The following is a 56321-nucleotide window of genomic DNA, read 5'->3' on the forward strand; positions in this document are numbered from 1 at the left end:
TTTGCACACGAGACAGATGGGGGCGGCCAGCGGAGGACCTCAAACAGGCTCTGAGGCCTCGGAGGGACCGGATGAACATTCATGAGAATGCGCGTTTGACGCCGTCGGGTCGAGAGCGCCTTGCGCGGTTGGTGATGAGCGGGCTGACACCGCAGGTCGTCGCCGAGACAATGGGCGTGTGCGTGAAGACGGTGCGCAAGTGGGCGGCTCGCTTCCAGGCCGAGGGCGTGGCGGGCTTGCGGGATCGCTCGTCCCGGCCCCACACCCTGCACCGTCCCACTCCGTCCGCCACGCTGGAAGTGACCGAGATCCTGCGTCGGCAGCGCTTCACCGGCTAGCAGATCGCTCGGGACGTAGGCGTCTCGCCCGCCACGGTGAGCCACATGCTCAGCCGCCTCGGTCTCAACCGCATCGCCGCCCTGGAGCCCTCTGAACCCATGCGCCGCTACGAACGTGAGCGGCCGGGCGAGTTGATCCACATCGATATCAAGAAGCTCGGACGCTTTGAACGGACGGGCCATCGCATCACTGGCGACCGCGCCGGCCAGAGCAACGGTCGCGGGATCGGATGGGAATACCTCCACCTCGCCGTCGACGACCATTCCCGGCTGGCCTACTCCGAGATCCTGGCGGACGAGAAACGCGGCTCCTGCCTGACGTTCCTGTTCAACGCCCTGCGCTTCTTCCGCCGCCACGGCGCCACGGTCGAGCGGGTGATGACCGACAACGGGCCCGCCTTCAAGTCCCGGCGCTACGCCAAGGCCTTGCGTCTCTTGCGCATCCGCCACAAGCGAACCCAACCCTACACGCCCAAGACCAACGGCAAGGTCGAACGCTTCGTCCAGACCTCGCTGAGGGAATGCGCCTATGCCAGGGCCTACGGCACCTCCGACCAACGCCGAAGCGAACTGCCTGCCTTCCTCTTCCGTTACAACTGGCAGCGGCTCCACATATGCATCAACACCAAGGCGCCCATCAGCCGACTCAGTCTCTACGAGGACAACCTGTTGATGCTCCACAGCTAGCGGATCTCACCGAAGCCGAGCGCCGGACGATGTGGCGGGACCGGCTCATCTCGCGGGGCTACGTGCGGGCGCGGCCCTGATGGAGCGCCTGTGCGACCTGCGCGGCCGTGTGAGCCCGACGCTCGGCCGTGGCGGTTCAGCAAGGGGGATGCGGCGATCGTTTGCCATTATATTGAATGCAAATTTCATTATCTTCTATATCCGGCCATATTTTCAATCATGTAAAATTAGCTTGTCGGTTTAATCTGACATATATAACTTATGCTCGCGCCGGTCTGGCGGCAATGCAGTATGCAGCGGTTTTTCCGCCATATCTATTGCGGGGAGAGTCATGGCTATCACACTACAAGTCGTTGGTTTGTATTACAAATATTCGCTTGACATACCTTTCAACCAAGGGCCGATAATTACAGTCAAAGAGGTCTTGGATTTTGCTCAAGAAAATCCACAAGGTCAATACTCACTCAGCTATAGCGTCGGACAAGGGGCAGGCGCCAGCTACATTGACTTCATCATGACGGATATCCAAGGGGAATTTGCCTCTCCCGTGAGCGGCACAAAGTATATAGGTGGACAATTCAGTCTGAAGCAGTCGTTCGCCGGCATAGGCCGGGGTGATTATACAGTCTGTCAGTACTACATACGCGACCAGAAACATCTTCCTATTTCCCTGCCGACCGGGCCTGAGACGTCATTTGAACAGGCGAACGTCGTCCAGGATGGCTACACCGTCATCTGGCGCCTCGTTACGATCTGTAACGCGATCCCCGTCCTGCAAACCGGACCGGCTGCAAGCGCGGCGCCGACCGTGCAAGGCGCTCCCCGCATGAACGCGAGGCTGGCGAAGGTCGTCGGCAAGCCAGCGAAGAAAGCGTGAGAGTAGGGTCGGCCGTTCTGATGATAGCATGAGTGTCAGAGCGCGGCCCGAGCTTCGTGCCGGCCGGCCGCGGCCGTTCGATTATCCTTGCATCAACGCTCTTGAGTTAGGTTGCTGCATAATAGCGAGGTCGTCCGTAGGGCCACCATAGCCGCGTCGTCGATGTCTACGCCTGCCTAGATCCGTAAACGGCCGGTGGTTGCAAGATCAGTCAGGGCAGCTGTGTCCGAAGGCGATGCCGGTGCTGCTCACAACGCCGGAGGAGTGGGCGGCATGGCTGGAGGCGCCGATCGGTGAGGCTCTGGAGCTGCAACGCTCTCTGCCGGACGGCGAAATGCGGGAGGTCAGCGGAAAGACGAGAACTAAGCTGGGGTGCAAGACATAGCGTTGCACCCCCATTGCACCCCAAACCGATGCGTTGGGGTGCAGAGCATCAGGTTTTCTGAGCTAAATGCTTGACAAGGTTGGTGCTGCGAGGGGGGATCGAACCCACGACCTCCTCATTACCAATGAGGTGCTCTACCACTGAGCTACCGCAGCAGGGGGTCGGGTGCCCGAGGGGCGTCTTGATCCGGCCGAGTGGGGCCTTAAAGGATTGGCCGTGGCTTGGCAATCGGAGGCCCGGCAACCACGACCTGAGACCCGGACGGTCAGCCATCGCACTGACGACAAGGCCGCGGGCTTCACCCCTTCTTGTCGTCGCGCCTCAGCGCGGCGCGGATGATGGCAGCGAGCCCGGGCTCGGTCACCGCTTCGGCCGCTTCGGAGGGTGTAAACCAGCGCTGCTCGCGCTCGTGCTGCTCGGGCCAGCGCTTGCGCTGCCTGCGCACCTCGAAGGGAAACACCTTCACTTGGCACAGCACCGAATCGCGGTTCTTCAAGCGCTTCTCGTAGAGGTAGAACCCGAGCGGGCGCTTGCCGATATGGCCCAGCAGACCCGCCTCCTCGTAGGCTTCCCGGGCTGCGGCCTCGAAGGGCTTGCGGCCCTTCATCGGCCACCCCTTCGGGATGACCCAGCGCCTGCTCTCGCGCGACGTCACCAGCAGCACCGCGTAGCGCCCGTCCGACTCGCGCCGATAGGGCAGCGCGCCGACCTGACGCCGCGGCTCGCGCTCACTGTCGACGGGCACCGTGGTCATGCCGAAGCCGACGACGCGATCGCCCGGCGCGGCGGAGGATCAGCCAGATGTTTCGAGGCAGGTGCCAACACGACGGACCACCTCCTGCGCGTCGATGCGGCGGCGCTTCTGCCGGGGGGATGAGGCGTTCAGTGGATCAGGGCGTCGATCTCTTCAACCAAAAACTTACCCGGCAAATGAAAGCTTGAGGACGCTGCGTCACGGGCATGGCCCGAGGAAGCTCGCGCGCCTTCGTGAACCGCGGCCTTGTCGCGCGCGGGGAGCGTTCGTGCCGCGAGGCCGGCGAGGGATCACTGCCAGAGCATCGGTGCCGCAGCACCGAACCAGGGCCGGTTTAATGCTGCGACGCCGACGGTTCGTGCGAAACTTGACCCTTCGTAATCGGCGCGCTCAGCCGAAGCGGCGGGCCTTGGCCTCGGCATCCTCGGGGCCGGCGGCGTCCGGTGCGCGCGGCAACGGCAGGACCACCGGGATCGCCGTGCCCTGGGCCATGGGGCCGGTGGCGGGCGGCGGATCGACCCTCGGTGGCTCGGACGCGACCGGAGCCTCCATGGCCGCAACGGACATGTCCGTCGGCTCCGGCGTGAGCGCCGGAGCGGCGATGGCCGCGCTCCCGAGCGGCACTGACGAGGGGGCAGCGTCCGGCTCGTCCATCGGCGACGGTCCGGACAGAAGATTCGGCGGTTCCTGCCACACGAAGGCATCGATGCGGCCCGAGACCGGCGAGACCGGCTCCCAGGTCTGCGAGACGATGCCGTCGGCGATCCAGATGGGATCGCGCGGGGCGTGCGCGGCGCGGGCGAGCCATTCGCGGGCCCGGCCGGAACCGGCGCCGTGCTCGGCGTCCTCGATCCGCGCCATCATCAGGCAGGTGCGCACCGTCGGCCTGTCGGCGAGCAGAGGCTGGAGGGCATCGCGGGCTTGCGGGAGGGCGCGGGCGTCGTAGGCGGCCTGCGCGATCGCCAAGCGCGCCTCCGGCGCCCAGGAGGACAGCTTGGCCAGCGTCTCCGCCCGCGCCAGCCGATCTCGCACCGAGTCGCCGGTGCGCAGGGTCAGGTAGATCTTGGCGAGATCCGGGTGCGGGTTGGCCCTCCAGGCCGCCTCGACGATCTTGGCCGCCTTCTTCAGCTCCCCGCGCCGGGCCAGCAGACGGCCGGCGATGCAGGCGGCGGGCACAAGGTCGGGGGCGAGCTTGACCGCCTGAAGCGCCCGCTCGGTCGCGGCTTCCGGCTCGCCGGCCTCGCGCACCCGGGCCGCCGCAGTGAGCAGGACCGCGCGCTGGCGCCGGGCATCGGCCTTGTCGATGAGGCCCAGCGCGCCGCGCCGCTCCACCGTCTCCAGGGCGCCCCCCCAGTCGCCGTCGGCGCACTGGGCCTCCAGCACCGCGTCGTTGGCCCAGGTGACGCTCGGCGCCAGCCGCGCGGCCTCCATCGCGTATGCGCGGGCCAGGACGGCGTCCTCGCGGCGGCGCGCCTCGACGAACAGGCCGCGCAGGCCGAGCACCCGCGTCTCGGGATCGTCGACCATGCGCTGGAACGCGTTCTCGGCCGCCTGCCGATCGCCGGAGATCTGAGCGGCCTGCGCCTTGAGAAGGAGCGTGAGCGGCTCGGCGCCGAGCAGGCGCTCGGCATCCCCCGCGTGCCGCCGGGCCGCCAGCGGATCGCCGGAGCCGACCGCGACCATCCCCCGCGACAGGGCGGTGAAGCCCTTGGCCCGGCGGCGCTCGCGCGAGCCGTTCACCAGGGTGTCGGGCAGGGTGATGATGCCGCGCACCACGGCCCAGATCAGGCCGAGCACGACCGCCGCGACGAGCACGCCGACGAGGGCGATGGCGAGGCTGGTGGCCACCTCGTAGCCGTTCCAGACGATGGTGACCGAGCCGGGCCTGTCGGCGATCCAGACCGCCCCAAAGGCGGCGATGGCCAGCAGGGCCAGGAAGGCGAGAGCGCGCCACATGGATTCAGAGTCTCCTGTCAGCCGCCGGCCGGGTCACGTCGCGACGATAGGGATCGGGCGAGGGCGCGCACGGCCCACGCGTGTCGGCATCTCGGGCGCGGTCGCTCAACGGCCGGGGGCCGGAGCGGGCGTCGGCAGCCCTTTGAACGCATCCGACAGGAGGGCCTCGGCCGCCTGCGCCGCCTTGGCTCGGCTCCTCAGCGTCGCGCCGAAGCCGCCGCCCAGCGCCTGTGCCTCCTGCGGCATCTCTGCGTAGGCTTGCGCCGCCTCGCGGATTGCGCCCCGGTCGAGGGCCCCTCGCACCTTCGCGACCGGATCGGCCTCGGACGCTTCGGGCGCCGCCGGGGCGTCGACCTTGCGGACCTGGACGATGGACTCCGTCATGCTGAGGAAGCGGCGCTTCAGGTCGCCGCTCGCGGCGACCTCGCGCGCGTCCGCGGCCCTGCGTACCGCCGCAATCTTCTCCGCGATCAGCTGGAAGTCCGCGGCGAGTTGCGCCGCAGTCGGCGCGCCCGCCTCGGCGAAGGGCGCGAGTGCGTCGACGCGGCTCGCATCGCCCGTCTCCAGCCTGCGCAGGCTCGCCAGCGGCTCGGCATAGGCGCGGCCGGCATCGAGCGCGCCGACGACGCGGTCGACAGTCACGACCTTGAGGGCGGCCTGAACCGCGCTCGCCTCGGCGCGCAGCGCCACCGCCTTGTCCAGCGCCGCGATCCTGCCGGACTGGTCCTGCAGGCGGCGGTCGAGGGCGCTGGTCGCCTCCTGCGCCTGGGTCTTGCCGGCCTCGGCCGCGTCCCGGGCCGCCTGTGTCGCGGTCTGGACGGACTCGGTCGCGGCCTTGACGCGCTCGTCGAGCGCCTTCTGCAGGGCGTCAAGGCGCTGGCCCAGCGCCTGATCGGCCTCGCCATTCGCCTTGGTCCGCGCCTCGACCTCGCCCTGGAGCGCGGCGAGCTTCGGCGCGAGATCGGCGGGCGCGGCGGTGCCCTCCGCGTTCATTTTGCCCTCCAGGGCCTTCACGCGCTCGTCGAGGGCGGAAGCCTGCCTAACCGCCTCCTTGGCCGCCTCCTTGGCCCCGTCCCCGGCCTGGACCACGCCGAGCCGGGACTCCGCCGGCTGCTCGCGGCCGGGCTCCTCCTGGAGGGCGGAGACGCGCTGGTCGAGGCCGTCGAGCCGGGCGGCGAGATCGGCCGGGAGGGCCGAAGGGGAACTCGCGGCCTGGCCCTCGGCGGGTGCCGCTATGGTTGGGGCGGGTGCCGCGTTCGCCCGGTCGAGGGCCTGCTTGGCCGCGGCTTCCGCAGCCTTGACCGCGTCGGGCAGGGGCTTGAGCGCCGCCTCGCTCGCGGCGACCCGCCTGTCAAGGGCGGCGACCGCGTCGCGGGGGCTCAGCGTCGCCAAGCGCTGGTCGAGGCCCGAGACCTGTCCGGACACCCGCTGGTCGAGGGCGTTGATCCGGGCCTCGTCGCCGGTATTGCCGAGAACTCCGGCCCGCTCGATCGCGAACAGCAGCCCGGCGCCGATCACGCCGCCGAGGAGCCCGGCGGCCGCGACCGAGCCGAAGCCCGGTCCGCGCGCCGGTGCCGCGGCAGGGGTAACGCGGGGCGGCGTGCCGGCCCCGGTCGATCCGGCGCCTGGTCCGGCCGGCCTCGCGCCGGCCTCCGCCCCGTCGGTGGCCGGCCGTCCCGCCGCAGCGCTGCCCGTGGCCTTGCCCGCCGCGGCGCTGCCCGTGGTCTTGGCCTCGCCGCCGGCACCCTTCGCGTCGTCCGCGACGCGCTTGGCCCTCATGTCGATGATCGGTCCGTCGGTGAGGCTGCCGCTGCTGCGCGGGCCGGTGGGCGACGCACTGCCCGGACCGGACTTCGGCGGCTGCGATGACGACCCCGCCCCAGGCCTTCCGGACTCCGGCCTGGACGGCCCGGGCTGCACCATCTCGGGCTTGGGCGCAGGGGTGGCGCTCCCCGGCTTTCCCGCATCGGGCTTTCCCGCGACGGGCGCGGAGCCGGGCTTGGCCGTCTCGACGGGGGCGGTCGCGGGCTTCGGCGGCTCGGCCGCGGGCCCACCCGCCCGGCCCGGTGCGGCTGCCGGCGCTGCCGGACTGGACGAAGCCGGTTCGCTGCCGCGCTTGGGATCGATGACGCCGGCCCGCAGCGCGCTCGACCCCGTGGTCGCCGGCTGAGCGGGCTCGACCCGCGGTCCGGCGGAGATCGGCGGATCGATGGGGGCCGCATCGGGCTTGCCCGGCAGCGTTCCGCTGGTATTCGGTCCAGGGTCCGGCTTCGCATCGAGGCCGGACGCAGGCGTCTGAGGAGCCTGGGCGGGCTTGCCCGGCTCGGCCGCGGGGGCGGCCTCCGGCTTCGGGGCACCGGGGTTCGGGCGGTTGGCGTCGTTCGGTGGCTTCACGTCCCGCTCTCTCCAATCTCGACATCCGGAACGACGCCGCCCGCGCATGCGTCCCGCGATGCCCCGTCCCGCCGCCCGGAACGACGGCCTCCGCGGTGAGGTGGCCCGTCGGCCGAGATCACCGCCCCTCCTATCACCCCCGTCTCGGCCGAGGCGAGGCCCGATGCGACGGCGCGGGACCGATGTTAGCTCAGACCCGCCAGGAGGTCGTCCTCGCGCGGCCGTGCCGCGACGAAGCGCGCCGTGATCCCGGATGTCTCCAGCGCCGCGGCCACGTCGTCCGACAGGCAGTAATGCCTCAACGCGCGGAAAGCTCCGCCTTGACCGGCACCTTGCGCGAGTTCGAGGGCGACGGTCGCGCTCCGGCGGGAATAATGCAGCGCCGCATCGAGGCCCGGCGGCTTGGCCCCGAGCGCCGCGGCCGCGGCCTCCGGCAGGTGGGCGAGCGGCTCGGCCGCGTAGGCGACCAGGGTCTCGAACGCGTAGCCCGCAGCCGACAGCGTGGCGGCCGGCTCCGCCTTGCGCTCGGCGCCCGCGACGTGGAGCAGGCGCGCGCCGGGCCGCAGGCGCGCCGCGATCAGCACCGCGAGCGCGGCGGCGTCGCCCGCGCCCGCCTCGACGGGACCGAGGCGAGCCCGCAGCGCGAGCGCCGCCGTGCGGGCGCCGACCGCGAAGACCGGGATGCCCTGAAGCGACGACACCTCGGTCGTCGCGAGCAGGGCCGCGAGCGCGTTGGCGCTGGTCAGCAGGATCGCGTCGACGGCCCCCTGCGGCAGGCTCGCTCCGGTCGGCCGCACCGTCAGCACCGGCGCGACCAGCGGCCGGTGGCCCAGCGCCGCGAGGCGCTCGGCCGTGCGCGAGGCGCCGGGCTCGGGCCGCGCCACCCAGATCCGCACTCAGCCCTCCAGGCTCAGCCGGATGCCGTGGTGGGCGGTGGCACCCGGTGCGAGGCTCCGCTGCGCGTCCCGCTCCGACAGGTCACCGGCGAACCCGGCCCAGTCGGCGTGGCCGGTCCAGGCTTCGAGGGACAGGAACGGGGCGGCCGGCTTCGTCCAGACGGCGAGGTGAGGGAAATCCTCCACGCTCATGCGGATCGCCCGGCCGCCGGGGCCGGTGAACCGCATCGTGCGGCTCCGCGCCTCGCGGAACACCAGCGCCTCGGTGAAGAGCGCCGGGTCGAGGGGCAGGGTGTCGCCGTCGAGCGGAATCGGGCGCTCGTCCCGCAGCAGCAGGCCGCCCGGCCCGACCTCGGGTGCGAAGGCGCGCTCAGGCTGCTCGAATACGACGGCGTAGCCGCCGCCGGCCGCCCGCGTCCCGCCGGCAAACGGCCACGGAAAGGCCGGGTGGAAGCCGAGCGCGTAGGGAAGTGGGCTCTCGCCCGGATTCGAAACCGCGACCGTGAGGTCGAGCCCCGCGGGGCGCACGCGCGCGGTGATGTCGAGGCGGAACGGGAAGGGATAGTGCGCCAGCGTCTCCGGCGACGCTTCGAGCCCCAGCGTCACCGTGTCAGTAGATTGCGCCGTCACGGCGAAGGACAGGTCGCGGGCGAAGCCGTGCTGGGCCATCGGGTAGGTCTCGCCCGCGACCCGCACCACGCCGCCGCTCGACGCGCCAACCACCGGGAAGAGCCAGGGCGCGTGCCGGTTCCAGTGCTCAGGGTCGCCGCTCCAGAGGTATTCCCGCCCGCCCACCCGCCAGGAGACCGGCTCGGCGCCGCGCAGCGCGACCGTCGCGGTCGTGCCGTCCAGGGCCGTCAGGGCAATCGAATCTGCCATCGTGCCTACCCTCCGTCAGGTCGCTTGGGCGAGGCGCCACGCCTCGAAGGTGAGGAGCGGCCACAGTCCGACCGCGTGGTTGTGCGTGCCGGCTAGGTGCTCCCCGAGCATGATGCGGACCCGTTCCCGGTCGAGAAAGCCGCCACCCGCGCCGGGTCCCATCAGAAGCGCGCGGGCGTAGGCGCGCAAGGGGCCGCGCAGCCAAGCGGCCAACGGCGGGGCGAAGCCCTGCTTGCGCCGCGCGAACAGCGCCGGCGGCACGTGCCGGGCGAGCACCGCGCGCAGCGGCCACTTCCCCCGGCCGTCGCGCGTCAGGACGGCATCGGGCAGCGTCCAGGCGAATTCCACGACCGCGCGGTCGAGAAGCGGCACCCGCGCCTCCAGGCCAACGGCCATGCTCGCCCGGTCGACCTTGGCCAGCACGTCGTCCGGCAGGTAGGCCAGCGCGTCGAGCCGCCGCATCCTGTGCGGGAGCGGCAGGTCGGAGGGCTCGTCCATGGGGCTCGGCAGGCCGGGTACGCCGCGGGCGAGCGCCCGCGCGTCCGGGTTGAGGGTGAGGAGCCGCCGGTAGAGGTCGAAGCCGGTGCCCGGCAGTTGCGCCCCGGCCTTGCGCAGGCGGTCGGCCGCCTCCGGCCCACCCCAGGGCTCGGGCAGCGCGCGGGCGAGCACCGCCGTGGCCCCGCGCGGCGCGCACCGGATCGCGCCCGCGGCGAGCGCCCGCAGCGGACGCGGCACCGGCTCGATGCGCTGCGCGAACCGGCGGGCCAGGGCGTAGCGGTCGTAGCCGGAGAACAGCTCGTCGCCGCCGTCCCCCGACAGCGCGACGGTGAGGCCGGCACCGCGCACCGCCGCGCAGAGCAGGTGCGTCGGCAGGCCGGAGGGGTCGGCCAGCGGCTCGTCGAAGATCGCAGGCAGCCGCTCCACCAGCGCCAGCGCCTCGGCCTCGCCGATCGGGATCGTGGTGTGGTCCGTGCCCAGATGGCGCGCCACGGCTGCCGCGTGCGGGCTCTCGTCGAGGCTCGGGTCCTCGTGGAACCCGGCGGCAAAGGTCCGCGGCCGGCCGCCGCCCGCCGCCATCAGCGCGGCAATGGTGGAGGAATCGACGCCTCCCGACAGGAAGGCGCCCAGCGGCACGTCGCTCATCAACTGCCGCCGCACCGCCGCCGCCAGGATCGTCTCCAGCGCGTCCGCGGCGTCCTCCGCCGATCCGCGGAACGGCTCGGCCCGGCCCCGGGCGATCGCGGCGTCGAGGCTCCAGTAGGCCTCGATCCGCGGCGCCTCCCCGGGGCGCCAGGACAGGATGTGGCCGGCTGCGAGCTTCTCCACGCCGCGGAGGATCGAGCCCGGCGCCGGCACGTAGCCGTGGCGCAGCAGGCTCGACACCGCCGCCGGGTCGATCTCCGGACCGAAGCCCGGGCAGGCGGTGAGCGCCGCGAGCTGCGAGCCGAACAGCAGGCGCCGCGCCTCGCAGGCGAAGAACAGCGGCTTCACGCCCATCCGGTCGCGGGCGAGCCAGAGGCGCCGTTCCCGCCGGTCCCAGGCGGCAAAGGCGAAGATGCCCTCGACCTGGGCCAACGCCCCCGCGACGCCGTCGCGGGCGATCAGGGCGACCAGCACCTCCGTGTCGGAGGCGCCGCGGAAGGGATAGCCCGCGGCCTCCAGCCCAGGGCGATGCGCGAGGGCGTCGTAGAGCTCGCCGTTGTAGCTCACCACCCAGCGCCCGTCGGCCGACGCCATCGGCTGGGCGCCGGCCTCACTCAGCTCGACGATGGCGAGCCGCCGATGGCCGAGCGCGACGCCGCGCTCCGGATCGCTCCAGATCCCGCGCCCGTCCGGGCCGCGCCGGGACAGCGCGTCGGTCATCGCGTCCGCCGTCCCGCCGAGGGCGTCGGCGGAGAGCCGAGGGTCGATCAGGCCGGCGATGCCGCACATGGGGTTTATGGATCGCTCAGGCCGCGGCGCCGAGGTGCGGCGTCACCGCGTGCAGCGGGCCGGAGGCGACGAGGCGTCCGGCCTCCAGCACGTGCACCACGTCGGCCGCTTCCAGGCTGCTGAGCCGGTGCGCGATCATGATCAGCGTGCGCTGGCCGGCGAGCGCGCCCAGGGCTGTCATCACCGCGCCCTCGGTCTCGCCGTCGAGCGCCGAGGTCGCCTCGTCGAAGACGATCACGTCGGGGTCGTGGTAAAGCGCGCGCGCGATGCCGATCCGCTGGCGCTGGCCGCCGCTGAGCCGCGCGCCGCGCTCGCCGACGCCGGATGCGTAGCCTCCGGACAGGGCGCGGACGAAGTCGTGGGCGCCGGCGAGCCGCGCTGCCCGCTCGACCGCCGCCATGTCGACGGGCCACACGCCGAGCGCGATGTTCTCGGCCACGCTTCCGTCCACCAGGAACACGTCCTGCGGCACGTAGCCGATGCGGTTCTGCCACGCCGGCAGGCTGGCCACGTCGAGGACCGCGCCGTCCACGGTGATGCGGCCGGCACTCGGGCTCAGGACGCCGAGCACGAGGCCGGCCAGCGTCGACTTGCCCGAGCCCGTGCGCCCGACGAGGCCCACCGTGGCGTTGACCGGAATCGTCAGCGTCACGTCCGCCAGCGCCGCACGGCCGGGCTCGTAGTCGAAGCCGACGCCCTCCAGGCGGATCGCGTCGCGGAACGGCAGGCGCGCGTCGCTCCGCGGCCGGGGCAGCGCCTCGCCGGCGAGCGCGTCCACGATCACCCGCACCGCCGGCAGGTAGAAGCGCAGCAGCGCGAGCGAGGTGAAGATGTTCTGGAAGGCCGGCAGCATCCGGTATCCAGCGAACGCGAACAGGCCGAGCAGCGGCAGGATGCCCGCCGTGTCGAGGCCCTGGGCGAGCGCGAACAGCACCACCACGATGACGCCGCCGAAGGCCAGCGCCTCGATGACGAAGCGCGGCATCTGCCCGGTGAGCAGGCTCGCGGCGGTGGCCCGGGCGTAGGCGCGCGCCGGCGCGTCGAACCGCCCGGCGAAGGCCTCCGCCCGGCCGTAGAGCTTGAGTTCGGTCAGCGCGCCGAGCGTCTCCTGCACCACTCGGTAGCGGCTCTCGTTGTCGGCCACCGCCCGCGCGCCCAGGGCGGCGAGGCGGGCGCGCATCACGAGGTAGATCGCGACGTAGAGCCCGCCGAAGCCGCCGCCGAGGATCAGCGCGAGGCGGGGCGCGTAGATCAGCAGGAAGACGACGACGGCGAGCGCCGAGATCGCCCGGGACGCGATCACGGTGGCCGGCGTCAGCACCCCGATGACGAGGCGGTCGGTCTCGGAGAGCACGGTCTTGGCGAGCTCCGCGCTGTTGGCGTACGCGAAGAACAGCGTCTCGCGGGCGAGGTAGCGGAACAGCAGCCGGCGGGCGAAGCCGTAGCCAGTGAGATGCGTGAACAGGAGCTGCGCGTAGGTCAGCCCTGCATTGACCACGGCGGTGACGAGGATCGCCAGCAACGCCCCCACGCCCGTCGCGATCAGGAAGCCGCGGTCGTCGGTGAGACCGAGGGCGTCGCGGGCGTGGGCGAGGTAGGGAACGCGCGCGGCCGCGGACGGGTCGCCCACCAGCGTCAGGAACGGCACCACCGAGGCGACGCCGACCACTTCGAGGAGGCCAGCCCCGGTCAGCCCCAACGCGATCAGCGCGAGCCTGCGCCGGTCCCGCGCCCGCATGGCGCGCACGAGGTCGATCAGCGCGCCCAACGGGCCGACCTTCTCGAAACGTCTCGGATCGCGGCGGGCGGCGGGGGGGTCAAGCGCATTGGGCGTCAAGCGCATAGAGGCCCGGCGCCGGCCTGTCCACGCAGCGGACCGGCTCGAACCCGGAGCGGTCAGTCGATCTTCGTCAGCGAGGCGAGGTCGACGTCGCCGTTCTGACTGCTGAAGGTCAGCGACTTCGTGCCGCCGTCCTGCTGCGAGACGCCGCCGATCCTATGGTCGCCGCTGTCGTAGGTGGTGGTCTTCCCGTCCTGCTCGATCAGCAGCCGGTGCTTCTCGGGGAAGAACGCGTAGCGCATCCCGTTCTGCGAGCCGCTGGTTGCGGGCTTGCCGAGGTCCTCGGGCCACCAAGGCTCGGAGCCCTTCATCGGCTCCATGGGCTTCATGGGCGCCATCGGTTTCATCGGCTTCATGGGTTCCATCGGAACGCGTCCTCCTCGCCGGCTGGTCCTCGCAAGACGCGGCAGCGCGGGATCGGTTGCATCAAGCCCGACGCGAGGCTGCCCGGCAGCGCCGCGCCGTGGCCGCAGCGAGCAACGGAGCCGCCCTCGACGGGCCGAGCGCGGCCGGATAGCGAGGCGACGCTATTGGATGCCGAGGATCAGCGTGCTGGAGGTCCCGCTCGTGCCGGTCAAGGCTGTGGGAACGCGCACGGTCCTACCGGCCGGATCGCGGGAGAGCTGTGCGGTCGGGCCTCCGATGCATCCGCCGAGCGCGACGGCAGCAAGACAGAGCACGAGCGGCAGCATCTTCATGGCGGCGACTCCCCGGACCTGCCACCTGTGTTAAGCTGCCAGGGTTAACCGAGTGTTCGCACGCGCCCGATTGGGGCGGCATCTTCGAAGACGAGCGACCTGGGACGGTGCATATCGGAGGCGGCGTGGCGCGGGCGACGGGACTCGAACCCGCGACCTCCGGCGTGACAGGCCGGCACTCTAACCAACTGAGCTACGCCCGCACGGCGCGGCCGCCGGATGTCCCTGACGAACCCTCGGCGACGGGCGGGGTGTATGTGGGGGCCTGGGGAGTGTCAAGCTCGGCCGCCGCGCGCGCCACGATTCTCGCAAGGGCGAATCGTAGCCGATCGCGGCCTTGCCCGGCCCGCGGCCCCTGCGCCGATCTGCCGTGTTGGCCCGATCCCGGCAGTGCACCACCTCTCGCCCAACCAGCCGATTGTGCGACGCGCAAACGGCTTGTCTCACCGGAACGCCTCGACTAAGCCTCGCGCCACGCGCACTCTGGGATTGGAGCAATTCCAGTCGCCGTCGAGCAGGGGCCGGAGTGCCGCGGTCCAGCACGAGGGGGTGTCGCATGACCGGTCTGTTGGCGGATTACCTGCCGCTCATCGTGTTCCTGGGCGTGTCGCTGTTCATCGCGGCGGCCCTCCTCGTGGCCCCGTTCCTGGTGGCCTACTCGAGCCCGGACCCGGAGAAGCTCTCGGCCTACGAGTGCGGCTTCAACGCCTTCGACGACGCGCGCATGAAGTTCGACGTGCGCTTCTACCTCGTCGCCATCCTGTTCATCATCTTCGACCTCGAGGTCGCCTTCCTGTTCCCCTGGGCCATCACCTTCGGCGAACTCGGCTGGTTCGGGATGTGGTCGATGATGGCCTTCCTCGGGGTTCTCACCGTCGGCTTCGTCTACGAGTGGCGCAAGGGCGCCCTCGAATGGGACTAGAGCCCGCCGCCCCGCCCGTCCGTCACTGAGGCATCCATGGCCTTCACCCCCGAACTCTCCCGCGCCCCGACGCTGTCGCCCCAGCCCAAGGGCCTCGTCGACCCGAACACCGGCCGCCCGATCGGCGCCGACGACCCGACCTTCCTGTCGATCAGCGACGAACTGGCCGATCGCGGCTTCCTGATCACGTCGACCGATGACCTGATCAACTGGGCCCGCACCGGCTCGCTGATGTGGATGACGTTCGGGCTCGCCTGCTGCGCCGTGGAGATGATGCAGATGTCGATGCCGCGCTACGATTGCGAGCGCTTCGGCTTCGCCCCGCGCGGCTCCCCGCGGCAGTCCGACGTGATGATCGTCGCCGGCACGCTCACCAACAAGATGGCCCCGGCGCTGCGCAAGGTCTACGACCAGATGCCGGAGCCGCGCTACGTGATCTCGATGGGGTCGTGCGCCAACGGCGGCGGCTACTATCACTACTCCTACTCGGTGGTGCGCGGCTGCGACCGGGTCGTGCCGGTCGACATCTACGTTCCGGGCTGCCCGCCGACGGCGGAAGCGTTGCTCTACGGCGTGCTGCTGCTTCAGAAGAAGATCCGCCGCACCGGCACGATCGAGCGCTGAGCGGGGCACCCATGACCAACGGCATCGCGATTCTCGCCCACACGCAGCCGGCCTCCGGCCACGCATCGCTGCAAGCGCTCGCCGAGCACATCGCCGGGGCGCTCGGGCCAGCGATTCTCGAGCGGACCATCGTGCTCGACGAGCTGACGCTGGTCGTCCAGGCCTCGGACATCGTCTACGCGACGACGTTCCTGCGCGACGATCCGGCCTGCTCGTTCCGCTGCTTCCTCGACATCTGCGGGGCCGATTATCCGAACCGCGCGCAGCGCTTCGACGTGGTCTACCACCTGCTCTCGATGCGCCACAACGCGCGCATCCGGGTGAAGGTGCGCACCGACGAGACCACGCCCGTCCCCTCCGTGATCGAGGTTTTTCCGGGCGCCAATTGGTACGAGCGCGAAGCCTACGACCTCTATGGCATCCTGTTCTCGGGCCATCCGGATCTCCGCCGGCTGCTGACCGATTACGGCTTCGAGGGGCATCCGCTCCGAAAAGACTTCCCGCTCACCGGCTTCGTCGAGGTTCGCTACGACACGGACGAGGCGCGGGTGGTCTACGAGCCGGTCAAGCTCACGCAGGAATTCCGGAACTTCGACTTCTTGTCGCCGTGGGAGGGCACGGACTACGTGCTGCCGGGCGACGAGAAGACGTCGGCTTAAGGAGCGGAGCCGTCTCATGACCGAGCACAACATCCGCAACTTCGCGATCAACTTCGGGCCGCAGCATCCGGCCGCGCACGGCGTGCTGCGCCTCGTGCTGGAGCTCGACGGCGAGGTGGTCGAGCGCGTCGATCCGCATATCGGCCTGCTGCACCGCGGCACCGAGAAGCTGATCGAGCACAAGACCTACCTCCAGGCGACGCCGTACTTCGACCGGCTCGACTACGTCTCGCCGATGAACCAGGAGCACGCCTTCTGCCTCGCGATCGAGCGGCTCGCCGGCATCACGGTCCCGCGCCGCGCCCAGCTTATCCGCACCCTGTTCTGCGAGATCGGGCGCATCCTCTCGCATCTCCTCAACGTCACGACCCAGGCGATGGATGTCGGTGCGCTGACGCCCCCGCTCTGGGGCTTCGAGGAGCGCGAGAAGCTGATGATCTTCTACGAGCGGGCATCGGGCGCCCGGCTCCACGCGAACTACTTCCGCCCCGGCGGCGTCCACCAGGACCTGCCGCTGGCGCTGATCGACGACATCGAGGCGTTCTGCGACCCGTTCCTTCAGGTCGTGGACGATCTCGACACCCTCGTCATGGGCAGCCGCATCTTCAAGCAGCGCAACGTCGACATCGGCATCGTCTCCGTGGACGAGTGCATGGCCTGGGGTTTTTCGGGCGTGATGGTACGGGGATCGGGCATCCCGTGGGACCTGCGCAAGTCCCAGCCCTACGAGGCTTACGAGGAGATGGCGTTCGACATCCCCGTGGGGAAGAACGGCGACACCTACGACCGGCAGGTGATCCGCATGGAGGAGATGCGCGAGTCGGTCAAGATCATGAAGCAGTGCGTCGCCAAGCTCCGCGAGCCGGCGGGCCAGGGCCCGATCGCGGCGCTGGACGGCAAGTTTGCGCCCCCGCCCCGCCGCGAGATGAAGCGCTCGATGGAAGCGCTCATCCACCACTTCAAGCTCTACACGGAAGGCTTTCACGTGCCCGAGGGGGAGGTCTACGCGGCCGTCGAGGCGCCCAAGGGCGAGTTCGGCGTCTACCTCGTCTCCGACGGCACCAACAAGCCGTACCGCTGCAAGATCCGCGCTCCGGGCTTCGCCCACCTCCAGGCGATGGACTGGATGTGCCGCGGGCACCTGCTCGCCGACGTGTCCTGCGTGCTCGGCACGCTGGACATCGTGTTCGGTGAGGTGGACCGGTGATCCGCGACGCGATCCTTCCCTCCCCCCTCTGCGGGGAAGGATGGCCTGCGAAGCGGGTCGGGAGCGGGCTGCAACGCTTCCGGACAGGGCGCTCCCCTCACCCGACCCTCGCTCACGCGAGGGCCACCCTCCCCCGCAGAGGGGGTATGCGCAGCGATGGATTTGCTACGACCGGCATCGGGAACGCTTGAAGCATGTCGAACCGCAGGCTCGCCCCGACCAACCAGCAGCCCGAGAGCTTCGCGTTCTCCCCCGAAAACGCCAAATGGGCCAAGGGCCAGATCGCAAAATACCCGGAAGGCCGTCAGGCCTCGGCCGTGATCCCGCTGCTGTGGAAGGCGCAGGAGCAGAACGGCGGCTGGCTGCCGCGGCGCGCGATCGAGGCGGTCGCCGACGAACTCGGCATGCCGCACATCCGCGTGCTGGAGGTGGCGACGTTCTACACGATGTTCGCGCTGGAGCCGGTCGGCCGCTACTGGATTCAGCTCTGCGGCACGGTGCCGTGCGATTCCTGCGGCGCGCGCGACTTGAAGGACATGCTGCACGCCCGCCTCGGCGCGCCGGGGCACGTCAGCGCCGACGGTAACTTCTCCTGGCTCGAGGTCGAGTGCCTCGGGGCCTGCTGCAACGCGCCCATGGTGCAGATCAATCAGGACTACTACGAGGACCTGACGCCCGAGAGCCTGGGCAAGCTGATGGACGACCTCGCCGCGGGACGCCCGGTCAAGGTCGGTTCGCAGACCGGACGGGTCTCGTCCGAGCCGCGGGGCGGTGCCGACACCCTGACCGATGCGGCCCTGTTCGACGGCTCACGCGTCGGCGCGTGGCGCAAGCGCTTCGAGGACACCAGGAAGGCCGAGGGCGACCCGGCGCGGGCCAAGGACGAGGCCGCCTCGACCGAGGCGCGCGTCGCGACCGAGCCCAAGATCGCCAAGCCCGATGCCGGCCGGACGGTCGAGCGGAAGGTCGCCGACGCCCCGGCGCAACGGGCCGCCGACGGGCAGGCCCCGGTCAAGCCGGAGGATCGTGCCGATGCCACCGAGCGCGGCGACGGTGCACCCCAAGCCAACCCCGATACGCCGGCCAAGCGCATCGCCGAGGGCGAGGCCGCCGGCGCCGAGGCCGGTGCGCAGTCGGGCCTGACGCGTGACGCGGTTCCGCCGCAGCCGTTGGTCTCGGGAGCGAGCGACGACAAGCCGGCCTCATCTTCGGGCGGTCCCGGACGGAAGAGGTGACCGTCATGGCCGACGTAACGAACGATCTGATCTACGACGTCATGCAGGTGATGCAGTCGCGCCTCGGCACTATCGAGGAGGGCGTCCGAGAGGTCCGCGGCGTGGTGCGGGCCCTGCGCACGACCGTTCACGGCGTGCAGGAAGACCTTCACAATCTCTACGAGGCGTTCAGCGCCCTCGACACACGCGTCTCGCGCATCGAGCGCCGCCTCGACATCATCAACGTCCCGGCCTCCTGAGACACCGGAAACCCGAACACCATGCTCGCCGATCAGGACCGCATCTTCACCAACCTCTACGGGTTGCACTCGCCCGGGCTCGACGCCGCGCGGAAACGCGGCGCGTGGGACGGCACCAAGTTCCTGCTGGAGCAGGGCCGCGACTGGATCATCGACGAGATGAAGGCGTCGGGCCTCCGCGGGCGCGGCGGCGCCGGCTTCCCGACGGGGCTGAAGTGGTCGTTCATGCCCAAGAAGTCGGACGGGCGGCCGCACTACCTCGTGGTCAACGCCGACGAGTCGGAGCCCGGCACCTGCAAGGACCGGGAGATCATGCGGCACGACCCGCACCTGCTGATCGAGGGCTGCCTGCTGGCCTCCTTCGCGATGGCGGCGCATGCCTGCTACATCTACATCCGCGGCGAGTACGTCGCCGAGAAGCACGCGCTCCAGAAGGCGGTCGACGAGGCCTATGCGGCCAACCTCGTCGGTCAGGACAACCTCCACGGCTACCCGTTCGACATCTACGTCCACCATGGCGCCGGTGCCTACATCTGCGGCGAGGAGACGGCGCTGCTGGAAAGCCTCGAGGGCAAGAAGGGGATGCCGCGCCTGAAGCCGCCGTTCCCGGCCAATATGGGCCTGTACGGCTGCCCGACGACGGTCAACAACGTCGAGTCGATCGCGGTGGCCGGCACCATCCTGCGCCGCGGCGGCGCGTGGTTCGCGGGCCTCGGCGGCAAGAACAACACCGGCACCAAGCTGTTCTGCGTCTCGGGCCACGTCAACACGCCGTGCAATGTCGAGGAAGAGCTCGGCATCACCTTCCGCGAGCTGATCGACAAACATTGCGGCGGCATGCGCGGCGGCTGGGACAACCTGCTTTGCTCGATCCCCGGGGGCTCGTCCGTGCCGCTGGTGCCGGCCGAGCAGATCATCGACGCCAAGATGGACTTCGACACGCTGCGCAACCTCGGCTCCGGCCTCGGCACGGCCGCCGTGATCGTGCTCGACCGCTCCACCGACATCGTCCAGGCGATCGCCCGCATCGCCTACTTCTACAAGCACGAGTCCTGCGGCCAGTGCACGCCCTGCCGCGAGGGCACCGGCTGGATGTGGCGGGTGATGCTGCGCATGGCGGAAGGGCGCGCTCAGCGCCGCGAGATCGACATGCTGCTCGACGTGACCAAGCAGATCGAGGGCCACACCATCTGCGCGCTGGGCGACGCCGCGGCGTGGCCGATCCAGGGGCTGATCCGGCACTTCCGCCCCGAGATTGAGCGCCGCATCGACCGCTACAGCGCCAACCCGCATTCCGAGGCTGTGCCGATGGCGGCGGAGTGACGCGATGGCCGATCAGCCCGACAATCTCCTGCTCGTCTACCTGCGTCGCATCGACGAGAAAGTGGATCGCCTCGGTGCCGACATGCACGACGTGAAGGCGCGGCTGTCCGGCATCGAAGAGAATCTGGCTGGTGTCCATCGCCGGATTGACCGTCTTGAACTTCGTGTCGAGCGGATCGAGCGCAGGCTCGATCTCGCCGAAGCGACGCACTGAGAAACACGCATGACCAAGATCCTCGTCGACGGCACGGAAGTCGATGTTCCGGCCGAGTACACCCTGCTCCAGGCCTGCGAGATGGCGGGCGCGGAGATCCCGCGCTTCTGCTTCCACGAACGGCTGTCAATCGCCGGCAACTGCCGCATGTGCCTCGTGGAACTCAAGGGCGCCCCGAAGCCCGTGGCCTCCTGCGCCTACGCGGTGAAGGATTGCCGGCCCGGCCCCAACGGCGAGCCGCCGGAGGTGCTGACGCGCTCTGCCGGCACGAAGAAGGCGCGCGAGGGGGTGATGGAGTTCCTCCTCATCAACCACCCCCTCGACTGCCCGATCTGCGACCAGGGCGGCCATTGCGACCTGCAGGACCAGGCAATGGCCTACGGGGTCGACTCGACCCGCTACGGCGAGAACAAGCGCGCCGTCGAGGAGAAGTACATCGGCCCGCTGGTGCGCACGGCGATGAACCGCTGCATCCACTGCACCCGCTGCGTGCGGTTCCTGGCCGAGGTCGCGGGCGTGCCCGATCTCGGCGCGATCGGGCGCGGCGAGGACATGGAGATCACGAGCTACCTCGAAGAGGCGATGGGCTCGGAGTTGCAGGGCAACGCCGCTGACCTCTGCCCCGTCGGCGCCCTCGTCCACAAGCCGCAGAGCTACAACATCCGCCCCTGGGAGCTGACCAAGACCGAGTCGGTCGACGTGATGGACGCGGTGGGCTCGGCGATCCGCGTCGACACCCGCGGGCGCGAGGTGATGCAGATCGAGCCGCGCATCAACGAGGACATCAACGAGGAGTGGATCACCGACAAGACCCGCCACGCCGTCGACGGCCTGCGGGTGCAGCGTCTCGACCGGCCGTTCCTGCGCGAGAACGGGCGCCTGCGCCCGGCCTCGTGGGCCGAGGCGTTCGCAGCGATCGCCGCGCGGATGAAGGGCATCGATCCGAGACGCGTCGGCGCCCTGGTCGGCGACCTCGCCGGCGTCGAGGAGATTTTTGCCCTCAAGCACCTGATGGCCGCCCTCGGCGTGGCCAACATCGACTGCCGGCAGGGCGGCGAGGCGCTCGATCCGGCCTGGGGCCGTGCGGCCTACACCTTCAACCCGACCATCCCCGGCATCGAGGCGGCGGACGCGATCCTGCTGGTCGGTGCCAACCCGCGGATCGAGGCCTCGCTCCTGAACGTGCGCATCCGCAAGCGCTGGCGGATGGGGCCGCTCGCCGTCGGCCTGATCGGCGAGGCGGCCGACCTCACCTATCCCCACACCTACCTCGGCGCCGGCACCGACACGCTCGCGGGCCTCGCCCGCGGCGAGCACAGCTTCCTCGACATCCTCAAGGGCGCAACGCGCCCTCTGGTGATCGTCGGCCCTGCGGCGCTTGCCGACCCGGCCGTGCTGGCCGCCGCCGCAGCCCTGGCGAAGGATGTCGGCGCCGTCACGGCCGACTGGAACGGCTTCGGCGTGATCCACACCGCCGCCGCCCGCGTCGGGGCGCTCGATCTCGGCTTCGTGCCCGGCGAGGGCGGCCTGGACTTTTCCGGCATGACCGCACCGGGAGCGCTCGACGTGGTGTTCAACCTCGGCGCCGACGAGTGCACGGTGGCTCCCGGCGCCTTCGTGATCTACCAGGGCACGCACGGCGACCGCGGGGCGTCGCGGGCCGACGTGGTGCTGCCGGGCGCGGCCTACACCGAGAAGGGCGCGACCTACGTCAACCTTGAAGGGCGCGTGCAGCAGACCAACCGCGCCGGCTTCCCGCCGGGCGACGCCCGCGAGGACTGGGCGATCCTGCGCGCACTCTCCGACGTGCTGGGCCACCGCCTGCCGTTCGATTCGCTGATCGCCCTGCGCCGTGCGCTCTACGCCGCCCATCCGCACCTGGCCGCGATCGGCAGCGTGGAGCCGGGCGACGTGACGGCCGCAGTCGATGCGCTCGCCGGCCTCGGCGGCGACATGACGAAGGCGTCCTTCGCCTCGCCGGTGCTCGACTTCTACCTCACCAACCCGATCGCGCGCGCCTCGCGGGTGCTCGCCGAATGTTCGAGCCTCGCCCGCGGGCGCGCCCTCGAAGCCGCCGAGTAGGGACCTGCCATGACCGCCTGGGACACCGTCGGCACCGTCCTGCTGCTCGCGCTGAAGAGCTTCGTGCTGCTGGCCTGCCTGCTCGTCTTCATCGCCTACGCGCTGCTCGCCGACCGCAAGATCTGGGCGGCGGTGCAGTTGCGCCGCGGCCCCAACGTCGTCGGGCCGTGGGGCCTGTTCCAGTCGTTTGCCGACCTCCTGAAGTTCGTGCTGAAGGAGCCGGTGATCCCGGCCGGCGCCAACAAGGGCCTGTTCCTGCTGGCCCCGCTGGTCTTCGCCACGCTCGCGCTCGCCGCCTGGGCGGTGATCCCGCTGGCGGAGGGCTGGGCGCTCGCCGACATCAACGTCGGCATGACCTACATTTTCGCGATCTCCAGCCTGGGCGTGTACGGCGTGCTGATGGGCGGCTGGGCCTCGAACTCGAAGTACGCCTTCCTCGGTGCGCTGCGCTCGGCAGCGCAGATGATCTCCTACGAGGTCTCGCTCGGCTTCGTCATCATCTGCGTGCTGCTGTGCGCCGGCTCGCTCAACCTCTCGAAGATCGTCATCGCGCAGGACACGTCGCTCGGCATCCTCGGTTGGTACTGGCTATGGCTGTTCCCGATGTTCGTGGTGTTCTTCATCTCGGCTCTGGCCGAGACCAACCGCCCGCCCTTCGACCTGCCGGAGGCGGAATCGGAGTTGGTCGCCGGCTACATGGTGGAATACTCCTCGACGCCCTACCTGCTGTTCATGCTCGGCGAGTACGTGGCGATCATGACCATGTGCGCGCTCGGCACCGTGCTGTTCCTCGGTGGCTGGCTCTCGCCGATCCCGTTCGCGCCCTTCACCTGGGTGCCGGGCCTGATCTGGTTCGCGCTCAAGGCGAGCTTCCTGTTCTTCATGATCGCCATGGTGAAGGCCATGGTGCCGCGCTACCGCTACGATCAGCTCATGCGGCTCGGCTGGAAGGTGTTCCTGCCGCTGTCGCTCGCCTCGGTCATCGTCGTCGCCTTCGTCCTCAAGCTCACCGGCCTCGCGCCGGGCGCCTGAGACCATTCGGACAATCGGACATCGCAGCATGAAGCTTGATCAGGTCGCTAAGGGCCTTCTCCTGAAGGAATTCGCGTCGGGATTCGTTCTGGCGATGAAGTACTTCTTCAAGCCGAAGGCCACGATCAACTATCCCTTCGAGATGGGGCACCGCGGCCCGCGCTTCCGCGGCGAGCACGTGCTGCGCCGCTATCCCAACGGCGAGGAGCGCTGCATCGCGTGCAAGCTGTGCGAGGCGATCTGCCCGGCCCAGGCCATCACCATCGAGGCGGGCCCGCGCCGCAACGACGGGACGCGGCGCACCACGCGCTACGACATCGACATGGTGAAGTGCATCTACTGCGGCATGTGCCAGGAGGCCTGCCCCGTGGACGCCATCGTCGAGGGGCCGAACTTCGAGTTCTCGGTCGAGACCCGCGAGGAACTGCTCTACGACAAGGAGAAGCTCCTCCTGAACGGCGACCGCTGGGAGCGCGAGATCGCCCGCAACCTCGCGATGGACGCGCCGTACCGCTGACATCCGGCGCCCGCGCAAGGCTCCCGCGGGTTGTGCGGCGCGGGAGCGGGTTCTATAGACGGCCGGCCGCGGGCGGGCCGTTTCCCCAAGAGGCAGAAGGGGCCGCTTGATGCGGTCGATCCCGACAAGCGCATGACCGCAGCCGCCGCCTTCTTCTACCTGTTCGCGGGCCTCACGATCGCCTCGGGGCTGATGGTGATTGCCTCGCGCAACCCCGTCGCCTCGGTACTGTTCCTGATCCTGGCCTTCGTCAACGCGGCCGGCCTCTTCGTGCTGATGGGCGCCGAGTTCCTGGCGATGATCCTCGTCGTGGTCTACGTCGGCGCGGTGGCGGTGCTGTTCCTGTTCGTCGTGATGATGCTCGACGTGGATTTCGCCCAGCTTCGGCAGGGTTTCCAGCAGTATCTGCCGGTCGGCGCGATGATCGGCGCGATCTTCCTGATCGAACTCCTGCTGGTGGTCGGCTCCTGGACCATCGATCCCGGCCTCGTGCAGGCGCCGTTGGGCAACGTCGCTGCAAACGAGTCCCTGTCCAACACGGTCGTGCTGGGACGCGTGCTCTACACGGAATACGTCTACTTCTTCCAGATCGCCGGCCTGATCCTGCTCGTCGCGATGATCGGCGCTATCGTCCTGACGCTCCGCGACCGGCCCGGCGTCAAGCGCCAGAACATCGCGGTCCAGAACGCGCGGACGCAAGGCGCAGCGGTCGAGACCCGCAAGGTGCCCTCGCGCCAGGGCGTCGAGGTCTGATGATCCCGGCCGCGGAGACAGCCCCATGATCGGCCTCAGCCACTACCTCACCGTCGCCGCGATCCTGTTCACGCTGGGCGTGCTCGGCATCTTCATCAACCGCAAGAACGTCATCGTCATCCTGATGTCGGTCGAGCTGATCCTGCTTGCCGTGAACATCAACTTCGTCGCGTTCTCGACGCACCTCAACGACATCACCGGGCAGGTCTTCGCCCTGTTCGTGCTGACGGTCGCCGCCGCCGAGGCCGCGATCGGGCTCGCCATCCTGGTGGTGTTCTTCCGCAACCGCGGCTCGATCGCGGTCGAGGACGTCAGCATGATGAAGGGCTGACCGGCCGGCCGCCGATCACCTCTTCCGCCTCACCCGCCGCCCCGCGAGGCCGGACCGCACGATGTACCACGCGATCGTCTTCTTCCCGCTGATCGGCGCCCTGATCGCTGGCCTGTTCGGCCGCCTGCTCGGGGCGCGGGTCTGCGAGTACGTCACCACCGCCTGCCTCGCCTTCTCGGCGCTGCTGTCCTGGGGCGTGTTCCTGGAGGGCGACCACGCCACGCGGGTGCAGGTGGCCACGTGGTTCTCGGCCGGCGACCTCACCGTGGACTGGGCCTTCCGCATCGACACGCTGACGCGGGTGATGCTGGTGGTCGTCACCACGGTCTCGACGCTCGTGCACCTCTACTCCGTCGGCTACATGGAGGAGGACCCGCACCGGCCGCGCTTCTTCGCCTACCTGTCGCTGTTCACCTTCGCCATGCTGATGCTGGTGACGGCCGACAACCTCGTGCAGATGTTCTTCGGCTGGGAGGGCGTCGGGCTGGCCTCCTACCTGCTGATCGGGTTCTGGTACGAGAAGCCCTCCGCGAACGCCGCCGCGATGAAGGCCTTCATCGTCAACCGCGTCGGCGATTTCGGCTTCTCGCTGGGGATCTTCCTCGTCTTCGTGCTGTTCGGCTCGGTCGCCTTCGACGGGATCTTCCCGCGCGTCGAGGAATTGAAGGACGCGCACTTCCACTTCCTCGGCCAGGATTGGCACGCGCTGACGCTCACCTGCCTGCTGCTGTTCATGGGCGCGATGGGCAAGTCGGCGCAGTTCCTGCTGCACACGTGGCTGCCCGATGCGATGGAGGGCCCGACCCCGGTCTCGGCGCTGATCCACGCCGCGACCATGGTCACGGCCGGCGTGTTCATGGTCGCCCGCCTGTCGCCGCTGTTCGAGCTGGCGCCGGATGCGCTGATCGTCGTCACCGTCATCGGCGGCATCACCGCGTTCTTCGCCGCCACGATCGGGCTGGTGCAGAACGACATCAAGCGGGTGATCGCCTACTCGACCTGCTCGCAGCTCGGCTACATGTTCGTGGCGCTCGGCGTCGGCGCGTACTCCGCCGGCATCTTCCACCTGTTCACCCACGCCTTCTTCAAAGCGCTGCTGTTCCTCGGCGCCGGCTCGGTCATCCACGCGATGCACCACGAGCAGGACATGCGGAACATGGGGGCGTTGCGCCGCCACATCCCCTTCACCACGGCGATGATGGCGATCGGCACGCTCGCGCTCATCGGCTTCCCGTTCACGGCCGGGTACTACTCCAAGGACGCGATCATCGAGGCAGCCTACGCCTCGACGCGGCCGGGGCACACGCTCGCGTTCCTCGCCACGGTGATCGCGGCGTTCTTCACCTCGTTCTACTCCTGGCGCCTGTTCTTCCTGACCTTCGAGGGGCCGGCGCGCTGGGCGGGACACGACGCGCACGATCATGCGGCGCCCGCCGTTGCCCATGCGAGCACCGCGCACGAGGCGGACGGCGCCCCCGGCCACCACGAGGGCGTCGCCCACGACGACAGCGGCAGCGACGTCGAGCCGCCCTCGCACAGCGCCATCGAGCACCACGACGACCATCCGCATAGCCCGCACGAGAGCCCGCTGGTGATGACGATCCCGCTCGGCGTGCTCGCCTTCGGGGCGCTGTTTGCCGGGCTGATCTTCAAGGACCGCTTCATCGGCGAGGGCATGGAGGCGTTCTGGGGCCACGCGCTCGCCCACGGGCCCGACAACCACATCATGCACGCGATCCACGAGGTGCCCGCCCTCGTGTCCGCCTCGCCGTTCATCATGCTGGTGGCGGGCTTCCTCCTCGCCTTCGTCATGTACATCCGCCGGCCGGAGCTGCCGGGTGCGCTCGCCGCGCAGCAGCCCTCGCTGTACCGGTTCCTGCTCAACAAGTGGTACTTCGACGAGATCTACGACCGGATCTTCGTCCGTCCGGCCAAGGATTTCGGTCTGTTCCTGTGGCGTCAGGTCGACGGACGCGCCATCGACGGCGCCGGCCCGGACGGCATCGCCGCCCGCGTCGTCGACGTGACCCGCGGCGTCGTCCGCTTTCAGACCGGCTACGTCTACCACTACGCCTTCGTCATGCTGATCGGTGTGGCCGGAATCCTGAGCTGGTACTTGGTGTCCGGCCTGCCGAAGCCGGTGGGACATTGATGACGCCACTATCTCGACGTCTGCAGATCGAGCGCGGGTTTCCTCTCCCAAAGGGAGAGGGACAGGGTGAGGGGCGTGACCTCTCCGGCCCGGTCTCATCCCTCACCCCAACCCTCTCCCGCACGGGAGAGGGGGCCGCGTCGTGCTGTCCGAGCGCGAACCTCATCGTTGGGAGCCTTCGCTAGATGTTCGGTCTCGGCATCCTCTCCGGCCTGCTGATCGTGCCGCTGTGCGGCGCGGCCTTCATCCTGACGCTGTCGGGCGACGACGCGGCTGTGGCGCGGAACGCCCGTTGGTCGGCGCTCGCGACCACGATCGTCACCTTCCTGCTCTCCCTCGTCGCCTGGAACCGCTACGACGCCACCTCGGCGAGTTTCCAGATGGTTGAGAGCCACGCGTGGCTCACCGACACGATCCGCTTCAAGCTCGGGGTCGACGGCTTCTCGATGCCGCTGATCCTGCTGACCACGTTCCTGATGCCGTTCTGCATCGGCGCCTCGTGGCACGCGATCGACACGCGTGTGAAGGAATACTTCGTCGCCTTCCTCGTGCTGGAGACGACGATGATCGGCGTCTTCCAGGCGCTCGACCTCGTACTGTTCTACCTGTTCTTCGAGGCCGGCCTGATCCCGATGTTCCTCATCATCGGCATCTGGGGCGGCAAGCGGCGCATCTACGCGAGCTTCAAGTTCTTCCTCTACACCCTGCTCGGCTCGGTGCTGATGCTGCTCGCCATCATGGCGATGTACTGGCACGCGGGCACCACCGACATCCCGACGCTGCTCCAGACCCGCTTCCCAGTGGGGATGCAGTGGTGGCTGTGGCTCGCCTTCTTCGCCTCCTTCGCGGTGAAGATGCCGATGTGGCCGGTCCACACCTGGCTCCCCGACGCGCACGTGGAGGCGCCCACCGCCGGCTCGGTGATCCTGGCTGGCATCCTGCTCAAGATGGGCGGCTACGGCTTCATCCGGATCTCGCTGCCGATGCTGCCGGACGCGAGCCACGCGTTCGCGCCGCTGGTCTTCGCCCTGTCCGTGATCGCGATCATCTTCACCTCGCTCACCGCCCTGATGCAGAGCGACATCAAGAAGCTGATCGCCTACTCGTCCGTCGCGCACATGGGCTTCGTGACGCTCGGTCTGTTCACGCTGAACGAGCAGGGCATCCAGGGCGCGCTGTTCCTGATGATCTCGCACGGCATCGTCTCCGGCGCGCTCTTCCTCGGCGTCGGCGTCGTCTACGACCGGATGCACACCCGCGAGATTTCGGCCTACGGCGGCCTCGTCAAGCGGATGCCGCTCTATGCGGTGGCGATGATGGTGTTCACCATGGCCAATGTCGGCTTGCCGGGCACCTCCGGGTTCGTCGGCGAGTTCCTGGCGATGATGGGCGCCTTCAAGGCCAACCCCACGGTGGCGTTCTTCTCGGTCTTCGGCATCATCCTCTCGGCCGGCTACGCCCTGTGGCTCTACGCCCGCGTCATCTACGGCAAGCTCGACAAGCCGAGCCTCCAGGGCATCCTGGATCTCGACAACCGTGAAAAGCTGATCCTGGCGCCGCTCGTCGCGCTGACGATCTACTACGGCGTCCACCCGGCCCCGATCCTCGACGTGTTCGCGCCCTCGACCGAGGCGCTGATGACGAGCATGAAGGCCGCGTTGTCCAACACGCAGACCGCGGCCGCCGCGCTGCCCCTCGCACGCTGAAGGCAGCGCCGGACCGATGCCGACCGTCCAGACCGTCCTCCCCTCGCTGACGCCGCTGCTGCCCGAACTGATCCTCGGCGTCGGCGTGCTGGTGCTGATCCTCTACGGCGCCTTCCGCGGCGACCGCGCGGTGGAGGGCGTCAACGTCGGCGCGCTGCTGCTGCTGCTGCTCGCCCTGTTCGTGGTGATGTCGCAGCCGCCCGGCACCAAGGTAACGACGCTGTCGGGCAGCTTCATCCAGGACGGCTTCTCGAAGGTGATGAAGGCGCTGGTGCTTCTGGGCTCGGCCGCCACGATCCTGCTGTCGCGCGACTACTTCCAGCGCGAGAAGATCGACCGGTTCGAGTTCCCGATCCTGATCGTGCTGTGCACCATCGGCATGCTGGTGATGGTCTCGGCCAACGACCTGATCGCCCTCTACCTCGGGCTGGAGTTGCAGTCGCTCGCGGCCTACGTCATCGCCGCCTTCCACCGCGACGACCTGAAATCGACGGAAGCCGGCCTGAAGTACTTCGTGCTCGGCGCGCTCTCGTCGGGCATGCTGCTCTACGGCGCCTCGCTGGTCTACGGCTTCACCGGCACGGTCTCGTTCCCCGGCATCGTCTCGGCGCTGCACGAGGACGCGGGCTTCGGGATCGTGCTCGGCATCGTGTTCGTCTCGGCCGGCGTCGCCTTCAAGATGTCGGCGGTGCCGTTCCACATGTGGACGCCCGACGTGTACGAGGGCTCGCCGACGCCGGTCACCGCGTTCTTCGCCTCGGCGCCGAAGATGGCGGCGGTGGCCATGACGGTGCGCGTGTTCATCGGCGCGTTCCCCGACGTCACCGCGATCTGGCAGCAGATCTTCATCTTCATCGCCATCGCCTCGATGACGCTCGGATCGTTTGCCGCGATCGGCCAGCGCAGCATCAAGCGCCTGATGGCCTATTCCTCGATCGGCAACATCGGCTACGCGCTGATCGGGCTCGCCGCCGGCTCCGAGGAGGGCATCCGCGGCGTGGTGATCTACATGATCATCTACCTCGCGATGACGCTCGGCGCCTTCGCGATCATCCTCTCCTTGCGGCGCCGCAACGAGATGTTCGAGACGATCGAGGACCTCTCGGGCCTCTCGCGCACCCATCCGTGGCTCGCCTTCTGCCTCGCGATGATGATGTTCTCGCTGGCCGGCATCCCGCCGCTCGCCGGGTTCTTCGCGAAGTTTTACGTGTTCGCGGCGGCGATCAAGGCCGGGCTCGTGGCGCTCGCAATCATCGGCGTGGTCACCAGCGTGGTGGGCGCCTACTACTACCTGCGTGTGGTCAAGATCATGTACTTCGACGAGGCCAAGGCGCCCTACGAGGCCATGGCGCCGGGCCTGCGCATCGTGCTCGCCCTGTCCTCCGTCGTCGTGATCCTGTTCTGGCTGCTGCCGGCGCCGCTGGTCGGGGCCGCGGGCGCGGCGGCCAAGTCGTTGTTCTAGGGCCTTGGATTACCGCCTCGGCGAAGTGGCGCGGGCCGCCGGCCACCGCCTGCACGTCCACGACCGCCTCGGCTCGACCAACACCGAGGCGCTCGCCCGGGCGCGTGCCGGTGAGACCGGGCCGCTCTGGGTCGCGGCGCACGCGCAGGCGGCGGGACGCGGCCGGCGCGGCAACGCCTGGGCCTCGACGCCGGGAAACCTGACGGCGAGCGTGCTGTGGCCGGTGGCCGGCGTCGAGCCGGAGCGCGTCGCGGGGCTCGGTTTCGTCGCGGGCGTCGCGCTCGCCGACGCGCTCGACGAAGCCTGCGGCACCGCAGACGATTGCCCCGGCGGCGATGCGGCGCGACGCTTCCGCCTGAAATGGCCGAACGACGTGCTGGCCGGGGGCCGGAAGCTCGCCGGAATCCTGCTGGAGGCCGAGACGCTGCCCGGCGGCAGGCGGGCGGTGGCGATCGGGTTCGGCGTCAACGTCGCGGCGGTGCCGGAGGGTTTCTCGGACGTGGCGGCGTCGCTGGCGGGGCTCGGACATGCGGCCGATGCCGGCACAGTGCTGGCGACCTTAACGAATAAGCTTGCCGCGGCGGTCCGTATCTGGGATCGCGGACGCGGGTTCCTTGAGATTCGCGAGCGATGGCTCGCACGGGCCTCCGGCCTCGGATCGCGCATCGCGGTCCGCAGCGGCGTCGAGACCCTGCACGGCGTGTTCGAAGAGATCGACGAGGGGGGGCGGCTCGTGATCCTCGCCCCGGATGGAGCGCGGCGGACCGTGACGGCGGGCGAGGTGCATTTCGGGACGGCCGCGACGGCGGCGTGAACGTGGATGTGGATTGTATGGCAACGGGACAGGACGAGCTCGTCTTCCTGCCGCTCGGCGGCGTGGGCGAGATCGGGATGAATGCGGCGCTCTACGGCTTCGGGCCGGAGCGAGCCCGCAAATGGATCATGGTCGATTGCGGGATGGGCTTCGCGAGCGAGGAGGCGATGCCCGGCATCGACCTCATGTTCCCGGATCTCTCCTTCATCGAGGAGCGCAAGAAGGACCTTCTGGCGATCTTCATCACCCACGCGCACGAGGACCACATCGGCGCGATCAGCGAATTGTGGCCGCGCCTCAAGGTGCCGGTCTACGCGACCCGCTTCGCCAAAAGCCTGCTGGAGACCCGGCGCCTGTCGGAGCCCGGTGCGCCGAAGGTGGAGCTGCGCGAGATCAAGGCCGGCCGGCGCGTGACGCTCGGGCCGTTCGAGCTCGAGTACGTGCCGGTCTCGCACTCGATCCCGGAATCGAACGCGGTCGCCATCCGCACGGCGGCCGGCCTCGTGCTCCACACCGGCGACTGGAAGATCGACCCGACGCCGATCCTCGGCGACGTGACCGACGCCGACGCCTTCCGCGCCATGGGCGACGAGGGCATCCTGGCGCTCGTGTGCGACTCGACCAACGTCGTGCGCGAGGGTTTTTCGCCGAGCGAAGCCGAGGTCGCGGCGACGCTGGAGAAACTCATCGCCGCGGCGCCCCATCGCGTGGCGGTGACCACCTTCGCCTCCAACGTCGCCCGCATCCGCGCGGTGGCGGAAGCCGCCAAGGCCTGCGGCCGCGAGGTGATCGCGGTCGGCCGCGCCATGGACCGGGTGATCGACGTCGCCCGCGAATGCGGCTTCCTCGACGGCCTGCCGGACTTCCGCCGGGCCGACGCCTGGAACCACCTGCCGCGCGACAAGGTCGTGGCGCTGCTCACCGGCTCGCAGGGCGAACCCCGCGCCGCGCTGGCGCGGGTCTCGCGAAAAGATCATCCGGACATCTCGCTCGCGTCCGGCGATCAGGTGATCTTCTCCTCGCGGGCCATTCCCGGCAACGAGCGCGAGGTCGGCGCGATCATCAACGACCTGATCGAGCAGGGCGTCGAGGTCATCACCGACCGCACGGCGCTCGTCCACGTCTCCGGCCATCCGCGCCGGGACGAGATGGCGGAGATGTACGCCTGGACCCGGCCGCGGACGGCGATCCCCGTCCACGGCGAGGCGCTGCACCTCGACGAGCACGCGCGCTTTGCCCGGGCGCACGGCGTCGACAACGTCGTCAAGGCGCGCAACGGCACTCTGATCCGCCTCAGTCCCGGCAGGCCGGAGATCATCGACCACATCAAGGCCGGCCGCCTGTTCAAGGACGGCAACGTCCTGATCGATGCGCGGGACCGGGCGATTCCTGAGCGGCGCAAGCTCGCCCAGGCCGGGCTCGTCTCGGTGGCCATCGCCATCGACGAGACCGGCGACGTGCTCGGCGAGCCCGCGGTCGACATCATCGGCCTGCCCAACCGCGGCCGGGGCGGGGCGCCGCTGATCGACACGATCGTCGATGCGGTCTCGCGCACGCTGTCCGGCCTGTCGAAGGGCAAGCGCCGGGACTCGGAGGGCGTCGAGAAGGCGGTTGACCGCGCGGTCCGCTCGGCCGTCAACGAGGTCTGGGGCAAGAAGCCCGCCTGCCACGTGCAGGTGGTGGAGGTCTGACGCTATGAGCCCTCTCCCCTCTGCGGGGGAGGGTGGCCCGCGAGCTAAGTCGGGAGGGGGGAGCGCAGGTGCCGGATACGGCGCTCCCCTCACCCGACCCTCGCTCACGCAAGGGCCACCCTCCCCCGCAGAGGGGGGAGGGAAGCGCGCGTCGTCGATGAGGGAGGACAAGCATGATCGGCCGGCTCAACCACGTGGCCATCGCGGTGCGCGACCTCGACGCCGCCTGCGCGATCTATCGCGATACGCTCGGCGCGACGCTCAGCCCGCCGCTGCCGCAGCCCGAGCACGGTGTCACCGTGGTGTTCGTGGAACTGCCCAACAGCAAGGTCGAGTTGATGGCGCCGCTCGGCGACGACTCGCCGATCGAAGGTTTCGTGGAGCGCAACCCGCAGGGCGGCGTGCACCACGTCTGCTACGAGGTCGACGACATCCTGGCCGCCCGCGACCGCCTCAAGGGACAGGGCGCCCGCGTGCTCGGCACCGGCGAGCCCCGCATCGGCGCCCACGGCAAGCCGGTGCTGTTTCTCCATCCCAAGGACTTCCTGGGCACGCTGGTCGAGCTTGAGCAGGTCTGACGGGGTGGGCAACGTCCTGAAGATCCTGACGCGCTCGACGCCGCGGACGCTCGCCGTCGTCGTCGTCCTCGCCGCCGCCTTCGTCGCGGTGGCGGTCGGCGTGTTCAGGCTGACGATCTTCGGCGCCACGGCCCTCTACTTCGTGGTGTGGTGGACGCTGCTGTTCGCGATCCTGCCGATCCGCAACCAGCCCGAGAGCGATCCCGAACGCGTCGTGCCCGGACAGGACCCGGGCGCGCCGGCTGCGCCGCGGCTGCGCGAGAAGGCGATCTGGACGACGCTGCTGGCAGGGGGCGCCTTCCTGATCGCGCTCGCGGCGTTTCCGCTGACGGGGCTTTGACGTCGACGGCAGGAAACCGCAGGGCATAAAATAAAAAAAGCAAGGCACAAGGCCTTGCTTTTCAAGCAGTGAATCTGGTTCGACCTTCAATTGTCCTACGCATTGCCTGCGTGGCGGTCTGTTTTCCTCCCGAGACTCGGACCGTGCGCTCCCCGTGAAGGGCTGCGCCACCATCGCGGCCCGCTTATAGGAACAACAATTCGTGCTGTCACCCGATCAAGGCGAGAAATCTGCGTTTTTTCGCCGATAACGCGCACGAACGTTCCGTGCCGACGCGGCCGCGCTTCCGCTCGGCATCGTGCGGAGCCCCTCCGGCGCCGGCCGGCAGGCGCCTGCCACGCTTGTGTTTTCCCGGCGCAATGTGTTGTGTGCGCCCGGCGCGCGTCGGCACCTGCGTGTGGCGCCCGAACCCTGCCGACCGCCGAACCCCGCAAAAGAAGCCTCATGCGTCTGTCCCGCTACTTCCTGCCCACCTTACGCGAGACACCCAAGGACGCCGAGATCGTCTCGCATCGCTTGATGCTGCGCGCCGGCCTCGTGCGCCAGGAATCGGCTGGCATCTACGCGTGGCTGCCGCTGGGCTTAAGGGTGCTGAACCGGGTCTGCGACGTGATCCGCGCCGAGCAGGACCGCGCCGGCGCGATCGAATTGCTGCTGCCGACGATCCAGTCGGCCGAACCCTGGCGGGAATCCGGCCGCTACGAGGCTTACGGCCGCGAGATGCTGCGCATCACGGACCGGCACGAGCGCGAGATGCTCTACGGCCCCACCGCCGAGGAGGTGGTGACGGGGATCTTCCGCGCGAGCGTGCGCTCGTACAAGGACCTGCCGAGGAACCTCTACCAGATCTCCTGGAAGTTCCGCGACGAGGTGCGCCCGCGCTTCGGCACCATGCGCTCGCGCGAGTTCCTGATGAAGGACGCCTACTCCTTCGACGTCGACCAAGCCGGCGCGCGCCACGCCTACAACCGGATGTTTGTGGCGTACCTGCGCACCTTCGCCGGCCTCGGCCTCAAGGCGATCCCGATGCGGGCCGACACCGGCCCGATCGGCGGGGACCTCAGCCACGAGTTCATCATCCTGGCGAGCACCGGCGAGAGCGCGGTGTTCTGCGACCGCGCCTACCTCGACTTCGCGATCCCGCCCGCCACCGTCGATTTCGAGGACGTCGCCGGCCTCCAGGGGCTGGTCGACGCGTGGACCTCGCACTACGCCGCCACCGATGAGATGCACGAGGCCGACGCCTTCGCCGAGGTACCGGAGGCCGCCCGCATGGCGGCCCGCGGCATCGAGGTCGGGCACATCTTCTACTTCGGCACGAAGTACTCCGAGCCGATGGGCGCGCGGGTGACCGGCCCCGACGGGATCGAGCGGCCGGTGCACATGGGCTCCTACGGCATCGGCCCGAGCCGGCTGGTCGCCGCGATCATCGAGGCCTCGCACGACGAGGCCGGCATCATCTGGCCGGACGCGGTCGCGCCCTTCGACGTGGCGCTGATCAACCTCAGGACCGGGGATACCGGGACCGACGCCGCCTGCGCCGAAATCCAGGCCCAGCTCGAGGCGGCCGGCCTCTCCGTGCTCTACGACGACCGCGACGAGCGCCCCGGCGCCAAGTTCGCCACCGCCGACCTGATCGGCCTGCCCTGGCAGGTGGTGGTGGGCCCCAAGAGCCTCGCGGAGGGCAAGGTCGAGCTGAAGCGGCGCGCGGGCGGCGCGCGCGAGAGCCTCGCGCCCGTCGACCTGCTGGCACGGATCCGGCGTGCCTGAGGGACCGGCGATGACGGCCAAGGGCGCGATTGCAGGGGCCGGGAGCGGGCCTCGGAGCCCGGCGCCGCGCCGCGCCGCGACCGCGCCGTTCGCAGCCTTCGAGTGGATCATCGCCGGGCGCTACCTGCGGGCGCGCCGCCGCGGCGGCGGCGTCTCGGTGGTGGCGTTCTTCTCGGTGCTCGGCATCGCGCTCGGCGTCGCGACGCTGATCATCGTGCTCTCGGTGATGAACGGCTTCCGCACCGAACTCCTGTCCAAGATCGTCGGCATCAACGGCCACATCTTCGTCACCCCGGTCGACCGGACGTTCACCGACTTCGCCGACCTCTCCGAGCGCCTGTCGAAGGTGGCGGGCGTGCGCGCGGCGATCCCGCTCGTCGAGGGGCAGGCCTTCGCCTCCTCGCCCTACGGCGGCAGCGGCGTGCTGGTGCGCGGCGTGCGCGCCGACGACCTCGCCGCGATCGGCGCGGTCTCCAACAGCCTGCGCGGCGGCACGCTGGAGGGCTTCGACGACGGGTCGGGCGTGCTGATCGGGCGGCGGCTGGCCGACACCCTCGCGCTCCAGGCGGGCGACACCATCACCCTCTCGACGCCCAAGGGCGCGACCACCGCCTTCGGCACCGCGCCGCGGACCAAGAGCTACGCGGTGAAGGCGGTGTTCGAGGTCGGCATGACCGAGTTCGATGCGACCTTCGTGTTCATGCCGCTCACCGAGTCCCAGCCCTTCTTCAACCGCGAGGGCGACGTCAACCTGATCGAGATCTACATCGACCATCCCGACGCGGTCGCCGCCATGCGCGAGCCCCTGGAGATGGCGGCCGAGCGGCCCGTGCTGCTCACCGACTGGCGCCAGCGCAACCGCACCTTCTTCGGCGCGCTGGAGGTCGAGCGCAACGTGATGTTCCTGATCCTCAGCCTGATCGTGGTGGTAGCCACCCTCAACATCGTCTCCGGCCTGATCCTGCTCGTGCGCGACAAGTCGAGCGATATCGCGATCCTGCGCACCATGGGCGCGACCTCCGGCACGGTGATGCGGGTGTTCCTCATCAACGGCGCGCTGATCGGCCTCGTGGGGACGCTGGCCGGCCTCGGGCTCGGCACCCTCATCACGCTGAACATCAAGCCGATCCAGCGGGTGCTGTTTCCCGGCGCGTGGGACCCGACCGTGCGGTTCCTGGCCGAGATCCCCGCCGAGATGAACCCGACCGAGATCGCCGTGGTGGTGCTCACCTCGTTCCTGCTCGCGCTCGCCGCGACCCTCTATCCCTCCTGGCGCGCGGCCCGGCTCGATCCGGTGCAGGCGCTGCGCTACGGCTGAGCGGCAGCCTCATGAGCGGTTCTCCCGAGACCGCCGGCGCTCAGCCGGTGCCGGCCCTGTTCTTCGCCCGCGTCGAGCGGCGCTACCGGCAGGCCGAGGGCGCCCTGGAGATCCTGCGCGGGGCCGACCTCGCGATCTGGCCGGGCGAACTCGTGGCGCTGGTCGCGCCGTCGGGCGCCGGCAAGTCGACCCTCCTGCATCTGGCCGGCCTGCTGGAGCGGCCGGACGGCGGCGAGGTCTACGTCGGCGGCCATCCGACCGCGGCGATGAACGACGCCGAGCGCACGCGCTTCCGCCGCGAGGAGATGGGCTTCGTCTACCAGTTCCACCACCTGCTGCCCGAGTTCTCGGCGCTGGAGAACGTGGTGATGCCCCAGCTCATCCGCGGGCTGGGACGGGCCGAGGCGAGAACCCGCGCCACCGAGCTCCTGAGCTTCCTCGGCTTGGGGCAGCGCCTCGTCCACCGCCCGGCCGAACTTTCGGGCGGCGAGCAACAGCGGGTCGCCATCGCCCGGGCGGTCGCCAACGGCCCGCGGCTGCTGCTCGCCGACGAGCCCACCGGCAACCTCGACCCGTCGACTGCCGGGCACGTGTTCGCGATCCTCCTGTCGCTGGTGCGCGCCTCGGGCCTGGCCGCGCTGATCGCCACCCACAACATGGATCTGGCCGCCCGCATGGACCGCCGCGTCACCATCCGCGACGGGCTGATCGAGCAACTGGATTGATAGAGCGCTCTCCGCCGAAGGGAACGCCGCTTCGGCGGAAGAGAACGCGATAAGGCAAGGACCTAGGGACGTGAGCCGATCCAACGAGATCGGCTCACGTCCCTAGGTCGCCGGTCACGCGCCGTTCGAACGCCGCCCGCTCCCGGGCGCGGGGCGGGTTGCTCGCGTCCGCCGGACCGGCCTATCCTCACCGTCCAGCGCCTGCCGGGAGGGCCGCCGTGAGACCGCGCATCGTGTCCGCCCTGACCCTGACCGGGGTGCTGACCGCGAGCCCCTGCCCGGCGCGTGAGCTGGCCCAGCAGCCGGTCGCGCGGGTCGACCTGCCCTGTCCCGGACATGGCGCCGGCTTCGTCCGCGTGCCGGGAAGCCCGACCTGCATCCGCCTGTCGGGGCGGGTCGCCGCCGGTGCGGACCTGCGCGCCGGTCGCGACGGAACGGTCGCCGTCCCCATGACCGTGGGTCGGTTCGCGATCGATGCGCGCACCGACTCCGATCTCGGTCCGGTGCGGACCTTCGTCCGGATCGGCAACGGGCGCCGCTGAGTCCGGGAGCCGCTTCGGTGCGCTCGGGTCCCATCGTTCCTGCGCAGCGTCGCGTGATCTCGGCTTCTCAGCGCGCACGCCTTCGGGGACGGTTCTCAGAGGTTGCGCGAGAGCACCAGCGGTCCGCTCTGCGCGCCGCGTCCGTAGGGCGAGGGCGCGCGCGCGAGCGCGCCGTAGACCGTCGGCGTGCGGGCCCGTCCGAGGTCGTCGGCCAGCGACTTGATCAGGCCTTCCGAGACCGTCCGCGCGGTGGCGAGCACCCGCTGGTTGGTCTCCACCGCGGCCGTGAAGTGGCGGTGGGCCGCCCTCAGCGCCTCGACGCCGGACGGCGCGAAGCGGGCGAGCGCGACGGCGTTGGCCTTGGCCGCCTCGAGCCCCTGAAGGTAGGCGCCGGCCAGCGCCCCCTTGCGCTCGGACTCCGCGAGACCCTCGCGCAGGCGCCCGGCGCGGACGTGGCCGCTCTCCGTCGCGAGGACCGTCTCCAGCGTCCGCATGGTCACGATGACCTCGCCGACGAGCGCCTCGGCGCCCGCGCGGTCGGCGACGCGGGGAACTGCCTTAGGCTGCATGGGCCGCTCCATCGCCCGCGCCCTGCATCTTCATCATCTCCGAGAACACCTGGCTGGCAATACCGACGCCGCCGCTCTTCACGATCTGATCGGCGTATTCCTTGGTGAGCATCGAGCGGTAGACCCCGCCGCCGGTGCCGTTCTCGCCGAGCGGCCCGTCGGTGCCCTCGGACTGGGTCATCCGGTCGAGGGAGGATTCGAGGAACATCGCTTCGAAGTCGGTCGCGGTCTTGCGCGCCTTCTTCGCGGCGGCGTCGGAGGAAACATCGGCGGTCTTCGAGGCCGTCTCGGCGACCGTGCCGGCGATGGCGCGTCCGACCCCGATGGCGGCCGATGTGGCGAACGTTGCGAGGGGAAGCATCGTTGGGGGCTCCGGGTTCGAGGACATCACATCAGCTCGATGTCGGCCTGGAGCGCGCCCGCGGCCTTGATCGCCTGGAGGATCGAGATCAGGTCGCGCGGGCCGACGCCGAGCGCGTTGAGGCCGTCGACGAGGTCGCGCAGGCTCACGCCTTCCTTCACCAGCGCCAGCTTGTTGCCGTCGCCGGTGTCGACCTTCACGCCGGTGCGGGGCACCACCGTGGTGCGGCCGTTCGCGAGCGGGCCGGGCTGGCTCACCTGCGGCTGCTCGGTGATGGTGACCGTGAGGTTGCCCTGCGCGATCGCCACGGTGGAGACCCGCACGTCGCGCCCCATGACGATGATGCCCGAGCGCTCGTCCACCACCACCCGCGCCGTCTGGTCGGGCTCGACCTTGAGTTGCTCGACCTCGGTGATCAGCCGGATCATGTTGCCGTTGTACTTGGCCGGGATCTGGATCGTGACGGTGGCCGGGTCGGTGGGCTCGGCGGTGTCGGCGCCCATGAAATCGTTGATCGCCGAGGCGATCCGCTTCGAGGTGGTGAAGTCCGGGTTGCGCAGCGACAGGCGTAAGGAGCGCGCGTCGGTAAGCTTGAACGCGATCTCGCGCTCGATGTTGGCGCCGTTGGCGATGCGGCCGTTGGTGGGCACGCCGCGGGTGATCTTGGCCGCATCCCCCTCCGCCGAGAAGCCGGCGATGGCGACCGAGCCTTGCGCCAGCGCGTAGACCTCGCCGTCGGCGCCCAGCAGCGGCGTGACCAGAAGGGTGCCGCCCTGGAGGGACTTGGCGTCGCCGAGCGAGGAGACGGTGACGTCGATCCGCGTCCCCTGCGCGGCGAACGGCGGCAGGCTCGCGGTCACCATCACCGCGGCGAGGTTCTGGGTGCGCATGGTGGCGCCGCGGGTGTTGACGCCGAGCCGCTCCAGCATCGCCTGGAGCGACTGCTTGGTGAAAGGGATGTTGTTGAGCGTGTCGCCGGTGCCGTTGAGGCCGACGACGATGCCGTAGCCCACGAGCTGGTTCTGCCGCACGCCCTCGATCGCGGCGAGGTCCTTCACCCGCGAGAGCGCCAGCGCCGGCCCGGCGCAGCCGAGGATCAGCGCGGCGAGCGCCAGGACGAGGCGCAGGCAGTGGTCGGGGCGGGCGGGGCGCTGGTGCATGCCGGGCTTCAGGGTGGCGGACCGCCTCTCTCCTGCCAGCGGCGTGCCAGTTTCCGCGCAACCCTAAAACATTGATTTCGCTTCATCATATCTTTCAGGCCACGAGCCGAGGCGGATCTCGCACCGGCCCTTCCGTGCCGCCTCGGCAGGTTCTGCCCGGTCGTTTACCGGGGATTAACCCTGCGGACCGGACTGTCGAGCCGGGCGCCCGGGCGTCGGGGGAGCCGCAGAAGCGATGCGTGTCGAGAACCGTTCCGGGGGCGTCGGCGCGACCTCCGTGGGGACCGCCCGCAAGCCCGAGGCCGGCCGCAGCTTCAGCCTCGGTGCCGAGCCGCCCGCCGCCCGCACGGGTGCGGCGAGCGCCGCCGCGACGCTCGCCGGCCTCGACGCCGTGCTGATGCTCCAGAGCGAACCCGATACGCCCTCCGAGCGCCGCCGCCGCACGGTGCGGCGCGGCAGCGACTTGCTCGACGGCCTCGACCGGCTCAAGGCCTCGCTGCTGTCGGGCCGGGTCGCGACCGACGAACTCCTCGCCATCGCCGGTCGCCTCTCCGAACGGGCGGACGCGTCGGGCGATCCGCGCCTCGACGGGCTGATCGCGGATATCGAGTTGCGCGCGGCCGTGGAACTCGCCAAGGTCGAGGCGGCCCGCGGCGCGTGAGGCCCGGGCCGATCGCTGAACAGGGATCGTCATCACGGCCCGCGGCCCGGATGGCGTCGGGTGCTCCGTTCCACTGTATCCGCCGCCTGCCCGACGCCGGCGCTATTGCCGAGACAAACTTCCGGGCTGTATGACCGGGCTCGCGAATACCGACGAGTTCCGCATGCACGCCGTTCGTTCCCTCGCGTTCTCCCTCGGCCTGGCCCTGCTGGCGGCGTTCGCTTCGGCCGGGTCCGCCGCAGCGGCGCCGCGGTCGGCGCTGATCATCGCCAACGCCGCCTATCCCGACAACGACGCGGTGCTGCCGAGCCCGGTCGCGGACGGGCGGGCGCTGGCCGACGCGCTCAAGCGCAGCGGGTTCACGGTCGAGATCGGGGAGAACCTCGCCCGGGACGGGATGCAGGCGGCGATCGACCGGTTCCAGCGCGGCGTCGAGGCCGACGGGATCGCGCTGGTCTTCTTCAGCGGCTACGGCATCCAGGTCGGGCGCAAGAACTACCTCATCCCCGTCGATGCCCGGGTCTGGAGCGAGGCGGACGTGGCCCGCGACGGCATCGCGGTGGATGCGATCCTCGACGGGATCGGCAAGCGGGGGGCCAGCACCCGCGTCCTCGTGCTCGACGCCTCGCGGCGCAACCCGTTCGAGCGCCGCTTCCGCAGCTTCTCGATGGGGCTGGCGCAGATCCCGGCCGCGCCCGGCCTACTGGCGATCTCGGCGGCCGCGGTCGGCGGCGTCGTCAACGAGGCGGGCGTCACCCGCAGCCCCTTCGTCGCGGAGCTGATCCGGCAGATCGGTGTTGCCGACCAGGATGCCGAGCAGGCCTTCACCGCCTGCCGCGACGTGCTGGCCAAGCGCGCCCGCAACGGCCCGGCGCCGGCCCTGGTCTCGCAGCTCGACGAGCCGTTCTCCTTCGATCCCGACCGGCCGAGGGCGGCGCGTCGCCCCGAGGCGAAGGCGGTCGACGCGTCCGCGCCGGATCAAGCCCGCAGGGAGCAGGAGATCCGGGACGAGGCGGCCAAGGTAGCAGCCAAGGAACAGGCTGACCGGGATCAGGCGAGGCAGGAGCAGGCCAGGCAAGAGCAGGCCAGGCAAGAGCAGGTCAGACAGGAGCAGGCGAGGCAGGAGCAGGTCAGGCAGGAGCAGGTGCGGAAGGATCAGCTCGCGAGCGAGCGCGCGGCCGAGGAGCGGGCCGCCCTCGATCGATCGAGGGCGGAGCGGACCGCGTCGGACGCGTTCGAAGCCGCCCGGGCGAAAGGCACCAAGGCCGCCTACGAGGACTTCCTGAAGCGGTACCCGACCGGGGCGCTCGCGGACAGGGCGCGCACCGAGATCGCGATGCTCGCGCCGCCGAGGGAGCAGAAGGACGCGGGCGATCGCCAGCGGCAGGCGGAGCTCGACGCGCGGATCGCGAGGGACCCTCGCGACGAGGCGGCGTACTACGAGCGCGGGCAGTTCCACGCCCAGCGCGGCGATGCCGCCGCGGCCATCGCCGACTTCGATCAGGCGATCCGGCTCAACCCGCTCAACCCGGAAGCCTACAACAATCGCTGCTGGATGCGGGCGATGGCCGACGAACTGACGACGGCCCTGGCCGATTGCAACCAAGCCTTGAAGCTGCGCCCGGCCTTCGCCGACGCCCTGGACAGCCGCGGCCTCGTCAACCTCAAGGCGGGCGCGTTGCGCGCCGCGGTCTCGGATTACGACGCGGTCCTGCGGCTCGATCCCGGCCGCAGCTCCGCGCTCTACGGGCGCGGCGTCGCCCGCACCCGGCTCGGAGACAAGGCGCTGGGCGGCCGCGACCTTGCGAGCGCCCTGCAGCTCAACCCGGGCCTCGACAAGGAATTCACGGAGTACGGCCTGCGCTGACTTGGGGCGTGAGCGTGAATATGCGGGCTGCATCCGCCGCATCCTCCCGCCGGTGATCAGCACAACCTGCCCCGATCGGTTTCGTTCGCGTGTCGACACGCACGTGCGTCCGCCTCAAAATCTGTCAACACATGTTGATCGGCGGCTGTCGCCGTGTGAAGAAAGCTCAGCGGATTTAGAGGCCGCGGAGCGACTTGGAGGCTCAAATGTTCGGTACTTCGGGCGATATGAGAAAGCTCCTCGGGTTCGGCGCCGTGAGCTTGATGCTGCTCGGCGGCCCTGCCGGAGCGGAGGACGTGAGCGAGGCGCAGATCCTCAAGGCGCTGCAGGCCCCGGCGATGCCGCGGACCCGCAGCCTATCGATCAGCCCTCCGGCCACGGCCGCCCCGTCGGCGGACGCGGCCTTCGTCGATTCGCTGCGCAACAAGCCGACCCGCTCGCTCTCGACGGGCGACCGCGAGAAGCTCGACACGGTTGCGGCGACTAAGCCACAGATCGACCTCGCGATGGAGTTCGACATGAACTCCGACGAGCTGCGCGGCGAGGCCCTCGTCACCGCGAACAAGCTCGGCAAGGCGCTCTCGAACAGCGCGATGAAGGATCAGACCTTCGTCATCGCCGGGCACACCGATGCCAAGGGCTCCGAGAGCGTCAACCAAACCCTGTCGGAGCGCCGTGCGGAGGCGGTGCGGCAGTTCCTGGTGCGCAACTACCAGATCCCGGCGGCGAACCTGATCAGCGTCGGCTACGGCAAGGCGCACCTGAAGAACGCGTCCGACCCGCTCGGGCGGGAAAATCGCCGGGTGCAGGCGGTCAACCTGCTCCAGGTCAAGACCGCCGGCCGCTGATCCGGCGCGCCATCCTCTTCCCGACGTTCGAGACCGGACGGTCCCTCCGACATGCGTGACCACTCTCCCGAAGCCCGGCGGCGCCGTTCCGGCGTGATCCTCGTGGCGATGCTCGCCGCCGGGATCGCGCCGGCCGCGGCGGAGAGCACGCCGGAGGGAACGAGCGTCCTCGGCGTCCGGGCGGGTTCCGCCTGCCTCAGGGAGGAGGTGCGCATCACCGGCTTCGCGCTTCCCCGCGAGGAGGGCGGCGCGAGTCTGCCCTTCGACGGCTACCGGATCAGCGAGATCCTGTCCGCCGAGGGTGATACCGTCACGAGCGGGCAGGAGATCCTGCGGGCGGTGCGCCAGCCCGATTCGGGGCAAGGTGCCCGGCCGCCGGGTCCCGAGAGCGTCTCCGTGCGCGCGCCGATCGCCGGTCGGATCACGCGGCTCGCCGCCCGCGTCGGCATGGTGACGGGCGCGGGGGCGGCCCCGCCTCCCGGTCCCGGCGGCATGCCGGAACCGATGGTGCGGATCATGGGTGATGCCGGCATCGACCTCTTGGTCGACGTGCCGAGCCCCTATGCCGCCAAGATCCGCAGCGGGGCCACGGCCCGGATCGTCCGCGACGACGGACCGGACCTGCGGGGCACGGTGCGCGTGCCGGCGAGCGAGGTCGACCCGAGGACGCAGCTCGGCCGCGCGCGCCTCACCCTCGATCCGCCGAACGCCTTGCGGCCGGGACAGTTCGCCAGCGCCGTGATCGAGACGGCGCGCGATTGCGGCCTGTCGGTGCCGCGCTCGGCGGTGACCTATTCCAACGGCGTGCCCACCGTGCAGGTTCTCAACGGCACCGCGGTCGAGACGCGCAGCATCCGCACCGGCCTCATCGACGAATCCAACGTCCAGGTCCGCGAGGGCCTGTCGGACGGTGAGCCGGTGGTGGCCGACGCAGGGTCCGCGCTCCGCGCGGGCGACCGCGTGACGCCGGTGATCTCCGGCGCCAAGGCGGGACGCGCGCGCTGATGTCGCTCAACGTCTCCTCGCTGGCGATCAAGCGGCCGCTGCCCTCGGTCGTCGCCTCGATCATCCTGCTGGTGCTCGGCTGGGCGAGCTTCGCGCGCCTGCCGATCACGCGCCTGCCGAGCGCGGACATCCCCCTCGTCTCGGTGGTGGTGGCGCAGTTCGGCGCGGCGCCCGCCGAGATCGAGGCCCAGGTGACCAAGACCGTCGAGGATGGGGTCTCGGGCGTCGAGGGCGTGCGCCACATCGCCTCCTCCGTCACCGACGGCCTGTCGGTGACGACGATCGCCTTCCGGCTCGAGAGCAACACCGACCGGGCGCTGAACGACGTCAAGGACGCGGTGACGCGCATCCGCGCCAACCTCCCCCAGAGCGTGCAGGAGCCGCTGATCCAGCGCGTCGACGTGGTCGGCCTGCCGATCGTCACCTACGCCGCGACCGCCCCCGGCAAGAGCCCCGAGCAGGTCTCGTGGTACATGGAGAACACCGTCAAGCGGTCGCTCCAGGACGTGAAGGGCGTGGCCGAGGTGGCCGTGATCGGCGGCGTCACCCGCGAGATCTTGGTCTCGCTCGATCCCGACCGGTTGCAGGCCTTCGGGCTCAGCGCCGTCGACGTGAGCCGGCGGCTCTCGGGCACGAACGTCACCGTCACAGGCGGGCGCGCCGAGATCGGCGGGCGCGAGCAGGCGATCCGGACGCTGGCCTCGGCCAAGACGCTCGACGACCTCGCCGGCACGATGATCACCCTGCCGACGGGCGGGCAGGTGCGGCTCGCCGATCTCGGCCTCGTCACCGACAGCTTCGCCGACCGGCGCACCTTCGCGCGCCTCAACGGCGAGCCGGTGGTGGCGATCGGGATCAAGCGGGCGCAGGGGGCGAGCGACGTCGTGGTGGCCAAGGCCGTCGAGAAGCGCGTCGAGCAGATCCGGGCGGAGAACCCGGACTTCGACCTCAAGCTGATCGACTCCTCGGTGGAGTTCACCCTCGGCAACTACGACGCGGCGATCCACACCCTGTTCGAGGGTGCGTTCCTGGCCGTCGTCATCGTGTTCCTGTTCCTGCGGGACCTGCGCGCCACGGTGATCGTCGCGGTGTCGCTGCCGCTGTCGATCTTCCCGGCCTTCTGGGCAATGGACGCGCTGGGCTTCTCGCTGAACCTCGTCAGCTTCCTCGCGATCACCCTGTCCACCGGCATCCTCGTAGACGATTCGATCGTCGAGATCGAGAACATCGCCCGCCACATGAAGATGGGCAAGCCCGCGCTCCAGGCGGCGATGGACGCCGCCGACGAGATCGGGCTCGCGGTGATCGCGATCTCGCTCACCATCATCGCGATCTTCGCGCCGGCGAGCTTCATGTCCGGCATCGCCGGGCAGTTCTTCAAGCAGTTCGGCATCACGGTCGCCGTGCAGGTGTTCTTCTCGCTGCTGGCCGCCCGCTTCGTCACCCCGATGCTGGCGGCCTACATCATGAAGCCGCACCACGCGGTGGAGAAGCCCCCGGGGCCGGTGCTGCGGGCCTACACCCGCCTCGTGACCCTGTCGGTGCGGTTCTATCCGGTCACGGTGCTCATCGGGCTCGGGTTCTTCGCGGCCTCCATCGCCTCGATCGGCCTGCTCTCGAAGGGCTTCCTGCCGGCGCAGGACACCTCCCGCTCGGTGATGGCGCTGGAACTGCCGCCGGGCTCGCAGCTCTCCGAGACCGAGAAGGTGACGGAGGACGTGGTCGCGGTGATCCGCGGCCTGCCGGAGGTGCGCAGCGTGTTCGTCGACGGCGGGCGGGTGCCCAAGGAGCCGATCGAGTCGCGCCGCGCCTCCTTCATCGTCAACTACACGCCCAAGGGCGACCGCTCGGTGACGCAGCGCGATCTCGAGCGCGAGATCGGCCGCCGCCTGCGGGCCGTGCCCGACATCCGGTTCTACTTCGTCGACGAGAACGGCCTGCGCGCGATCTCGCTCGTGGTCCGGGGCGCCGATCCGCGCACGGTGGCCAACGTGGCCAACGAACTCGCCGGGCAGATGCGGCGGCTGCCCGCCGTCGCCAACGTCATCTCCGGCACGACGCTCGACCGGCCGGAACTCCAGATCCGGCCGCATCTCGATCTCGCCGCCCGCCTCGGCGTGTCGCCGACGCTGCTCGCCGAGACGATCCGCGTCGCCACCATCGGCGATGTCGGCCCGGCGCTCGCCAAGTTCGACGCGGGCGACCGCCTCGTCCCGATCCGCGTCCAGCTCGACGACCGGGCCCGCGTCGACCGGGGGGTGCTGGAGCAGTTGCGGGTGCCCAAGGGCGGCGGCGGCAGCATCCCCCTCTCCGCCATCGCCGAGCTCGACTTCCAGCAGGGGCCCACCAACATCAGCCGCTACGACCGCAAGCGGCAGGCGACGGTGGCCTGCGACCTCGTCGCCAACGCGGCGCTGGGCGACGTGCTGAAGGCGATCGATCAGCTTCCGGTGATGAAGTCCCTGCCCAAGGGCGTCACCGTCGACCAGGGCGGCGACGCCGAGAGCCTGAACGAGCTCGCCGACGGCTTCGCCAACGCGATGAGCGCCGGGCTGATGATGGTCTACGCGGTGCTCGTGCTGCTGTTCGGCTCGTTCCTCCTGCCGATCACGATCCTGTTCTCCCTGCCGCTGTCCCTGGGAGGTGCGGTCTTCGCCCTGATGATCTCGGGCAAGCAGCTCACCACGCCGGTCTGGATCGGCATCCTGATGCTGATGGGGATCGTCACCAAGAACGCGATCATGCTCGTCGACTTCGCGGTGGAGTCGATCCGCCACGGCATGGCGCGCGATGCCGCGATCATCGACGCGGGCCAGAAGCGGGCGCGGCCGATCGTGATGACCACGATCGCGATGGTGGCCGGGATGCTGCCCTCGGCGCTCGCCTTCGGCATCGGCGGCGAGTTCCGCTCGCCGATGGCGCTCGCGGTGATCGGCGGCCTGATCTTCTCCACGCTGCTGTCGCTGGTCTTCGTGCCGGCGGTGTTCGTCCTGGTCTCGGAAGTTTCCGACCGCTCGATGCGGGTCCTGCGCCGGCTCGGCACCCTCGGAAGGCGGCGGAAGCAGGCGGCCTCGACCCCGGAGGGCGCGATGCCGCCGGGCCTCGGTCAGGCGGTCCCGCCGGCATAGGGCCGTTCCCGATCCGGTTGGATCGTGAAGCGGCTCTATGCCATTGTTGTGATGGGCTTTCCCGCGACGAACCGGTGACCACTTCGTCGGAAAGCGCTCCAGGGCGTCCGCCACGCCGGTCGGTGTGCGGCCGATCGCCCGCTCGGGGACGCCATCACCATCCGGACTGCCGGAGATGGCAGGCGGATCAGCGTGCCCGCGGCGCCTTTCCCGGCTCGATGGGATCGTGGATCACGACCGGCTCGACCTGATCGCCCTCGCGCACGAAGGCTCCGGCGCGGATCACCACGAGGTCGGCCTCCGAGAGCCCCGTGCGGATCTCGGCGTTGCCCCCGGACAGCAGGCCGACCGTGACCTGCCGCGCCTCGACCCGCGTGCCGTCGACGACGTGCACGATGGTCCCGTCCGCCTCGTACTGGACGGCCGAGTAGGGCACGCCGACGCCGCAGCGCCGCCCGACCGTGACGATGCCGCGGGCGAAGGTCCCGATCCGCACGTCCGGCGTCGCGGTGAGCGCGATCCGCACCCGACCGACCTGGGCGGCGGCTTCGGTCCCGGATTCGATCCGCCGGACGGTGCCCGCGGTCTCGGGCAGCCCGAGGGGGCGTACCCCGACGGTCTGCCCGACGGCGATCCGCGCGAGGTCGGGAATCGGCACTTCGGCGACCAGTTCGACGGCGCCGCCCGCGACGATGTCGAACAGCGGGCCTTGCCGCGGCGAGGCCGGCTGACCGATGACGGCCCGGCTGCGCAGGAGCGTGCCCGCGACCGGGGCCCGCACAGCGACGAGGGCGCCGGCCTCTGCCGGCCCCTCGATGGGCGCGAGCCGGGCGAGAACTTGGCCGGCAACGACCGCGTCGAGGGGATTGGCCAGCACCTGCGCGACCTTGAACCCCTCGCGTTCCGCCCCGACCTCGACCTGCTCGCGGGCGCTCAGCGTGCCGGTGACCGCGACGCGGTCGGCAAAGCACAGGGTCCGCGCCGGGCGCACGCTCACCGACAGGGTGGCGAGCCGGGCCGGGTCAGTCTCCGCCGCGAGGGCGGAGCCGAAGGCCGCGAGCGCGAGCGCGGCAAGGCGGGCGAGCCGACGATGGGTCGTCGTGTGCGGTCGCAGCGTCCGACGCGGGCTGGGCTCCGGCATGGCGGTCTCTCCCGGTTTCCAGGGGTTCACGGGCGCTGCCGGCCGGGCCGCGACGGCATGATGGCGTCGAGGAGGCCGCCGAGACCGCCGCCTTGACCGTCGCCCTGCTTACCGAAAATGCCGCCGCCGAGATCCTGCAAGCCCTGGATCGCGGCCGCCGGGTCGCGGGCGAGCCCCGACAGGTCGGCCGAGACGGCGGGATTGCTCCACGGGCCGGAGATGCGGATCGGCACGTCGAGGCGTCCGCCGGACCCCGGCACGACCTTCAGCGGCTTCAGGCGCAGGTCCAGGCTGCGCCCGATCAGGTCGACGCTGCCGACGCCCTCGGTGTCGAGGAGGCCGGTCTTGAGCCGCAGATCGTTGGTCACCGCCTGACCGTCGGCGACCGAGACGGTCCCGCCCAGCAGGTCGAGGCGGGTGGCGAGGCCGCCGCCCGCGCCGCCGAGGAGGCCGGCGGCGCGGGCGAGATCGAGCCCGTCGATCCGCCCGTCGACCACCGAGAACTCGCCCGCGCCGGCGGCCGTCCGCACGACATCGCCCGTCCGCGCGCCGGTCGCCTGGAGATCGAGGCGGACGGTTCCGAACCCGTCGAGCCCCTGCACGCCGGCAAGATCGGCCAGCAGCGGGCGCACCCGGATGCGGTTCAGCGACAGGCCGATCTGGTGGCGCCCGGCGCCCGCGGCATCCGGCCCGAGCACGTAGCGCCCCCGCGCGCTGCCCTCGTAGACCGCGGCCGAGACCAGGGCCGCGTCGAGGCTTCCGGCCTTCACCCGCGCCGTCAGACTGAGGCCGGTGAGCCCGACCGGCCCCAGGGCGAGGCGGCCGATCGACAGGTCCGCCTGCGCATCGAACAGGCGGAACCACGCCACGTCCGGAACCAGATCCGGCGGCACGGCGATGGAGAGGACGTTCGTGCCGGCAACCCGCGGCGCAGGGCTGCCGTCCGCGGTGAGCGCGAGGGCTTCGAGGCGCAGCGCGGCCACGAGGCGGGGGATGGCGGTCCGCTCCAGGACGAGGCTGCCGGAGAACGGGGCGCGGTCGATGCTGCCGACGATCGCGTCGAGGTTGAGGGCGGTCGGGGTCAGGCGGGCCGACGCGGTCGCTGCGACCCGCGGTCCGCTGCCCGGGTTCACCGTGAGGCGAACCGGCCGGCCCCCCCCGGCACCCGGCGGGTCGGCCTCCATCACGGCGCCGGCACCGGCGGCGTCGAGGTCGAGGCGGAGGGCGGGCGCCGGCGCGTCGGGCGCGAGGTCGACGGACAGATCGAGGGTCCGGATCGTGAGCGTCAGGGTGTCGTCCGAGGCGGATGGCTGCGCCTGCGCGCCCTTCACCGCCACGCGGATCGCGGCCGGCCGCAGCGCGCCGCGGTCCCGGCCGCTGTCGCCGCCGGGCATCGCGGCGTCCGCTCCGGCCGTGCGCGGCAGGCGGACCGTGACATCCTCCACGGCCGCGTTCCCGGTGCCCGCCCCTCCGAGAAGCAGGGCGACCGGCGCCGCGATCCGCACCCGGCGCAGCGTCGCGGACAGACCCTTTCCGCTCTCCTTGCCGCCCCCCATGCTCACGTCGCCGAGGACGAGGCCGGGCGCGGGATCGAGGGTCGGGGCGAGGCTGCCGATGCGCCAGACCTGACCGGTCTCCGCCGCCAGCCGGCGCTCCAGCGATCCCCGCGTCCATTCCACCAAGGCCGGCCAGGCGGCGGCGGCAACAACCGCGACGACGATCACGCCAATCGGGAGAATGCGAAGCCGCATGGTTCGAGGATCATCAGTCGAGCGGGCCGTGTTGCGCGGCGAAGACGCGCCCCTGCGACGGGGATCTGTTTAAACGACGGCCCTCAAAAACAGTCAAGCTCACGCCGGCGCGAGCAGTCGCGTTCCGCCTCCCGCCCGCAGGGCGCAGGAAGGACGCAGGACCGGACGCGATACCCGGCACCCTCCCTCCTCGATCGGCGGCCCTCACGCGATGACCGGCAGCAGCAGCCGCGAGGGCCGATCCGCGCCGTGGCGGATCGCGAGCACGATGATCGCCGCCTCCGGGGCCGCAATCGCCTCCGGGCTCGCGCCGGTGCCCGGATTGACCGCGAAGGCGGGCCATGCGGCAGCCTGGAGCGCGAGGCGCAGGCGCTGGCCGGGATGCAGCGTGCAGCACAGCGCGCGCATGGCGATGCGGCGGGCGCCGGGCGCGGCGGCATCCGTCACGCGCAGGTGCCCGGCGGTCAGCGTGATCGCGCGGCCGTCCGGCTCTACCACGGAGAGCGTCGCGTGCAGGTCGTGGCTCGGCGAGGCGGTCTCGACGTGAACCTCGACGGCGACGCGGCCGGCGAGCCGGCAGGGCGCTGCCAGGACTGCGCCGGTGTAGACCGCGACGTCGCTGCGGTCGTCGAGGCCCGCGCGATCCTGGTATCCCGGCGGCGTGCCCCAGGCGCCGCCGAGGATCGGCGCGGGCCGCCACGGATCGTGGACGAGGTGATCCGCGCCCGGCGGCCCGGGCTCGGGGGCCAGCCGGCCGCGCGACGCGGTCGCGGCAAGCCCCTCCGAGGCGAGGTGAAGGGCACCGGGCTCCGGGTCCGGCCAAGCGGGGAAATCGACCCAGGCCCGGAGGCCCACGTCGAACAGCCGCACGGCCGGCCCCGGCTCGCCCCGTCCCTTCAGCACGTGGTCGAGGAAGGCCGCGGTCTCGCTATCGACCGGCGTGGCCGCCTCGGGCCCGAGATCGAGGGCGCCCACCCGCCTGCCCCACGGGGCGTGCGTCCAGGGGCCGACGAGCAGCCGCTGCGGGGCCGGGCCCCGCGCGAAGGCGGCGTGGGCGGACAGCGTGCCGTCGAGGAGGAAATCCTGCCAGCCGCCGACGTGCAGTCCGGGGACGGCAGGGTCGGCCCCCGCGAGCACCCGCGCCGGCGCGATTCCGTCCCAGTAGGCCGCGTCGTCGGCCAGCCAATCCGCGTAGTGCTGGTCGGCGGCGTAGCGCGCCAGCACCGCGGGCCGGGCCGGGACCGGCCCCGTCCACGGGGCACCGCGGGCCGCGGCGGCGAGCGCGGCGAAGGCCTCAGCGTCGCCGCGCAGCCGCGCGACCTCGGCGCCCATCTGGCAAGCCCAGCCGATGTTGCCGGCCAAGCCGAAGGCGCCGCCGGTGAAGGCCCAGTCGTCGCGGATGTCCCAACCGCCCATCGCGGGCACGATCGCGTCCGGCCGCTTGGTGCCGGCCCGCAGCGCCCCGGCGAGCGCCAGGAACTGCGTCACCGCCTGATAGCTGAAGCCGTAGGTCGCGACCTGACCGTTCCCGCCGGCCAAGTCGGCCGCCCAGGCAAGCGTCGCGGCCCCGTCCTCGGCCTCGTGCTCGAACAGGCGGAAACGCCCGCCGCTGCCGCCGCGCCCGCGCACGTCCTGCACGGCGACGACGTAGCCCCGCGCGGCGTACCACGCCGGGTGGGCCAGCGTGATCGTCGAGGCGATCGCCCGGCCGTAGGGCTGGCGCATCAGCAATACGGGGTAGCGGCCGGGGCCGGCGGGCCGGTAGATGTCGGCGACGAGCCTCACGCCGTCGGGAAGCGTCAGGGTCGCGGTCTCGGGCCCGGCGACCGGCAGCAGCCCCTCAGCGTCCATCGAAGGCGGTCCCCGCCGCGAGGTGCGCGAGGGGGAACGCCGAGACCTCCCGCGTGAGCCGCACCAGCGCGCGGGCGGCGCGCTCGACGAGGTCCGCGCCGCGCCCGGCATCCGCCGCCGCCGCGTTGCCGCTGACGCCGGCCGGGTGCAGGTCCTGCGCCATCCATCCGAAGCCGACCCGGCCCTCGGGCGTCAGCAGCCCGCCGGCCGCCTCCAGGGCGACCGAGAGCGGCACGAAGTCCCGGGCCTCCTCCATCCGCACGAGGTCCGGGTGCAAGTGGCGCATCGCGCTGGTCTCGATCTCGCCGCCGTGGATGCCGTGGCGGCGCTCGGAGGCGGTGAACAGGTCGTCCGTCGCCGTGATGCCGCCCCAGCCGCAGCCGACCGCGAGCATGCCGAGCCGCACGCGCAGCGCGCGGATCACGATCTCCATCACCTGCGGCTGGCCGCCGTGGCTGTTGAGGATCAGCAGCCGGCGGCAACCCGCCCGGTGCACGCTCTCGGCGGTCTCGATCCAGAGGCGGGCCAGGGTCTCGTGGCTGAGGCTGAGCGTGCCGGGATAAGCCACGTGCTCGTCGGACTTGCCGATGGGCAGCATCGGCAGGACCAGGGCCGGCAGGTCGTCGGGCATCAGCGCCACCGCGCGGGCGACAATGCCGGCGTTGATCGCCGCATCCACCCGCACCGGCAGGTGCGGCCCGTGCTGCTCGACCGCGGCCACGGGCAGGATCGCCACCATGTCCGACCAGTCGAGCCGGGCGAACTCGGCCGTCGTCAGGTCCCACCACCAGCGCGAGGAGGCGCGCGCGCTCACGGAGCCTCCGCCGCCCGCAGGGCCGCGTCGGACCGCGCCAACTCCGCCTTGGCGATCTTGCCGGTGGGCGTCATCGGCAGCTCGGACACGACGACGACCGCGAGCGGCGCGAGGTCGTAGGGCACGCAGGCCGCGATGGCCGCCTTCAGGGCCGACCCGTCGAGACTCGCGCCGGGCTGCGGCATGGCGAAGGCGACGGGGCGCTGGCCGAGGGCGTCGTGCGCCACGCCGACCAGGGCCGCCTGCGCGACGCCGGCCTCCGCCATCAGGGCCTCCTCCACGTCGCGCGGATACCAGAGCCGGCCCGCGACCTCGACGAGCTCGGCCCGGCGGCTGCGCAGCGTCACGTGGCCGTCGGCGTCGAGGAGGCCGAGGTCGCCGGTGCGCAGGCGGCCGCCGCGCGTCGCCTCTTGCGTCTTCTCTGCCCTGTCCCAGTAGCCGGCCATGAAGCCGCCGGTCACGGTGATCTCGCCGATCTCGCCGGCCGGCAGCGCGCGGTCGTCGGGGCCGAGGATCGCCACCTCCTTGTCGGGCAGCGGCGGCCCGACCCGGCCGAGCTTGCCGTCGTCGGGCTCCAGCTCCGGGTAGCCGAGGCCGACGAAGCCGCCGAGCTCGCTCTGGCCGTAGCTCTCGACGAGCGGGAGCCGCATCGCGTCGCGCCACGCGGCCTTCAGCAGCGGCGGCACCGGCCCGCCGCCGGACAGGCCGAGGCGCAGGGCCGGCGGAGGCGCGCCGCGCCTGCGCGCTTCCCGCAGCACGTCGTCGAGGATCGGCGGGTTGGCCACCAGCATCGTCGCGCCGCGGCGCGCGAGCGCGTCGTAGCCGCCCTCCTGCGTCCAGAACCGCATCACGTTGATGCTCGCGCCCACCGCCAGCGGCGGCAGCAGGTTGGCGACGAGCTGGTAGGAGCTCGACAGGGCGGAGGGGCCGAACGACACGTCCGAGGAGCGCAGCCGCAGGCGCTCGCCGATGCAGCGGGCCGCGCGCACGGTCGGCTCGTGGGCGAGGCACGCGCCCTTCGGCCGGCCGGTGGTGCCGGAGGTGTAGGACAGGTGGGCGATGGCCGATTCGTCGCCGGGATCGGGGGGCGCCGGCAGGGCGGCGGCCAGCAGGTCGGGCAGCGGGAGCGCGCCGTCCTGGGCGCCGTCCATGCACAGGCGGTGGCGCACGCCGGTCGCTGCCGCGGCGGCGGCGACCTGCGCCTCCATGTCGTGGGTGTAGATCACGACGCTCGGGGTATGGTCGGCGAAGTAGTCGGTCAGCTCGTCGGCGAACTTCACGTTGACCAGTGCCGCGATCGCCCCGATGCGCCACGCGCCGAGCATCGCCACGACGTAGTCGAGCCCGTTGTGGGCGAAGACGGTGACGCGGTCGCCCTTGCGCACGCCGAGGTCGTGGAGCGCGCCGGCCATCCGCTCCATGGCGTCGACGGCCCCCGCGTAGGTCAGCCCGCGGTCGCGGTCGACCCAGTGGAAGGCCGGGCGGTCCGGGTGCCGCTCGGCGCCCAGCGTCACGAGGCGGTGCATCAGCATGGGGCTTCCTCCGATCTCATACCAGTGGCCCTTGATGCTGACGCCTCAAGGGCCGCCCGCCGCACGGGCGGCGACGCGCGTTCGCGCTTGCCAGCGGCCGATCGCCGAAAGCGGCAATGTATACGGCCATTGGTCTCAAAGACCCGCCATGCGCGCGCGCACCGTGCCGAGGAAGGCGCGGCGCTTCGCGTCGGTGGCGACGTTCATGTGGTAGAGCGCGAGGTAGTCGGCCCGCGCGCGCGCCGCCGCGAACCAGCGCAGGTAGCGGGTCACGAGGCGCCGCGGCGGATCGGACATCGCGATCGCCGTCCAGCGCGGCCGGCCGTAGGTGACGATGCCGACGATCCGCCCGATGTTGTCGAGCGTCGGGCGGACGTGGCGCGGGTCCGAGAGGTCGAAGGCGACGCCCGGCATCATCAGGCGGTCGACGAAGCCCTTCAGCATCGCGGGCGGCCCGAAGCACCACGTCGGGAACTGCAGCACCAGCACGTCGGCCGCCTTGAGGCGGGCGACGTAGTCCTCCAGCCCGTCCCGGTTGCGCGCGACGTCGTGGTAGTGGCGGCGCCCCTCCGCGGTGAGGACCGGGTCGAAGCCCTCCGCGTAGAGGTCGAGGAGGTCCACCCGGTGGCCGGCCTCGGCGAGGCCCGCCAGCGCCGCCGCGCGGATCGCCCCGTGGAAGCTCTCGGCCAGCGGGTGGCAGTAGACGTAGAGGACGGATCGCGGGGCGCTCATGCGGGCGTGAAGGTCCGCATCTTGCCCGGGTTCATCAGCCCGCGCGGATCGACCGCCCGCTTGAAGCCGAGCTGGTCGACCTCGGCCCGCTTGTGGCGGGTGCCGTCCTCCAGGGTGTAGACGTGCGGGTTGGCGATCCAGACGCCGCGCGCCTCGTGCGCGGCGATGATCGCGTTCAGGCGCTCGGGCGTCGTGAACTTGAGCAGCGGGAGGCCGGCGTAGGTCAGTTGCCCGGCGAACTCGATCAGCTCCAGGTGGATGACGATCTCGTCGGGAAACAGCGCCGCCATCTCGGCGACGCTCTCCATGAGCCGGTCGGCCGGGTGCAGGCTCTGGAGGTAGGTCCAGGAGCGGTCGGTCTTGAGGACCTGAAGCGTCGTGTGGTTCCAGGTGTACTCGTAGAGCGGGACGCTGCCCGGCGCATCGTCGAGGGGCCGCTCCAGCGTGATCCGGCCGCCGCCCGCGGCGATCCGCGCCCGGAAGGCGGGCAGCGTCTCCTCCGAGATCATCGCGATCAGGATCGCCTGCCCCTCGGGGCAGACATTCTTGAGCGGCGTGAACCATTGCGGCAGCGGCCACGCGATCGGCGTGATGAGCTTCTTGCCGATCGCCGCGTCCTGTCCGACGGCCAGCCCGCACGCGGCCGCCGCCAGCACGTCGTCGAACACCGCGACGACGTCGATCCAGGGCCGGACCGGCGCCAGCGGCATCTCCAGCGCCGTGATGATGCCGGTGGTGCCGTAGGCGTGCGCGACGCCGTTCACCGCGTCCCCGGTCAGTTCGAGCACGCGCGGCTCGGGCTCCAGCGTCACCACGCGGGCGGCGCGGATGTTGCCGCGCTCGCGCAACTGCCCGTACCTGACCGAGCCGATCCCCCCCGAGCCCCCGGCGACGAACCCGCCGATGCTCGCCGTGCGCTTGGTCGAGGGATGCATGCGCTGCTCGAACCCGCTCGGGCGCAGGGCCTCGTCGAGCTTGTTCATGCGGATGCCGGGGCCCGTGCGGACAACCTCGCCGCGCTGCCATTCG

Annotated in this window: 49 protein-coding genes, 2 tRNA genes and 2 pseudogenes (1 of these 53 running past the window's edge); 32 read left to right on the forward strand and 21 right to left on the reverse strand. The window is 70.8% G+C overall.

Annotation, left to right across the window (positions count from 1 at the left end; translation table 11 throughout):
• Positions 1-71: 71 nt before the first annotated feature.
• Together ACFE8Y_RS02765 and ACFE8Y_RS02770 are read left to right on the forward strand one after the other, a co-directional pair.
• Positions 72-1025, forward strand: a pseudogene (locus ACFE8Y_RS02765) (IS481 family transposase).
• Between the two features lie 331 nt (positions 1026-1356).
• Positions 1357-1902, forward strand: a complete 546-nt coding sequence (locus ACFE8Y_RS02770) for a hypothetical protein (protein ID WP_375462861.1) — start codon at positions 1357-1359, stop codon at positions 1900-1902.
• A 465-nt stretch (positions 1903-2367) separates the two neighbouring features.
• Here the strand turns inward: ACFE8Y_RS02770 and ACFE8Y_RS02775 are convergent.
• The 4 genes from ACFE8Y_RS02775 to ACFE8Y_RS02790 form a co-directional block, all read right to left on the reverse strand.
• Positions 2368-2442, reverse strand: a tRNA-Thr gene (locus ACFE8Y_RS02775).
• Between the two features lie 143 nt (positions 2443-2585).
• Complete coding sequence (locus ACFE8Y_RS02780; protein WP_375462862.1) at positions 2586-3041, reverse strand: NUDIX hydrolase; 456 nt, start codon at positions 3039-3041, stop codon at positions 2586-2588.
• 390 nt (positions 3042-3431) lie between these two features.
• Entirely contained in the window at positions 3432-4997 is a 1566-nt protein-coding gene (locus tag ACFE8Y_RS02785) for a heme biosynthesis HemY N-terminal domain-containing protein (RefSeq protein ID WP_375462863.1), read from the reverse strand.
• Between the two features lie 105 nt (positions 4998-5102).
• A complete protein-coding gene (locus tag ACFE8Y_RS02790; RefSeq protein WP_375462864.1) occupies positions 5103-6776 on the reverse strand; it encodes a translation initiation factor 2 in 1674 nt (557 codons plus the stop codon).
• Positions 6777-6795: 19 nt separating this feature from the next.
• On the opposite strand from ACFE8Y_RS02790, the gene ACFE8Y_RS02795 reads away from it, so the two are divergent.
• Positions 6796-7167 (forward strand): hypothetical protein, encoded by a 372-nt coding sequence (locus ACFE8Y_RS02795; protein ID WP_375462865.1) that lies wholly within the window; start codon positions 6796-6798, stop codon positions 7165-7167.
• 409 nt (positions 7168-7576) lie between these two features.
• Here the strand turns inward: ACFE8Y_RS02795 and ACFE8Y_RS02800 are convergent, their stop codons facing one another.
• The 7 genes from ACFE8Y_RS02800 to ACFE8Y_RS02830 all read right to left on the reverse strand — a co-directional run bounded on the left by ACFE8Y_RS02800 (position 7577) and on the right by ACFE8Y_RS02830 (position 13839).
• The gene (locus ACFE8Y_RS02800) at positions 7577-8287 is read right to left on the reverse strand and encodes a uroporphyrinogen-III synthase (protein ID WP_375462866.1); all 711 of its coding nucleotides are present in this window, start codon (positions 8285-8287) and stop codon (positions 7577-7579) included.
• Positions 8288-9166, reverse strand: coding sequence for an aldose 1-epimerase family protein (locus ACFE8Y_RS02805; protein WP_375462867.1), 879 nt, complete (start codon positions 9164-9166; stop codon positions 8288-8290). It abuts the gene before it with no gap.
• 15 nt (positions 9167-9181) lie between these two features.
• Complete coding sequence (gene asnB, locus ACFE8Y_RS02810) at positions 9182-11098, reverse strand: asparagine synthase (glutamine-hydrolyzing) (RefSeq protein WP_375462868.1); 1917 nt, start codon at positions 11096-11098, stop codon at positions 9182-9184.
• A gap of 16 nt (positions 11099-11114) precedes the next feature.
• On the reverse strand, positions 11115-12866 hold the full coding sequence (locus tag ACFE8Y_RS02815) for an ABC transporter ATP-binding protein (protein ID WP_375462869.1): 1752 nt from the start codon (positions 12864-12866) through the stop codon (positions 11115-11117).
• 128 nt (positions 12867-12994) lie between these two features.
• Positions 12995-13294 (reverse strand): hypothetical protein, encoded by a 300-nt coding sequence (locus ACFE8Y_RS02820; protein WP_375462870.1) that lies wholly within the window; start codon positions 13292-13294, stop codon positions 12995-12997.
• Positions 13295-13465: 171 nt separating this feature from the next.
• A complete protein-coding gene (locus tag ACFE8Y_RS02825) occupies positions 13466-13636 on the reverse strand; it encodes a hypothetical protein (RefSeq protein ID WP_375462871.1) in 171 nt (56 codons plus the stop codon).
• 126 nt (positions 13637-13762) lie between these two features.
• A tRNA-Asp gene (locus tag ACFE8Y_RS02830) sits at positions 13763-13839 on the reverse strand.
• A gap of 353 nt (positions 13840-14192) precedes the next feature.
• On the opposite strand from ACFE8Y_RS02830, the gene ACFE8Y_RS02835 reads away from it, so the two are divergent.
• The 24 genes and pseudogenes from ACFE8Y_RS02835 to ACFE8Y_RS02950 all read left to right on the forward strand — a co-directional run bounded on the left by ACFE8Y_RS02835 (position 14193) and on the right by ACFE8Y_RS02950 (position 37872).
• A complete protein-coding gene (locus ACFE8Y_RS02835) occupies positions 14193-14558 on the forward strand; it encodes an NADH-quinone oxidoreductase subunit A (protein WP_375462872.1) in 366 nt (121 codons plus the stop codon).
• A 36-nt stretch (positions 14559-14594) separates the two neighbouring features.
• On the forward strand, positions 14595-15182 hold the full coding sequence (locus tag ACFE8Y_RS02840; RefSeq protein WP_375462873.1) for a NuoB/complex I 20 kDa subunit family protein: 588 nt from the start codon (positions 14595-14597) through the stop codon (positions 15180-15182).
• A gap of 11 nt (positions 15183-15193) precedes the next feature.
• Positions 15194-15841 carry an NADH-quinone oxidoreductase subunit C gene (locus ACFE8Y_RS02845; RefSeq protein WP_375462874.1) on the forward strand — a complete coding sequence of 216 codons (648 nt, stop codon included), beginning with the start codon at positions 15194-15196 and terminating at the stop codon, positions 15839-15841.
• A 16-nt stretch (positions 15842-15857) separates the two neighbouring features.
• Complete coding sequence (locus ACFE8Y_RS02850; RefSeq protein WP_375462875.1) at positions 15858-17048, forward strand: NADH-quinone oxidoreductase subunit D; 1191 nt, start codon at positions 15858-15860, stop codon at positions 17046-17048.
• A gap of 194 nt (positions 17049-17242) precedes the next feature.
• A pseudogene (gene nuoE, locus ACFE8Y_RS02855) lies at positions 17243-18259 on the forward strand (NADH-quinone oxidoreductase subunit NuoE); the annotation flags it as partial.
• A gap of 29 nt (positions 18260-18288) precedes the next feature.
• Positions 18289-18522: a hypothetical protein gene (locus ACFE8Y_RS02860; RefSeq protein WP_375462876.1), complete on the forward strand. Its 234-nt coding sequence runs from the start codon at positions 18289-18291 to the stop codon at positions 18520-18522.
• A 21-nt stretch (positions 18523-18543) separates the two neighbouring features.
• Positions 18544-19845, forward strand: a complete 1302-nt coding sequence (gene nuoF, locus ACFE8Y_RS02865) for an NADH-quinone oxidoreductase subunit NuoF (protein ID WP_375462877.1) — start codon at positions 18544-18546, stop codon at positions 19843-19845.
• Positions 19846-19849: 4 nt separating this feature from the next.
• Positions 19850-20059, forward strand: coding sequence for a hypothetical protein (locus tag ACFE8Y_RS02870; RefSeq protein WP_375462878.1), 210 nt, complete (start codon positions 19850-19852; stop codon positions 20057-20059).
• Between the two features lie 9 nt (positions 20060-20068).
• The gene (gene nuoG / locus ACFE8Y_RS02875) at positions 20069-22141 is read left to right on the forward strand and encodes an NADH-quinone oxidoreductase subunit NuoG (protein ID WP_375462879.1); all 2073 of its coding nucleotides are present in this window, start codon (positions 20069-20071) and stop codon (positions 22139-22141) included.
• A 9-nt stretch (positions 22142-22150) separates the two neighbouring features.
• Positions 22151-23173: an NADH-quinone oxidoreductase subunit NuoH gene (nuoH, locus tag ACFE8Y_RS02880; protein WP_375462880.1), complete on the forward strand. Its 1023-nt coding sequence runs from the start codon at positions 22151-22153 to the stop codon at positions 23171-23173.
• 28 nt (positions 23174-23201) lie between these two features.
• A complete protein-coding gene (gene nuoI / locus ACFE8Y_RS02885; protein ID WP_375462881.1) occupies positions 23202-23690 on the forward strand; it encodes an NADH-quinone oxidoreductase subunit NuoI in 489 nt (162 codons plus the stop codon).
• Between the two features lie 132 nt (positions 23691-23822).
• Positions 23823-24443: an NADH-quinone oxidoreductase subunit J gene (locus ACFE8Y_RS02890; RefSeq protein WP_375462882.1), complete on the forward strand. Its 621-nt coding sequence runs from the start codon at positions 23823-23825 to the stop codon at positions 24441-24443.
• 25 nt (positions 24444-24468) lie between these two features.
• Positions 24469-24774, forward strand: a complete 306-nt coding sequence (gene nuoK, locus ACFE8Y_RS02895) for an NADH-quinone oxidoreductase subunit NuoK (RefSeq protein ID WP_137828751.1) — start codon at positions 24469-24471, stop codon at positions 24772-24774.
• Positions 24775-24835: 61 nt separating this feature from the next.
• Entirely contained in the window at positions 24836-26926 is a 2091-nt protein-coding gene (nuoL, locus tag ACFE8Y_RS02900; protein ID WP_375462883.1) for an NADH-quinone oxidoreductase subunit L, read from the forward strand.
• Positions 26927-27111: 185 nt separating this feature from the next.
• Positions 27112-28632 carry an NADH-quinone oxidoreductase subunit M gene (locus ACFE8Y_RS02905; protein ID WP_375462884.1) on the forward strand — a complete coding sequence of 507 codons (1521 nt, stop codon included), beginning with the start codon at positions 27112-27114 and terminating at the stop codon, positions 28630-28632.
• Between the two features lie 16 nt (positions 28633-28648).
• Entirely contained in the window at positions 28649-30094 is a 1446-nt protein-coding gene (gene nuoN / locus ACFE8Y_RS02910; protein WP_375462885.1) for an NADH-quinone oxidoreductase subunit NuoN, read from the forward strand.
• Between the two features lie 4 nt (positions 30095-30098).
• Complete coding sequence (locus ACFE8Y_RS02915; RefSeq protein WP_375462886.1) at positions 30099-30908, forward strand: biotin--[acetyl-CoA-carboxylase] ligase; 810 nt, start codon at positions 30099-30101, stop codon at positions 30906-30908.
• Positions 30909-30925: 17 nt separating this feature from the next.
• Positions 30926-32599, forward strand: coding sequence for a ribonuclease J (locus ACFE8Y_RS02920; protein ID WP_375462887.1), 1674 nt, complete (start codon positions 30926-30928; stop codon positions 32597-32599).
• Between the two features lie 173 nt (positions 32600-32772).
• Positions 32773-33177 (forward strand): methylmalonyl-CoA epimerase, encoded by a 405-nt coding sequence (gene mce / locus ACFE8Y_RS02925; RefSeq protein ID WP_375462888.1) that lies wholly within the window; start codon positions 32773-32775, stop codon positions 33175-33177.
• Positions 33164-33517: a DUF1467 family protein gene (locus tag ACFE8Y_RS02930; RefSeq protein WP_375462889.1), complete on the forward strand. Its 354-nt coding sequence runs from the start codon at positions 33164-33166 to the stop codon at positions 33515-33517. Before mce ends, ACFE8Y_RS02930 begins: the two co-directional genes overlap by 14 nt.
• A gap of 444 nt (positions 33518-33961) precedes the next feature.
• Positions 33962-35287: a proline--tRNA ligase gene (gene proS, locus ACFE8Y_RS02935; RefSeq protein ID WP_375462890.1), complete on the forward strand. Its 1326-nt coding sequence runs from the start codon at positions 33962-33964 to the stop codon at positions 35285-35287.
• Between the two features lie 10 nt (positions 35288-35297).
• The gene (locus ACFE8Y_RS02940) at positions 35298-36605 is read left to right on the forward strand and encodes a lipoprotein-releasing ABC transporter permease subunit (protein WP_375462950.1); all 1308 of its coding nucleotides are present in this window, start codon (positions 35298-35300) and stop codon (positions 36603-36605) included.
• Between the two features lie 11 nt (positions 36606-36616).
• A complete protein-coding gene (locus tag ACFE8Y_RS02945) occupies positions 36617-37330 on the forward strand; it encodes an ABC transporter ATP-binding protein (RefSeq protein ID WP_375462891.1) in 714 nt (237 codons plus the stop codon).
• A 218-nt stretch (positions 37331-37548) separates the two neighbouring features.
• Positions 37549-37872, forward strand: coding sequence for a porin (locus ACFE8Y_RS02950; protein WP_375462892.1), 324 nt, complete (start codon positions 37549-37551; stop codon positions 37870-37872).
• Between the two features lie 95 nt (positions 37873-37967).
• Here ACFE8Y_RS02950 and ACFE8Y_RS02955 read toward each other — a convergent pair whose 3' ends face one another.
• From ACFE8Y_RS02955 to ACFE8Y_RS02965, 3 genes are read right to left on the reverse strand one after another with little or no spacing between them, the layout of a single operon-like run.
• Positions 37968-38441 carry a hypothetical protein gene (locus tag ACFE8Y_RS02955; RefSeq protein WP_375462893.1) on the reverse strand — a complete coding sequence of 158 codons (474 nt, stop codon included), beginning with the start codon at positions 38439-38441 and terminating at the stop codon, positions 37968-37970.
• Positions 38431-38802 carry a rod-binding protein gene (locus tag ACFE8Y_RS02960; RefSeq protein ID WP_375462894.1) on the reverse strand — a complete coding sequence of 124 codons (372 nt, stop codon included), beginning with the start codon at positions 38800-38802 and terminating at the stop codon, positions 38431-38433. Before ACFE8Y_RS02960 ends, ACFE8Y_RS02955 begins: the two co-directional genes overlap by 11 nt.
• A gap of 26 nt (positions 38803-38828) precedes the next feature.
• Positions 38829-39962: a flagellar basal body P-ring protein FlgI gene (locus ACFE8Y_RS02965; protein ID WP_375462895.1), complete on the reverse strand. Its 1134-nt coding sequence runs from the start codon at positions 39960-39962 to the stop codon at positions 38829-38831.
• Positions 39963-40197: 235 nt separating this feature from the next.
• Here ACFE8Y_RS02965 and ACFE8Y_RS02970 point away from each other — a divergent pair, with 235 nt between their 5' ends.
• From ACFE8Y_RS02970 to ACFE8Y_RS02990, 5 genes are all read left to right on the forward strand, one after another.
• On the forward strand, positions 40198-40623 hold the full coding sequence (locus ACFE8Y_RS02970; RefSeq protein WP_375462896.1) for a flagellar assembly protein FliX: 426 nt from the start codon (positions 40198-40200) through the stop codon (positions 40621-40623).
• 163 nt (positions 40624-40786) lie between these two features.
• Complete coding sequence (locus ACFE8Y_RS02975) at positions 40787-42490, forward strand: caspase family protein (RefSeq protein ID WP_375462897.1); 1704 nt, start codon at positions 40787-40789, stop codon at positions 42488-42490.
• Between the two features lie 227 nt (positions 42491-42717).
• Positions 42718-43338 (forward strand): OmpA family protein, encoded by a 621-nt coding sequence (locus ACFE8Y_RS02980; protein WP_375462898.1) that lies wholly within the window; start codon positions 42718-42720, stop codon positions 43336-43338.
• 51 nt (positions 43339-43389) lie between these two features.
• Entirely contained in the window at positions 43390-44343 is a 954-nt protein-coding gene (locus tag ACFE8Y_RS02985; protein WP_375462899.1) for an efflux RND transporter periplasmic adaptor subunit, read from the forward strand.
• Positions 44343-47471 (forward strand): efflux RND transporter permease subunit, encoded by a 3129-nt coding sequence (locus ACFE8Y_RS02990; RefSeq protein ID WP_375462900.1) that lies wholly within the window; start codon positions 44343-44345, stop codon positions 47469-47471. The genes ACFE8Y_RS02985 and ACFE8Y_RS02990 overlap by 1 nt, the downstream gene beginning before the upstream one ends.
• 187 nt (positions 47472-47658) lie before the next feature.
• On the opposite strand, the gene ACFE8Y_RS02995 is transcribed toward ACFE8Y_RS02990, so the two are convergent.
• The 7 genes from ACFE8Y_RS02995 to ACFE8Y_RS03025 all read right to left on the reverse strand — a co-directional run.
• On the reverse strand, positions 47659-48612 hold the full coding sequence (locus ACFE8Y_RS02995) for an efflux RND transporter periplasmic adaptor subunit (protein WP_375462901.1): 954 nt from the start codon (positions 48610-48612) through the stop codon (positions 47659-47661).
• Positions 48613-48638: 26 nt separating this feature from the next.
• Positions 48639-50363, reverse strand: a complete 1725-nt coding sequence (locus tag ACFE8Y_RS03000) for an AsmA family protein (RefSeq protein WP_375462902.1) — start codon at positions 50361-50363, stop codon at positions 48639-48641.
• Positions 50364-50567: 204 nt separating this feature from the next.
• Entirely contained in the window at positions 50568-52214 is a 1647-nt protein-coding gene (locus ACFE8Y_RS03005; protein WP_375462903.1) for a CocE/NonD family hydrolase, read from the reverse strand.
• On the reverse strand, positions 52204-53028 hold the full coding sequence (locus ACFE8Y_RS03010; RefSeq protein ID WP_375462904.1) for a creatininase family protein: 825 nt from the start codon (positions 53026-53028) through the stop codon (positions 52204-52206). The genes ACFE8Y_RS03005 and ACFE8Y_RS03010 overlap by 11 nt, the downstream gene beginning before the upstream one ends.
• On the reverse strand, positions 53025-54560 hold the full coding sequence (locus ACFE8Y_RS03015; RefSeq protein ID WP_375462905.1) for a class I adenylate-forming enzyme family protein: 1536 nt from the start codon (positions 54558-54560) through the stop codon (positions 53025-53027). The genes ACFE8Y_RS03010 and ACFE8Y_RS03015 overlap by 4 nt, the downstream gene beginning before the upstream one ends.
• A gap of 135 nt (positions 54561-54695) precedes the next feature.
• Positions 54696-55292: an NAD(P)H-dependent oxidoreductase gene (locus tag ACFE8Y_RS03020; RefSeq protein WP_375462906.1), complete on the reverse strand. Its 597-nt coding sequence runs from the start codon at positions 55290-55292 to the stop codon at positions 54696-54698.
• Positions 55289-56321, reverse strand: partial view of an FAD-binding oxidoreductase gene (locus ACFE8Y_RS03025; RefSeq protein WP_375462907.1) — the 3' portion only. The gene runs 347 nt beyond the window's last position; 1033 of the gene's 1380 nt are visible here — the last part of the coding sequence; the start codon falls outside the window, past its right edge; its stop codon occupies positions 55289-55291. Before ACFE8Y_RS03025 ends, ACFE8Y_RS03020 begins: the two co-directional genes overlap by 4 nt.

Origin of the sequence: uncultured Methylobacterium sp. (genome assembly GCF_964242245.1) — a bacterium.
Taxonomy (GTDB): Bacteria; Pseudomonadota; Alphaproteobacteria; order Rhizobiales; family Beijerinckiaceae; genus Methylobacterium.

Excerpts from the sequence above, each read along its gene's own strand:
- ACFE8Y_RS02840 (WP_375462873.1), top strand. The coding sequence starts at position 14,595 with ATGGCCTTCACCCCCGAACTCTCCCGCGCCCCGACGCTGTCGCCCCAG.
- ACFE8Y_RS02970 (WP_375462896.1), top strand. The coding sequence starts at position 40,198 with ATGCGTGTCGAGAACCGTTCCGGGGGCGTCGGCGCGACCTCCGTGGGG.
- ACFE8Y_RS02860 (WP_375462876.1), top strand. The coding sequence starts at position 18,289 with ATGGCCGACGTAACGAACGATCTGATCTACGACGTCATGCAGGTGATG.
- ACFE8Y_RS02780 (WP_375462862.1), bottom strand. The coding sequence starts at position 3,041 with ATGACCACGGTGCCCGTCGACAGTGAGCGCGAGCCGCGGCGTCAGGTC.
- ACFE8Y_RS02820 (WP_375462870.1), bottom strand. The coding sequence starts at position 13,294 with ATGAAGCCGATGAAACCGATGGCGCCCATGAAGCCCATGGAGCCGATG.
- ACFE8Y_RS02995 (WP_375462901.1), bottom strand. The coding sequence starts at position 48,612 with ATGCCGGAGCCCAGCCCGCGTCGGACGCTGCGACCGCACACGACGACC.
- ACFE8Y_RS03005 (WP_375462903.1), bottom strand. The coding sequence starts at position 52,214 with ATGGACGCTGAGGGGCTGCTGCCGGTCGCCGGGCCCGAGACCGCGACC.
- mce (WP_375462888.1), top strand. The coding sequence starts at position 32,773 with ATGATCGGCCGGCTCAACCACGTGGCCATCGCGGTGCGCGACCTCGAC.
- ACFE8Y_RS03000 (WP_375462902.1), bottom strand. The coding sequence starts at position 50,363 with ATGCGGCTTCGCATTCTCCCGATTGGCGTGATCGTCGTCGCGGTTGTT.
- ACFE8Y_RS02985 (WP_375462899.1), top strand. The coding sequence starts at position 43,390 with ATGCGTGACCACTCTCCCGAAGCCCGGCGGCGCCGTTCCGGCGTGATC.
- nuoG (WP_375462879.1), top strand. The coding sequence starts at position 20,069 with ATGACCAAGATCCTCGTCGACGGCACGGAAGTCGATGTTCCGGCCGAG.
- nuoI (WP_375462881.1), top strand. The coding sequence starts at position 23,202 with ATGAAGCTTGATCAGGTCGCTAAGGGCCTTCTCCTGAAGGAATTCGCG.
- ACFE8Y_RS02805 (WP_375462867.1), bottom strand. The coding sequence starts at position 9,166 with ATGGCAGATTCGATTGCCCTGACGGCCCTGGACGGCACGACCGCGACG.
- nuoN (WP_375462885.1), top strand. The coding sequence starts at position 28,649 with ATGCCGACCGTCCAGACCGTCCTCCCCTCGCTGACGCCGCTGCTGCCC.
- nuoL (WP_375462883.1), top strand. The coding sequence starts at position 24,836 with ATGTACCACGCGATCGTCTTCTTCCCGCTGATCGGCGCCCTGATCGCT.
- ACFE8Y_RS02920 (WP_375462887.1), top strand. The coding sequence starts at position 30,926 with ATGGCAACGGGACAGGACGAGCTCGTCTTCCTGCCGCTCGGCGGCGTG.
- ACFE8Y_RS02835 (WP_375462872.1), top strand. The coding sequence starts at position 14,193 with ATGACCGGTCTGTTGGCGGATTACCTGCCGCTCATCGTGTTCCTGGGC.
- ACFE8Y_RS02825 (WP_375462871.1), bottom strand. The coding sequence starts at position 13,636 with ATGAAGATGCTGCCGCTCGTGCTCTGTCTTGCTGCCGTCGCGCTCGGC.
- ACFE8Y_RS02965 (WP_375462895.1), bottom strand. The coding sequence starts at position 39,962 with ATGCACCAGCGCCCCGCCCGCCCCGACCACTGCCTGCGCCTCGTCCTG.
- ACFE8Y_RS02785 (WP_375462863.1), bottom strand. The coding sequence starts at position 4,997 with ATGTGGCGCGCTCTCGCCTTCCTGGCCCTGCTGGCCATCGCCGCCTTT.
- nuoH (WP_375462880.1), top strand. The coding sequence starts at position 22,151 with ATGACCGCCTGGGACACCGTCGGCACCGTCCTGCTGCTCGCGCTGAAG.
- nuoF (WP_375462877.1), top strand. The coding sequence starts at position 18,544 with ATGCTCGCCGATCAGGACCGCATCTTCACCAACCTCTACGGGTTGCAC.
- ACFE8Y_RS02790 (WP_375462864.1), bottom strand. The coding sequence starts at position 6,776 with ATGAGGGCCAAGCGCGTCGCGGACGACGCGAAGGGTGCCGGCGGCGAG.
- ACFE8Y_RS02870 (WP_375462878.1), top strand. The coding sequence starts at position 19,850 with ATGGCCGATCAGCCCGACAATCTCCTGCTCGTCTACCTGCGTCGCATC.
- asnB (WP_375462868.1), bottom strand. The coding sequence starts at position 11,098 with ATGTGCGGCATCGCCGGCCTGATCGACCCTCGGCTCTCCGCCGACGCC.
- ACFE8Y_RS02960 (WP_375462894.1), bottom strand. The coding sequence starts at position 38,802 with ATGCTTCCCCTCGCAACGTTCGCCACATCGGCCGCCATCGGGGTCGGA.
- ACFE8Y_RS03015 (WP_375462905.1), bottom strand. The coding sequence starts at position 54,560 with ATGCTGATGCACCGCCTCGTGACGCTGGGCGCCGAGCGGCACCCGGAC.
- proS (WP_375462890.1), top strand. The coding sequence starts at position 33,962 with ATGCGTCTGTCCCGCTACTTCCTGCCCACCTTACGCGAGACACCCAAG.
- ACFE8Y_RS02890 (WP_375462882.1), top strand. The coding sequence starts at position 23,823 with ATGACCGCAGCCGCCGCCTTCTTCTACCTGTTCGCGGGCCTCACGATC.
- ACFE8Y_RS03020 (WP_375462906.1), bottom strand. The coding sequence starts at position 55,292 with ATGAGCGCCCCGCGATCCGTCCTCTACGTCTACTGCCACCCGCTGGCC.
- ACFE8Y_RS02955 (WP_375462893.1), bottom strand. The coding sequence starts at position 38,441 with ATGCAGCCTAAGGCAGTTCCCCGCGTCGCCGACCGCGCGGGCGCCGAG.
- ACFE8Y_RS02845 (WP_375462874.1), top strand. The coding sequence starts at position 15,194 with ATGACCAACGGCATCGCGATTCTCGCCCACACGCAGCCGGCCTCCGGC.
- ACFE8Y_RS02850 (WP_375462875.1), top strand. The coding sequence starts at position 15,858 with ATGACCGAGCACAACATCCGCAACTTCGCGATCAACTTCGGGCCGCAG.
- ACFE8Y_RS02975 (WP_375462897.1), top strand. The coding sequence starts at position 40,787 with ATGCACGCCGTTCGTTCCCTCGCGTTCTCCCTCGGCCTGGCCCTGCTG.
- ACFE8Y_RS02940 (WP_375462950.1), top strand. The coding sequence starts at position 35,298 with ATGACGGCCAAGGGCGCGATTGCAGGGGCCGGGAGCGGGCCTCGGAGC.
- ACFE8Y_RS02905 (WP_375462884.1), top strand. The coding sequence starts at position 27,112 with ATGTTCGGTCTCGGCATCCTCTCCGGCCTGCTGATCGTGCCGCTGTGC.
- ACFE8Y_RS02990 (WP_375462900.1), top strand. The coding sequence starts at position 44,343 with ATGTCGCTCAACGTCTCCTCGCTGGCGATCAAGCGGCCGCTGCCCTCG.
- ACFE8Y_RS02980 (WP_375462898.1), top strand. The coding sequence starts at position 42,718 with ATGAGAAAGCTCCTCGGGTTCGGCGCCGTGAGCTTGATGCTGCTCGGC.
- ACFE8Y_RS02945 (WP_375462891.1), top strand. The coding sequence starts at position 36,617 with ATGAGCGGTTCTCCCGAGACCGCCGGCGCTCAGCCGGTGCCGGCCCTG.
- ACFE8Y_RS02770 (WP_375462861.1), top strand. The coding sequence starts at position 1,357 with ATGGCTATCACACTACAAGTCGTTGGTTTGTATTACAAATATTCGCTT.
- nuoK (WP_137828751.1), top strand. The coding sequence starts at position 24,469 with ATGATCGGCCTCAGCCACTACCTCACCGTCGCCGCGATCCTGTTCACG.